Below are 57,671 nucleotides of genomic sequence, written 5' to 3' on the forward strand. Positions count from 1 at the left end.
CGGTGCATCAGTCTGGTATCGGTATTCTCACGTTTAAAAGAAGAATCAAACTGGACACTTGCCGATGCCGAACCGTACATTGAATCACTCATTGCGTTTTATCAGGATCATCACCAAACCACTTTCCGCGTAATGGAAGCGTCTGAGGTCAGAAGATTGCAACGGATACCATGCAGGCAGGTGTTGCAGGAAATCTTTGATGGGAAATTTATTGAACTAAAAAATGGTATGCTGCGGTACAAGCAGTAAGTGAAACGAATAGCCAGCGTATTGTGTGGACCACATGATACGCTGGCTATTTTTGTTTCTAGGGGACTTTGAAAACTGGTTAGAGGGACGGTTCGTATTTTCGCGTGTGCTGCTGTTCGTGCTGCTGCACTTCTTGTTCTGCGCCGAGGATGCTGTCTACATTGGCACACACGGTCTGGAGTTCTTTGTGATAATCCTTGAAATAGCGGTAAGTATCGTATTGGGCGTCCTTCTGAATCGTAAGCTGCTCTTTTTCTGCCCGGAGGTCTTTCATGGTAGGAAACTTCCCATCAGACGAGTGCTGCTTCAGAATTTGAAGTGCTTCCTCATATTGGGCAAGTTCGTCCGAGTGAGCTTGACGGAAAATCTTCTTATTCGGGGCTTTTAGAAATTCTCCGTAAATGGATTTTGTGGAGAGATACTGACCAAGGTAATGAATCTGCTCGTTTGTTTTTCGGAGCTTGCTTTCAGTGAGCTTTGCATCGCCGCGCGCTTTTGCCATTTTGGTATAGATGGCCTCTGCAGTTTCTGAAAGTTTTTCATAAGAGTCATAGCCGTGTTCCTGCACATAGGCAATCGTCCGGGCCATCTGCTGCAGGTTGGAAATCTTGACTTTCTGCGCATAAGCGCGGCTCTGCTGGGCTTTTACACAGGTCTGCAAGTCAATCACAAGGCGCAGATCGGACTTGATGAACAGGATGGCCATAGGATTGTCTACTGCCCAATGAGGATTATTCTGCTCTGCGGTCCTTGCATTTTCTGCAAAAATTCGGAGAAGTCTGTCGCGGTCATAATTGGAACCTAGCGCACGGGCAGAGATATACTTCTGTCGGTCAGCAGGCAGATAGCTGAATCGTCCGCGGTGGTCTTTTACTGAAATTCCGTATTCCGCTTTCAGCAGTCTTTGAAATTCTTCAAAAGACGTAGCACGTTCCGCAATGTCCGAAATGGCATTGCGGATTTTTTCTTTGCCCGTTTCAAAAGTGGTGTGCATGGGAGTGATGCCCTCGATCATAAGCTCCATGTTGGCAATGTCCAGATTTTGCTGACCGCGCTGTTTGGCGTAATACTCCTGCGGCGAAATTCTGTCAGGGGCAGGGGAGAGCAGATCGACCTGATGCAGTCCCTCACGTTGGCAAATATCCATCAGGGATTTCTGAAGGTGCTTCAAATAGTCTTTGGTAAGGTGATGCTTGTAGCCAGCCTTGCAGTCGATAGGCCGCTCGGTGAATGGCTGCGGGTCAACATCAAATTTGCGCAGGCTGTTGATTATGATGTGGGTGTGAATGTTGCCTGTGCCGTTTTTACCATCGGTGTGGGTACAGACCAAAGCCTGATGCCCCGGAAAATTGGCCTTTGCATATTCCATGCCGATGGCCTGCGCCCACTCACCAGTCAGGTTGTGGTCAGTGTTGTCTTTCGGGTCGTGGCTAATAATGTAGTGGTGGCTTTTGATTTCATCGTAAGTGCTGTTCTTGTTATACTCATGATTCAACAGTTCGCATTCAAGGTCAAATGTTTCAGGATCACAGTTCAATCCCTCAAGATAAAATTCATCCCGGAGCATCATATTCCCGTTTTCATCAAGGACGGGAACCAGATGAAATTCATCATGCTGGTATTTCAGATAGTCGATGGCACTCCCATAATTGGCATTTTTACTTGCGATGTGTTTTAGAATTGCCACGATACGCACCTCCAAGCTGAACGATTTCCTGCCGCAGTTCACGGATTTCCGCAATACACTTTTTCAGTTCTTCCAACATTCCGCGTGAAGCCAGACCGCCGCCGTGGAAATAGCGGGCAATCTGATTGAGGTTGTTTCCGATGCCTGCGGCCTGAGCAGTCAACTTCTGAATTTCGCCAATATCGGCAACGATGTTGTAGTTGACAGTCACTTTTTCAGATAGAGCCTGCTTGCGCACAAAAGTAGAGATGGGATAACCAGCATCTTTTGCATATCCGGCCACCAGTTCATATTCAATGCTGCTGAAACGAACCATTACATTGCTGGTGCGTCTGATACTTTCTTCCTTTTTGGGTCGTGCCATAGTGTGATCCTCCTGCGTTTTTATAGTTGCGAAGCAACTCCCGATAAGCCGTAGGCGTTCGGCTGCGAACACATTCGTGTGGAGCCAGATAGCCAAAATCCAAGATTTTGTGCGTACCGTGGGAATGGGGAACGGAATCCCCATCAAGATTGCCAGGAACGAAAAATCACGAAAGTGAGTTTTGAGTTACTATGGGCGAATCTTGCGCTAAGAGAGAAAAGCCCCAGACTTCTGCCGTAATCCGAAGGCTTACCCTAAAAAGATGCTTCTATAAATAGGAATCCGCAGCCTTTATTTGGAATACACTTTTCAGTTTTTTTAAAATTTCTTTCAAAAACTGTATTCCAAAATGCCCTTCTGGATTCCTATTAGTAAAGGAGGATTGATCCGATGAAGCAGAAAGAGCGAATGGACGAAAAAGTGAAGCAGGAGCGAACGGAGCCTGACCATCACAGAAAAATCATCATTAAGGGTATCACCGTGTATGAATCGTTCCGGCCAGAGGGCAGTGAACTGTGGGACTGCCTCTTGCAGAGCATGGGAAAACACTGAAAAAAAGATTTTTTGAAAATGTACGCTACAGCTTGATTTTTGTGCCACAGCTTGGTAGAATACAGACGGGTTAAGTAAATATGTGCAATCAAAAGCCATTAACTTTCTGGATTTTACCATGCGAATTGCGTGGAGACGGGAGGTTTAATGGCTTTGTTTTATTATAAGGAAAAAAAGAATAAGGGCATACGAGCAGCGGCCTATCTGAGATTGTCTATCGAGGACGGAGATAAGGCTGAAAGCAACAGCATCGGAAACCAGAGAGAACTGATTCAGAATTTCGTTGCAGAACGACCAGAACTGCATTTGGTAGGAGAATATGCAGATGATGGTTACACGGGAACCAATTTTGTTGAGGTAAGATAACGATACCTTTTTTGCAGAGGGTGTTATCTTACCTCTTTTTGATGTATGTTAGATAGCATAACTCTTTACGTCGGCTCCTATCTGTCTGAAATAGGAGATACTTTCAGTAGGCTTGTCGCCTGTATCAACTCTGCCGACAAAGCTATAAAAGATTTCGATTTTGCGGGTGTTCGTTTCCTTATCCAGTTCGTGAATAAGAATACGGTCAATAAATTCATGGACGTTTTCGTAGGTCAGTTCTTCAATCGCTGTATATCTGCGTACCAGTGCGACAAACCTTTTTACGTCCGCGCTGCGCTCGGTGGCGTTGTCGATTTCCTGTGACAGCTCCGCAATCCTCCGGGTCAGCGTCTTTTTTTCTTCATCATAGCCGGAAGTCAGAAAAGCAAATTGTTCATCTGAAAGTTTCCCTAAAGCGTTGTCCTCGTAGAGCTTGCGGAATAAGATGTTCAGCTCGTTAATACGGTTCTGCGCCTTGTCAAGTTCTTTCCGCTGCTGTGTCAGCGTCTTTTGTACTGCCTTTGCGCTGCACTCGTTGGCGGTTTCGATAAACTCCTGTTCATGCTCTTTCACATAAGACGTTACTCGCTGCAAGTCTGCAAGGACAAGTTCTTTCAATACGCTTTTGCGGATATAATGCGTAGTGCAGAGCATATCATTTCTTGCCCGGTTGCGGTAGTTGCCGCAAGTGTAGGCGTGTTTCCGTTCAAGCGTCCCGGCTCCGCGTACTGCATACATTTTGTAGCCGCAGTCCCCACAAAAGAGCAGCCCGGAAAACAGGTCAATTTCATCAACCTTTGTCGGGCGTTGCCGGGTGGCAATCCGCTTCTGTGCAAGTTCAAAGGTTTCTTCATCAATCAAAGGTTCGTGAGTGTTGGGGAAGAAATACCTTTTTTCCTCCGGGTTCTTTTTCGTCTTTTTCGACTTATAAGATACCTTGTAGGTTTTCCCGGTTATGGTATGCCCTAAATACTCTTTCCTTGTCAGAATGTCGTACAGTGTCTTATCCGGCCAGTTGTACCATGCGTTGAGCTGTGGGCGGGGGTGGCGTTTGCTCCCTGTCCTGCGGTAGCGCAGTTCCCCGACGGTCAATATCTCATTGTCCCGCAGCCAGTTCTGGATTTCACACATACGGTCGCCCCGTACATACATTGCAAAAATCTGTTTTACGACGTGTGCCGTTTCCGGGTCGGGTATCAGATGATTGCGGTTATCCGGGTCGATAAGGTAGCCGTAAGGAGCTTCGCCGTTGACGCGCTCGCCTTTCTGTGCCTTTGCCTGTTTGACAGCCCGGATTTTCTTTGAGGTGTCGCGGGCGTAAAACTCGTTGAACCAGTTCCGCAGAGGGGTAAACTCGTTATCTTCCCTCGCTGTGTCTACACCGTCGTTAATGGCAATGTAGCGCACTTCGTATTCGGGGAAAACAATCTCTATCAGTTCGCCGGTTTTCAGATAATTACGTCCCAGACGGGAAAGGTCTTTTGTTATGACGGTCGCCACGTTCCCGGCTTCAACCTCATGCAGCATGGCTTGAAGCCCCTCACGCTCAAAGCTCACGCCGGAAAATCCGTCGTCTACAAAAAAGCGTGTGTTGAAAAAGTGGTGTTCGTCAGCATACTTTTGTAAAATCAGTTTTTGGTTCTGTATGCTTTCGCTTTCCCCGGCTTGCATATCTTCCTGGCTCAATCTGCAATATAAAGCGGTAATCTTGTCTGTCTGTAACATTTTGTCCTCCTTTCCGACGACAGACAAGCATGGTATTTGTACTGTCTATATTATACCACATACCGCTGCCTGTGTCATGTATAAAATGTGAAGAAACGCCCTATTTCCGGGCGTTTGCGGGGTTCAGCTCCATGTCCTTGCGAATGAGCTTCTTTATCTTTTTATCCAGTGTGTCCGTTGCGCGTTCACTTGCGGACGAACATACAAGGTAAGTAACTTTTCCGATTTTATGCTCCGTTGTGGTAACGGGCGTCTGGTTTTGCGTCAAAGAAAATCCCCCTTTCTTTCGCAAACATATAATACAGTCTATGAATAGCAGCAAGTCCACTATTCAAGAAAACAAAGGCTTTAATCGGACGGTTATTAGCATAACCTCATGGGAATTTCACCCCGGCATGGTTCTCATGCAGCCCTACCCATTGCCTGCGACGCTCTTAACGCTCGGACTGTGGCTGTAAGGAAGTATCATTGTATATTTTGCGTGTCGTCGCCCGCAAGCCGCTACACTTGCTTTCCGGCGCGGTGTTGGTCGCTCGGCTGTCCGGGCGGGGATAACCTCACCCGGATAGCGTCATGGCGCACCCACCGTATGGCTCGGCGCAAAAGGAACGTATCCGATTTGCCCTATGCTGCGCCGCCGTTATCTTGCGCCGCTTTCTTTGTCAAGGTTCAGAATGGCTTTGCTGCCGCGTCAGCAGCGGAACGGAAAAGGGGGAGAGAGAAAGCGTCCCGCCGCTGCGGTTTATTCCTCTGCCTTAAAGGTGAGGACAGCCATCATCAGTTTTGCTTGCAGCCGTTCCCGAATGTCGTGGTCTACGCCAAAATAGACGTTCCCGCGCTCGTCGTACAGCTTCCGCATGGAGAGGCGGGCTATGTAGCCGCTGAAATGCTGCAAGACAATCTTCATAGCGTCCGGGTCGCCCTTTGTCGCTGCCAAAATGACAGGATAGGGAACAAGGGCTTTTTCCGGGTAGCCGGGTTCGTTACCATTCGTCCCATTCATCAGCATTTTCCTCCAGATATTTTTTTAGCAGCTCAAAAGAGCTTGTCCGCCTGTACTGTATCGTGCTTCTCGACGTATCGAACAGCTCCGCAATCTCGGTGTCGTTCATTCCCTCGAAATAGTACAGGAGTACGGCTTTGCGCTTTTCTTCCGGCAAAGTACGGATTGCTTCAAGAAGCAGCTTCGGCGTGATTTTCTTCCCGGCTCTTTCAAAGGCGATTTCCCCTTTGAAATATTCATCAAAGGTATGAAGCTGCCGCGCTTCTTCTAAGGTCAAGTCGGAAAAGGTAATCTCCCTTGCCTTATGCCTGTGCAGCTCTTTGTGAGCGTCACACGCTTCATTGTGCAGTACCGTATTACAAAACTTCTGGAAAGCGCACTGTTTTATAAACTCCCTGCGATTAGGTTCCACATTCTCACCCCCTTTCTCGTTGGAAAGTTGGTGGTGCTTCCCCCTTTTCGCGGGGCAATACTGCCTTTTGAAAAAAACGCCGAAGATTTTCGGATTTTTTTCAAAAAATTTTTTGAGCAGCAAAATACGCCTGTCCGAAAAGCCCGGACAGACGTATAGGTATTGTAAGCGGTATTCAGATGATTAGACAGTTCATATTGATAGACGTAGTTTTCCCCGGCGGTGGTCGGGCTTTTTTTGATGTGTCAATGACCGTCGGATTTTGTCGATATGGTATGTGCTTCATGGCGGCTACCTCCTTTTAGCCGCCGCTTTTAACAGTGATACCGCGTCATTTCATTAGAAGATAAAAAGAAACGGCGGCTTTGGTTTTTCAAAGCTGCTGCGGAAATCAAAGAACGACAAGCAACAGTTCTGATTTTGCTCCAATATGGTTATTGGGGGCACAAATTAAATCAAAAAAGAGCCGATAACAGCAGTATTTCAAACTGCATATTATCGGCTCTGCGTCTGGCTCTTTTAATTAAATTATTTTTGTTGTTTTTTGGCTTTATTATATGTATTAGCTAACTGTCCACAAGCTGCTTTAATCTCTCTACCATGAGAAACTCTCATGGTAACTTCAAGTCCTGTTTGCTCTAATTGATGTTTGAACGCAACCATTTCTTGTTTTTGTGGTGCTCTAATTTTTGAATTACTCGTCGGGTTGTATTGCAGCACGTTAATCATAACATTTTTGCCCTTAAACCATTTTGCAAGTTGCCTTATATCTGAGGAACGGTCATTTATACCTGGTAAAAGCAAATACGCAAATACCACTTTTCGATTATGCCTTTGTGAATAGGACAATGCTTGCTTAACAACATCTTCAATAGCGTACATGTGCATATGAGGAATGATGCAGTTTCTCGCAGCCTGTGTTGCTGCATGTAAAGATATTGTCAACTGAATTTTTAGATGTTCTTCGCGCAATTTTTTTAATTGATTAACTGGACCAACTGTTGATACGGTAATGCCGTCGGTTGGAAAGTTAAGTCCATTTCTATCTCGAAGAATATGGATTGCTGCAATCAAGTTGTCGTAATTGAATAAAGGTTCTCCCATTCCCATAAAAACGATACGATTTACTTTTTGACGTATCAATATGACCTGTTGCACAATTTCAGATGGTGTTAGATTACGAACGAAACCATTGCGTCCGGACTCACAAAAAATACAGCCAACAGAACAACCAACTTGCGTACTTACGCAAACAGTCCCACCATCTCGCCGTTTAATAAAAACCGTTTCGATATACCTGTTGTCTTTCAATTCATAAACATACTTTTCAGTATCGCTACTTTTATAGACTTTTTTTGTTGATATTGATAGATTTTTTTTGTGAAATGGCTGTTTATACAATTCCGCATATAAGGCTCTTGCTTTATCCTCTCCAATTACTTCCGACATTTCTTTGTAAGTAAATCCGTATGGGTCATTCAATATTTCCGTAAGTGTACTTTTAGGTAAGTGTTTCATTTAATATCCTTCCTTTTGTTTTTCAGAGTTTTTGATTATGATTTCTAATTTTTCAACATCAATGATATGTGTTAATTTACATTTAGGGCAGAAAAGAGGAAAATTTCTTAATACCGTATTATAAAATACTTGAACCCTCGTCTTTCCGTTACAAATTGGACATTTTATCCAATATTTTTCAAGCATAATATTTCTCCTTTTGTGCAAAAAAATACAGGTCAATTCTCAACATGAGCATTGACCTGCATTTATACATATAACACTACAACAAAATTAAGGCATAGTTTTTATACTATGTCTATACATCGTTAGTTTTGTTGTATAGCATACGCAAAATAAGCATGACAAAAAAGCCCATATTGAAAATGGGAAAAATCTTTTTTGATTTCAATGCTTATCGAATACGCATGCTATGTAACATAAACATTTCCCCCTTTTAATAATACTATACAAAAAAAGCGGCTAATTGTCAACATATACATATGAATTATTTTGGCTAACTGATTGAATTGTGTAGACATATCCAAGAAGAAAGGGGAACAGTAAAATGTAACAGGGTGAATAACTATGGCAAAAAGACCAGTACCGAAATACGATTTCAAGGCTTTTGGGGCAGCGATAAAGGCGGCGCGGACAGGGCGCAAGGAGAGCCGCAAGAAAGTGAGCGACGAAATGTTTATCTCGCCGCGCTACCTTGCGAACATTGAGAACAAGGGGCAGCACCCAAGTTTACAGATTTTCTTTGAGCTTATGCTCCGCTACAATATATCCGTAGACCAGTTTCTTTTGGAAACGCCGCCAGAGAAGAACACGCAGCGGCGGCAGCTTGACGCGCTTCTTGACGGTATGAGCGATACAGGCATACGGATTGTGAGCGCAACGGCAAAGGAGATAGCGGAAGTCGAAACAGAGGGCAGATAAGAAGTGTCCGTCAGAATTGAATAAGGTTTAGAGAGCGTTGTAATCTTTTTTTGAGGATTGCAGCGTTTTTCTTTTGCGGAAGTTTGGCAAAACCGGGCATAGCTCCGTAGTAAGGCATAAGGGATAAAAACATTCGTAGCAAGCATAGGAAGCGGGTACCCACTTCCGTATTTTCCCCTCCCGCGCTGCGGCGCGTCGGTTGAAAATTGCTTGTTGGGAAGTGTCCCAAACCCTCGGAACGGAAAGGAAAGGAGCGAATACATGAACGGACGCAAAAGAACGGTGCAAATCAAATTCAGAGTGACGGAAGCGGAACGGGATTTAATACTGGAAAAAATGAAGCTCGTACCCACCCGGAACATGGCGGCATATCTGCGGAAGATTGCCATTGACGGGTATATCATTCAGATAGACCATGCCGATATAAAGGCAATGACCGCAGAGATACAGAAAATCGGTGTCAACGTCAACCAGATAGCACGCCGCGTAAACGCGACGGGGAACGCATACCAAGAGGACATAGAGGAAATAAAGGGGGTGCTTGCGGAGATATGGCGGTTACAAAGATTAAGCCTATTAAAAGCACTCTAAGCAAAGCCCTTGACTATATCGAAAACCCGGACAAGACGGACGGAAAAATGCTTGTGTCCTCTTTCGGCTGCTCCTATGAAACGGCAGATATTGAATTTGAATATACCTTGTCCCAAGCACTCCAAAAGGGGAACAATTTAGCCTTTCATCTGATACAGTCCTTTGAGCCGGGGGAAGTCGATTATCAGAAAGCCCATGAAATCGGAAAGCAGCTTGCCGACGCGGTAACAAAGGGGCAGCATGAATATGTACTCACGACGCACATTGACAAAGGACACGTCCACAATCACATTATTTTCTGCGCCGTAAATTTCGTAGACCACCGCAAATATAATTCCAACAAAAGGAGCTATTACGGCATACGGAACATGAGCGACAAGCTGTGTCGGGAAAATGGCTTGTCCGTCGTCGTTCCCGGCAAGGGCAGCAAGGGAAAGAGCTATGCGGAGTACCAGGCAGAAAAGACGGGTACAAGTTGGAAAGGCAAGCTAAAGATTGCCGTTGACGCGCTTATCCCCCAAGTTTCCAGTTTTGAGGAATTGTTGCAGCGGTTACAGGCGGCGGGCTATGAGATAAAGCCGGGGAAATATGTGTCATGCCGCGCCCCCGGACAGGAACGCTTCACCCGTCTTAAAACCCTCGGCGCGGATTATACAGAGGAAGCCATAAGGGAACGGATAGCGGGCAGACGGGCAAAGGCGGCGAAAGCCCCCAGAGAGCAGCGCGGCGTTTCGCTGCTTATCGACATTGAGAACAGTATCAAGGCGGCGCAGAGTAAGGGCTATGAACAGTGGGCGAAAATCCACAATCTGAAACAGGCAGCAAAGACCATGAATTTCTTGACGGAACATAAGATTGAACAGTACGCGGATTTAGTCAGCCGGATTGAAGAAATGGCAGCGGAAAGCGGACAGGCGGCAGACGCATTGAAGGACGCGGAAAAGCGGCTTGCGGACATGGCGGTGCTTATCAAGAATGTTTCCACCTACCAAAAGACAAAGCCCGTCTATGACGCATACCGCAAGGCAAGGAACAGGGAGAAGTACCGCGCCGGACAGGAACAGGCGATTATCCTACATGAAGCCGCCGCAAGGTCGCTGAAAGCGGCGGGCATTGCAAAGCTCCCGAACCTTGCCGCGCTGCAATCGGAATATGAAGCCCTCCAAGCGCAGAAAGAAGCCCTTTATGCCGACTATGGGAAGCTGAAAAAGAAAGTCCGGGAATACGATATTATCAAGCAGAACATTGACAGCATTTTACAGGCAGACAGGCAGCCGGAACGGGAAAAGGGAACAGAGCGCGGATAAGGATAGCAAAATCCCCGCCGCTGTGCTATGATAGGGCTATCAAAAAGCAGAGGAGCGTTGAGCATGGAAAACCAGAAAATGCCGGAATATGAAACCATACGCGCCGCCGTTGCCGGGGAAAAATGGGCGGTGGAGAAAGTCGTGGAGTGCTACAAGGACGAAATCGACAGGCTATCGACGGTAGCGGTCAGACAGCCGGACGGAAGCACGAAACAGGAAATCAACGAAGATATGCGCCAGTCCATCACAAAGAAGCTGATAGAAGCCCTCCCGCAGTTCCCGCTTGAAGAAATGGAAAAGGGAAATGTCAGATAGGCAAAAAAAGAACAGGGCGCGGAAGCCAGTATATGACTTCCGCGCCCTGTCTTTTTATGGGTGCTGTTTTCGTGAATGTTACGCAGTAGAACGCCATTTTTGGGGGTAAAGGTATAAAGTATCGCCTATCCGATTTTCACGCCCGGAAAGCCCTGTAAATCAAGGGATTTTCCGCGCCTACTGCGTAACAGGGGCGCGTCTTTTCCTCATGCGCTCGGCGGCTTGTCTGCGGGTGATACGTTTCCGGCAGACGGGGCAGTATTTGACACTGTTAGAGGTTGACGCAAAGAACGCGCCGCACTCGGTACATTTCTTCTTATCCCCTGTCTGGTAAAGCTCCGCATAAAGCAGCCTGTCGGCGGGAAGCACCGCAACCCGGAACCACTTGCAGAGAAGCGAATAGGAAATGAGCTGCGGACATACGCACTCGTCCCCGTCGTCCAGTAAGATACAGTTCCCGTTATCATAATTGCAGCACGTCCGGCGCACAAGGGCGTTGACTTTCCGGCTCTGGGGCGGCGTCAGCCGCTTAACCCCGTTCATACTTCATCAGCGGCGTAAATGGGAAGCTCTGCAAATTCCGCTTCGGTCAAAGCGTCCACTTTGGAAAGGGTGCGCTTTGCAAGCTCCCGCATATCCGCGTCCATGTAGGGCAGCGCGGCGTTGACATTCTCAATCAAAGCCCGCTTGCCGCCCTCGTTGTAAATGCTCAAAAGGTTTGTTTCTTCAACAGTCAGTCTAATCATGCTCATACCTCCATATCGTGATTTTTTGTTTTTGCCGCCGCCTTTTTCGGGGCGGTCTTTGCCTTGTCTGCTTTAAGCTGCGCCCGGATAGAGGGGCGGGGCTTCCTTATCTCCCTGTCCCGGTTCTCCCCCTTGTCAATCAGCGCATACGTCCCATGTCTGCCCTCGATTTTGGAAAAGGAAAGGGTCTTGTAGGGCAGCATGGAGAAAAGGCGGTCAGTGTCCTTTGTGGCTGCAAGCCGCATGAACGCCGGGGAAAGCTCTGCCATGAAATGGGTCTTGTTCGGGCTGTTCGGCTCGTAATGCCGCTTCATTTCCCGCACAATGCGCCGCGCTTCCGTTTCAATCAGCCCGTCCCGCAAAGCGGCAATATGCGCCTTGAAATCCCCCGGCGAAAGCTGCTCCCGGCTGCGCCGTTCTTCCTGTAAGAGCGATTGCAGCGCGTCCGGGTCGTTGGGTACGGCTTCAAAGCGTTCAAATTTCCCAAGCTGCGGGTCTGGGGTTCCGTCAAAATATCTCCCGGCTTCCTGTACCCTTTCCCCATGCTCATAAATCAGCTTCACCGTATCGGCGGGCAGCTCCTTTTCCTTGACGCGCTCATAATGTTTAGAGTAGTCCAGTTCGTACAGATTGCCCTTGATTTTCCCGCGCTCCTTTCCCGTCAGCTCGATTGCATAGGCAAGAACGCGGTCGCTTGTCTGCTCCATGTAGAAACGCCATGTGTTGTGGGGCGCGGTGTCTTTGAGGAAAACGTCGCGCTCCCGGAAACAGTGCGTCCCGGACGGGCGGCAGAACCACAAAAGTGTTTTGTCCTCCCTGTGGGGGCTTGCCGCCGCCTTTGCGATAATCTCTTTGTCAATGTCTAAGTCGCTCTGGTAAAAGCCTGTGTTCTGCTTCATAATCGCTTCAAGGGAAGCAAACAAATCCATGTTTTCAAATTTGCTCTGTTCCGGCATGGGTCAGCTCCTTTCCAAGTCCTGTGACTTCTGCTTTGCGTTTTTCTTCTGTGCCTTTTCCTTGTCGGCTCTAAGCTGCGCCCGGATAGAGGGTTTCTTTTCCGGCTTCGCTCCCTTGCCGCGCTCCTTGTCGGCTTTGACAGCGTTAGCCAGGTCAACAAGGGAAATCTGCTCGCCCGCCTTTACCTTTGCTTCCAGTTCGTCAACGGTGGGGGTGTTGTTGATGATACCGTCAATCATGTTCCCGTTCTGCTCTGTGGTCTGCTCGGCGGTTTTCAAGGGATTGTCCCGCTGCGCCTGTTCTGCGGCAACGGCAAACGCCCGCGTCCCATTCCCCATAATCAGATACTTTCCGTCGTCCGACTGGTGGTGAAAGCCATATCCGGCGGCTTCTATCTGCTCCCGGCTCATGGCGGTCACATGGAAAGTCCCCCTCGGTGTCTTGACAGTTTCGCCCGTTTCCAAGTCGTCCGGGGTAAGCTGCTTTTGCTCCTGTAAAAACTCCGGCACTTCCCGAAAACCTACACTGTCAACGAAATGCGCCGCGTCCTGTCCGTCCTGATGAAGCACTACCACGTCGGAAACGGAAAGGCTGTGTCCCTTAAAATCTTTGGGGTGGTCGATATTGAAACAGGTGTAAATATCTTCAAGGGAAGTTTCCGGCGCAAGGGGCGCGGAATAGACAAGCTCATAGTTCGCCCTGTCAACCACATTTCCCGCCGCCTGCAGGCGGTCGTATGGCTCAAAGCGGAAATCCCTTGTTTCGTCCCCGCCCTTTATCTGGTAAATGGAAAAGGTGTCTTTGTCCTGTCCGGCGGTCTGCGCCGTTTCCTGTGCCTTTGCGTAAAGCTGCTTCACGTCGCCCTCGGTCAGCTCGCCGCTTTTGAGCTGCCCCATAAGCTCGCGGCATTTCTCCGGCGTTCCCGTATAAAGCACGTCGCCCATTTTCGCCCGCCCGTTCTCCTGTGTCACATAGGCTTGCAAGAGGTAGCTGTTTTCCCGGCTGTCGCTGTAAGGGTTCCGGCGCACTCTGTAAATCGTTTCCGGGGTAAAGGCTTCTTTCGGGGCTGCGCCCGCTTTTTCCTGTGCGCCGGATTTTCCCGGTGCGGCTGCTTCCGGATCCGGCTTCTCCGGCGCGGCTTCCTGTCCCTCTCTGGTGGGCTGCTCCTGTCCGGCGGTCTGCTCCTTGTCCTGTGCCTTTTGCAGCTCCGCTAAGTTCTCGTCTATGGAATTGATAATCTCGGCGGCTGCGCTGCGTATCGTTTCAAGGGAGCTTTTCAGCTCGGACAGCTCCCGCCCGCTGCTCCACCCGGCGACATAGCCGAAAGAGTAGTCCGACGTGTCAAGCCCGTAATGTTGGCAGACAGTATAGGCGACGCTTTCCGCTTCGACTTCGCGGGTGCGGCGGTCAACGTGGGGCTGCTGCTCGTCCTTTGGCGCGTTGAGGTCAATGTCGTGCAGCTTCGCATGGGCGATTTCGTGAATAGCGGTCTTTAAGGTCTGTAATTCGCTCATGCCCTCGTTGATAGCAATGCGCTTGTCCTCCAAGTGGTAGTAGCCATGAGAGCCGCCCTCGATATTCTCAAAGGCGATAGGAACGGGGGAAGTCTTTTCAAGGGCTGCGAAAAAATCCTTGTAGCGGTCAACGTCGCCTGTCAGCTCGTCAACCGCAATGTCCGGCAGCTCCTTTCCCTCGGTCTGGGAAACGTCAAAGACGGATACCACCTTGTAGGCGGGTATGGTGACTTCCTTTTCCTCGGTGACGGGCTTCCCGTCCTTGCCGATAACGGGCTTCTGCGTGTGCGGGTCGATTTTCTGCATTTCCTGTTTGATTTTATAGGGTGACGGAGCAATGATTTTAATTCCCTTTTGCCCTTTCATCACGTTTCGTTCAAAGTTGTTCTTCCAAGCGGAAAAGCCCGCCACAAGGGAAGCGTCCGGCTTCTGCATGGCGATAAGGACGGTGTTTCGGAAGCTGTAATTATGGAATTTTGACATGACTTTCAGATATTCCCGGTAACGCTCGCTGTCAAAGAGTTCCGCAATACCCTGTTCCAGACGGTCGGTAATCTCTTTGAGCTTTTCGGCGGGCTTCTCGCTCGTCAGCACGATAGGGATAACCGGGCGCGGCTCCTGTGGCTGCTCTGCGGTCTGCGCCGTTCTCTGCCCCGGCGCGGCTGCGTCCATTTCTACCTTTGACGGGTCGGGTCTTTCCGGCTGCGGGGGCTGCGGCGTTACCCGGTATTCCTCCGGCACGTCGCGCCCGTCGTACCATTCTGTAAAGGTGTTGCGGTTGTTGTAGATATAGCCCTTTTCGGTAAACATACCGTCGTCGTTAATGGAAGCGTCCCGCCCGTATTCCTCATACATGAAATACTTTTTCGCTTCTTCGGGAAGTTCCGGTTCTTCCAGTTCATCAACCAGATAACGCCCGTATTCTTCTTCATTGTGGACGGACGGATAAATCCAGTAGCAGTCAAGGTTCTGTGCAAGGTTGATAATGTCCTGTAAGCTGTCGGCATGGTCGCCGTATTCAATGGCTGCAATGAATTTCTCCCGGTCGTCGTCAAACTGCATTTCCAAGAGCTTCCCTAAATAGTTCAGCTCGTCGGGGTGGGAATACTCGCTTAAATGCTCCGTCAAGCCGGGGATAGTGGATTGAAATTCTGTGAAATGCCATTCCTCATAGTGCTTGAAGTCAATCCCGATACGGTCAAAGACTTCTTTCAGATGTTCGGCAGTCGTGGGGAATGTCACCCATTCGCCCGCGGGTCTGCCCTCGGTGTACTTCCCAAGATTGGAAAGATAGCCGCTTAAAATCGGTTCTGCCATTTGTTCGCTCCTTTCTTTTTCAATCATGCGGTGCATAAGCTCAAAATCCTCAATGCTCATGCTCCCGTCAAATACATAGGGGTTAAAATCCTCCCCGTCCCGGTAGGGCTTTTCGGAAAAGGGAAGCCCCGCTTCATGGGCGGCTGCCCTCGCTTCCTCGATAACCTCCGGGGGAAGCCTGTCGTCATGCGCTCCGATAAAACCGTCAATGTCGTTCATGCTGTTTTCGTAGTGGTAACGCACTCCGGCGGTCAGCTCGTCAAGGCTCATGTCCTCGCCTAAATGCCCGCAATAGTAGCCGTTTAAGATAACGGCGGCGGGGTCAATGCTTTTTATTTCCTCTAACCGGCTCCTGTCCTCCGGGTAGAGCGTATCGTCCATATCAAGATGAAAATATTCCGCGTTCCATGAACGCCCCTGTTTCCAGAACGCCACCCATGCGATACCGTCCCTAAGCTCGTCTTGATAGTCCTTTACGGTGTCCCGTAAACTTGCCATAGTGAAAAACCTCCTTTCTCTGCGGCAGCGTCATAAGCTGCATTTTTTGGCTGCATGGTCTACTACGGGTACGCCCGCATTTCTGCCAAATATTTTTGAAAATTTTTAGAGGGTGAAGCCCTCCGCAAAAGAGGGTTTGGGAAACTTCCCAACAAGCAAAATCCCCGTCCGGCGCGTCAGCGTCGCAACGGGGATTTACGGAAGTGGGTACCCGCTTCCTATGCTTGCTATTCAAGTTTTTAGTTCTTCTGCACTTCGATACGGTAGTTGACGTATTTCCCGCCAGTGTCAGCCAGAACGATAGTTCCGTCGTAGGTCTTGCCTGTTTTCGGGGAGTAGAGCTTCTTCACATTCGCCTTGCCGGATTTAAGGAGCGCGGCGGCAATCTTCGCGGAAAAAGCGGTCTTGCGTTCCTCGAAAAAGCGGTCATTCTTCCACATGACAAAGGCACATTCTTTGTTGCTGCAATAATAGTTTTTCTTCCCCTCATGGACGGGGGAACCGCAACGGGGGCATTTGCCGACAGAGGGCTTTTCCTCCCGGAACAAATCCTTTTTCCCGTCCAGTGCTGCGGCGTGTGTCTGCACAAGCTCCCGCGCCATAGCTTCAATGCCGGACAGAAATTCGCCGGGGTCTGCGGCTCCCTTTGCTATCTGCGTCAGATTGTTTTCCCATTCTGCGGTAAGCTGTGGGGAAGTGAGTATATCCGGCAGAATACAGATAAGGCTGTTCCCGTTTTTGGTAGGGATAAGCTGCTTCCCCTTGCGCTCCGCAAAGCCGCCCTTTACCAGTTTTTCAATGACGGCGGCGCGGGTGGCGGGAGTGCCAAGCCCCCGGCGTTCCGCGTCCGGGTCGGTGTCCCCGTTCCCGGCGCGTTCCATAGCCGACAAAAGGCTTGCTTCGCTGTGGGGCTTCGGCGGCGTTGTGGTATGCTCCGTTACTTTTGCGGCGGGGTTAGGAAAGCCCTGTCCCTCGGAAAGCTTCGGCAGCGTCACGTCTGCATTTTCCCCGTCCTCCGCTTCGGGCTTATCTTTCAGCGTCGCCCGGTATCTGCGTTGAAGCTCTTTCCAACCCTCCGCAAGTACGGTCTTTCCCCTTGCGGTGAAGTCTGTCCCGGCGCATGAGAAAACCGCCGTAACCGCTTCATAAATATGCGGCTCGGCGGTGGCAAAAAGCAGACGCGCCCCCGCAAGGGTAAGGATATTCTTCTCGCTTTCCGGCAGCGCGTCCGGGTCAGCCTTTGCAAGCTCCATAGTGGGAATGATTGCGTGGTGGTCTGATACTTTTTTACTGTCTAATACCTTTACAACCTCCGGCGTGAAGTCCGCGCCCGCCATAAAGGGGAGTTTTTCGCAAAGCAGCGCGATAATGCCCGCTGCGGTGCCGCCCATGTCGTCAGTAAGAAAGCTGCTGTCCGTCCTCGGATAAGTAAGGAGCCGCTTTTCATAAAGGGATTGTGCAAGGTCAAGGGTCTGCTTCGCGGTGTAGCCGAAAATGCGGTTCGCTTCCCGCTGCAAAGAGGTAAGGTCAAAGAGCTTCGGCGGGGCTGCGGTTTTCTTCTCTCTGGTGAGGGAAACGCATACCGCCGTTTCCGCTTCGCAAGCCCCTTTCAGCGCGTCGGCTTCTGCCTTGTCGGAAATCCTCCCGCTTGCCGCTTCCGCGCCGGATAAATCAAGGCGCACATGATAATATTTTTCTTTCTGGAAATGGGAGATAGCCGCGTCCCGGTCGGTGAGCATTTTTAAGGTCGGGGTCTGGACGCGCCCCACGTTCAAGGTCTTTCCATACAGGCAGGAGAAAAGCCGGGTGGCGTTAATGCCGATAAGCCAGTCAGCCTTTGCGCGGCAGAGGGCAGACGCAAAGAGCGCGTCGTATTCCTGCCCGTCTTTGAGGGAAGCAAAGCCCGCCTTGATTGCCCCGTCCTCCATTGAGGAAATCCACAAGCGGCGCATGGGCTTCTTGCAGCCCGCCGCTTCGTAGACAAAGCGGAAAATCAATTCTCCCTCGCGCCCCGCGTCACACGCATTTACCACTTCGGAAACGTCGGCGCGGTGCATAAGCTCTTTTAGGGTTTTGAATTGCTTCCCCTTGTCCGGGTCAACGGCGTACTGCCATTCCTCCGGCAGAATGGGTAAGCTCTCAAAACTCCATTTTTTATATTGCTCCCCGTAGGCGGCAGCTTCCGCAAGCTGTACCAAATGCCCGACGCACCATGAAATGAGGCAGCCGCCGCCCTCGATATATCCGTCTTTCTTTTCCTTAACGCCAAGCGCGGCGGCGATAGTCTGCGCCACGCTCGGCTTTTCTGCAATAATCAGTTTCATTTTCTGTTCTCCTTTCGGTTGTTTTAGGTTTGAAATTGGTTTATACTTTAAGCATTACTATAAGAAACAGGTGACAATATGAAATCAATACATACTTTCGATGTTTTTGCTCCTACTGATGAACAGGAAGAAGCAATGAATAAAAAACGTGGCGGGCATTACAGGCGCGGTAAAAACAAAGAAATGGATTACTTTATTGAGTGTGCTACTTCGCTATTTCCCAACAACCATTATTCAAGGTTCACACCTATATATGATACGACAAAAGAGTTTTATCAACTGATTACTTCTTCCGATACAACAGAAAGAGCTATACTAAATTGGATAGCTTCTAATCGTGCATGGAATTATTTGTTTGGCTTATTACGGCATTATTACAGAACAGGACACCATGACGATAATTATATCTTTCCAGAGTTCAAAATCGGGTCGGCTTATGTGGCTGATTATCTGCTCATAGGTAATAGTTCAGACGGTTATCAATTTGTCTTTGTGGAATTAGAAGCTCCCAACGGGCGGATAACAAAAGAAAAAGGTACTCGTTTCGGGGAAGTAATCAATAAAGGGATTGAACAGGTTAGGGATTGGCAAATGTATATTGCTGCAAATTGGAATGTAATTGTAGCAGAATTGGAAAAGCACTCATTCTCCAATACAAAGTTACCCAGACAATTATACAAATATTGCCCTTATCAAATCTACTATGCTGTGATAGCCGGACTCCGTAAAGATTTTGAGAATATTCGTGATAGAAAGCTCCAACTGCAAAATGAAAATAACATAACACTTTTGCATTACGAAAATCTCATAGATGTTGCAAACGAAAATTAAAAGTCCATTTTCAGCGTTCCGGCTCACTTGCCTTTTTCTCCTGTACCTGTTTCAGACAGTAGCCCACACAAGGGAGCTGCCCTTTGTACGGACAGGAAGCGCAAGCCGGGGAATGGGGAACGGGCGGCGCATTGTCACGCCGCCCGCCCGGTCTTTGTATCATCATCTTTTCAAAGGGATTGTCGGTAAACAGGGTCATGCTTCCTCGTCCTCCTGTTCTTCATCAGAAAGCCCGTCCCCCTCGTCCGGCTCGTCCTCGTCGTAGTCGTCAAAATCGAAATCTTCAAGGTCGGTGCCGCCCTTGACGTTTTGCTTCGGCTTCATAAACTTAAAATAATAGAACGCGCCCCCGCCGCCAAGAAGTGCCACGACAAGGAAAAGCACAAGCCCGCCCGCATTGCCTTTCTCTTTGGGCAGCTCCGGCGGTTCCTCGGTTTCCGGCTCTGCTTCCTTGCCGCTGCAAGCGGTCATGTTGTCCTTGCAGACGGGGCAGCTCACATTTACCTTTCCGGCTTCGCATTTTTCGGTGCAACTGCAAACGGCGGGCGGGGCTGCTTCGGTGCTTCCGTCCTCCATAAGTGCTAAGAGGTCGGCTTCGTCCACTTGATTAAGGAAATGTACGGTGTTCTCGCCCTCGTCGTCCCGGTCAATGAGGATATAAAAGTAATTGCCGTTTTTGGTCGTTACGGTGATAAGCTGCTTGTTGCCGCCGAAATCGTCTACAAGGGTCGCGTTCCCGTCCGGGGTAAGGGGTTCTTCCTTTTGGGGTTCCTCGTAGACAACGCCGCTGTCGTTGGTGTCGTCCTCTCCCTCCGGGGTCTGTGCAAAAGCGGTGACGGAAAAGCCGCCCGAAAGCATAAGGGCGGCGCAAAGTGCGGTCAGTGTTCTAAGGATTTTCTTATTCATTCTCGGTGTCCTCCATTTCTTCGGTGTCGTGGTCTGCGGGTTCTGCGGGGTAGCCCGGCGCGGCTTCCATGCCCGGAATACCGCCCCCGGAAAGCATAGCGGAAAGCTCATGCGGGGAAAGGCGCATGGAGCGCACAAGCTGTACGATTTGCAGGTTTTCCGCTTCGGTTTTCTGCGCTTCAAGCCCCCTTAATTTATTCTGGTACTCGGTGATTTTCTCGCGGGTCTTTGCAATCTCCTTGTCGATACGTTCAATTTTGTTCATAGCCATCAATAAATTTCTCCTTTCAGATTTTCATTTTTTTGTTGTCAGTTCCAATTCATTAAGCCGTAGCCCTTGATACAGGAGTAATTGACGGGGTAGCTCTTTATCTTGCAGGCGTCGCCGGAATTGCCCTCGACGGTATAGACGCGCTCCCCGTCCGTCCCGATAACAAGCCCTACATGGTCTGCGCTCCCGTCCCCGTCCCAGTCGAAAAAGATAGCGTCGCCGGGGGCGATATTCTCATAGCCCCTCGCGCCCCATTGCCCGCGTGACTGGAACCAGGGTACGCCCTGTGACTGGCACCCGGCAAAGCGCGGCTCGCTTTTCCCGGCTTGATTGTAGCACCATGAAACAAAACAGGCGCACCATTCCACGCGGCTGTTAAATCCGTACCAGCTCCAAAAGGGTCGCCCGCCTACGTTGCCGACTTGCCGCTTCGCAAGGTCTACAACGGCGGTGTTGCCGGGGCGTGTGCCGTTTACAAGCTGTACGCCGCTTAAATCCTCGGACGCGCCCATATCGGGGGAGCCGCCGCCGAAAATCAGCGGCTTGTTTCCGCTTGTTTCCAGATAGACGCGGTACATTTCAAGCTGCTGTGGCGTTAGAAGTTCCTCCGCAATCTCGGAAATGGGCTTGTTCGTCAGCTTCACGTTGAGGATATGGTACTCGTAGGGTACTTCCTCGCTGGTCGTTTCCCCTGTTTCCGGGTCTGTGCTTGTTTCTGTGCGGTAGCGGATTTCCGTTTCTTCCGTCAGCGTCAAAGTGTACTGCATGGCAAAGACGCGGTTTAGTTCTGCCTGTGCGCTCTGCGGGGTGTAGGTCTGTAAAAGGGCGGTGAGGTAGGACGCTAACTCATGGGGGTTATGCCCGATACTGTCAAGGTCATAGCGGTATTCGTCATAGCCGGGGTGGGTGCTTTCGATATTGTCAATCTGCTGCTGAAGCTCGTTTTCCTTTGCGGCGTAATTATTTTCCGTCGCCACAAGGTCGCTGTCCTCCGACGTGTAGGAAGTCCCAAGTATGCCGTTCATCAAGCCGGAGAACATGGAGCCGCAAGAGGAAAGCCCCGCCGATACCATGATGAATAAGAGCAGCGCGGCAACGGCGATACATACGCCCGCCGGGTGCCGCCCTACAAAAGCGATTGCCTTTTTTGTTTCCTCGGCGGTCTTTTTTGCCGCCTTGCGGGTGTTCTCTGCGGCTTTCTGCGCCGTTTTTGCGCCGCCTTTCCTTGCCGACTTTGCATACTGCCGCTTGATTTGCTGCTTCTGCATGAAGCGGGAAAGGGGATTGCCCGCAATCTGCGGATTGTCATGTAGGGATTTATGGTACTGGAAATCCACATTCGCCTTGAACGCCGCTTTCTCTGCCTTTGCCGCCGCCCGGTAGGGTTTGAGCTTGTGGCTGCGGTAGCCCTCCTTGACTTTCCGCGTCCCGTACTTTGCGCCGCGCTCTGCCAGTTCTTCGGATTTGTGCGCCCCCTCAACGCCGGAATTGTCCTTTTCAACGGAATGTATCTTGTTGTGGACGAAAATACCCGCTTCCTGTGCGGGGCGGGATAGCGGGTTATTGTGGGGCTTATTCCTTCCTATGGGCTTTTCCTGTTCCTCAAAATGTAGGCGGGTCTTGCCTTTCCCGGTGGCTTCATCAAAGGTGCGCTCCCGTACAAGTTTCTTTTCTTTGGGGATAGCCGCCTTTGCCGCGTCCAGACGGTCGGCTGCTTTGTCCGATTTTCGGATATACCTTTCAAGCTCCGGCGTTGCCCGTTCCTCGTCGGTAAACTGCAAGCGGGAAGATTTTTCTTTTGCTGTGGCTTCTGCCTGTGCTTTCCTCGCCGCCTTTTTGCTCGCCTTTCTGGTACGCGCCCCGTCGATACGCTCCAAGACGCGCTCGGCTGCGGCGGTGTCCTGTTCCCGTTCTGCCCCCGGCGCATGGGGAAGCGGCGGCGCGGCGGCTGTGGGCGCGGGAGCTGCGCCGCCCGGTATGGTCTGCGCTGCCTGTTCCGGCGGCTGCGGTGCTTCGGTCTTTGCAAAGTCCGCGTCCCTTATCCGCTTGCTGATACGTTTCTTTTTCCCGGTGGCGGCGTTTACCTCGACAGCCCCCTCGCGGGTCATTTTCTGCGTGACTTTCTCACGCGCTCGATACTGTTTTATTTTTCTGTCCCTCCAATCCGCGCCCTTGCAAGGGCGCAATACTCGGCGTTTATCTCAATGCCTATATAATGCCTGTCAAGCTGCCTTGCGGCTGCTCCCGTCGTGCCGCTGCCGAAAAAGGGGTCAAGCACAACGCCGCCTTTCGGACAGCCCGCCTTGATACAGGTTTCGGCAAGTTTTGGCGGGAACGCGGCGAAATGCCCGCCCTTGTAGGGTACGGTATTGATAAGCCACACGTCCCGCCTGTTCCGCATGGTCGGCATGAGGGCTTCGTCGTAGTAGCTGCCGCTTCTCGCCCGGTTAAGCCCCTGTACTTTCCCCTGTCCGGGTACTTCGTCCGCATATTTCTGTCCCGCGCTGCGCCCGGTGCGGTACCGCGCCGCCGTTGTGGGGGCTAACGGCTCGGCTATGGCGGCTGCGTCATAGAAATATTTCTTTGACTTCGTAAGCAGAAAGATATGTTCATAGCAGCGGGTAGGGCGGTCTTTCACGCTCTCCGGCATGGGGTTTTCTTTCTGCCAGATAATGTCGCTCCGTAAATACCACCCGTCAGCGCGTAGGGCAAAAGCTAAAAGCCAAGGGATACCGATTAAGTCCTTTTGTTTGCAGCCGGAAACGCGGTTGTTTTTTGCAATCTGCTGTCCGTTTCTGCCTTTCGGGTTCTTCGGGTCTGCATGGTAGCCCTTGTTCCCTGTGCCGCAGTAGGTGTCCGCGATATTCAGCCAGAGCGTACCGTCAGAACGCAGTACCCGGCGCAGCTCGCGGAAAACCTCGGTCAGCCTGTCAATGTACTGCTCCGGCGTGTCCTCCCGCCCAATCTGCATATCAAGCCCATAATCCCTAAGCGCATAGTAGGGCGGGCTTGTGACGCAACAGTGTACGCTTTCCTCTGGAAGCTCCCGCAAGGCATAGAGCGCGTCCCGGTTGATGATGGTGTCAGTTTTCAGCCCGTTCATGCTTCGCCCACTTCCTCCGGCTTCGTCGTCATTACCCGGTAAAGCTCGGTGTCTTTCGGGAAGCGGTCTACAAAGGGCAGCACCACGTTCCCGTAGAAGATAAGCCCCTCGCCCGCTTCGGTGTGGGTGACATATTTCATCTGCTGCGGGGAGATGTTGAGCTGCTTCGCAAGGATAGCCCGGTCGCCCGCCGCCTGATTGAGCATGAGGACAAAATCAGAGTTTTCAAAGATATTCTCCACTTCGCGGGAAGCAAGCAAATCCTTGACATTCTGCGTAATGGCTGTGGGTATGCCGCCCCATTTTCTGAAACGCTTCCAGATTTCAACGGAATAGGCGGCGGTCTGTTCCTCTTTCAAGAGAAGATGAAATTCGTCCATAAAATACCGGGTGGATTTCCTTTCTGCCCGGTTGACGGTGACGCGGTTCCATACCTGGTCCTGCACAATGAGCATACCTAACTTTTTGAGCTGCTTCCCAAGCTGCTTGATGTCAAAGCAGACAAGGCGGTTGTTCAGCTCCACGTTGGTACGGTGGTTGAATACGTTAAGGCTCCCGGAAACATACAGCTCCAACGCCGCCGCAATACGCGCCGCTTCCGGCTCCGGCTGCTTCAAAAGCTCGTTGTAGAGGTCGCCCAAGATAGGCATTTTCTCCGGGTCGGGGTCTGCAAGGAAAGGGCGGTACACGTTCCTAACGGCGCGGTCAATGACGGTCTTATCGACGGGCTGCAAGCCCTCCTTGCCGCCTATGACAAGCTCGCAGAGGGAGAGGATAAAGTCGGATTTCAGCGCAAGGGGGCTGTCGTCCTCGCTGTAATTGAGGTTAATATCCATAGGGTTCACATACTGGGGCTTCCCGTCAATGCCCTTGCCCGTAGGGGATAAGCGTATCACTTGCCCGTCAAGCCGCTGCACAAGGGAAAAATACTCTGCTTCCGGGTCGCAGATAATTATGTCGTCGTCGGTAATGAGGAAAGCGTTTGTCATTTCCCGTTTGGCGGCAAAGGATTTCCCGCTTCCCGGCGTACCCAAGATTAAGCCGTTGGGGTTCTTTAGCTGCTTGCGGTCGCAGAGTATCATGTTGTTACTAAGGGCGTTTAAGCCGTAGTACAAAGCCGCGCCCGTCTGGAAAAGCTCCTGTGTGATAAAGGGGATAAAGATAGCGGTGCTTGACGTGGTAAGCCCTCTTTGAATGGGGATAAGGTTCTCCCCAAGCGGTACAGAGGACATAAGCCCCGCTTCCTGTTGGTAGTCAAGGCGGGTTAAGGCGCAGTTGTTCTTCTGTGCAATGCCCGCCGCCGCGAATACGTCATTTTCCAGTTTCCGCTTCGTGTCCGCCATGTTCACCACAAGGAACGTCAAGAGGAACATTCTTTCATTCCGGCTCTGCAAGTCCTGTAAGAGATTCTTCGCTTCGCTGCCGAAAGTGGCAAGGTCGGACGGTATAATATCCATGTCATAGCCGCTGCGTACCGCTTTCTTCTGTTCCTCGATTTTCATTTTGTCAAGGTCGGTAATCTTGCGCTTGATTGTCTTTATGGCTTCGGTCTGGTCGATACTGTGGATATGCAGATTGACGATAACGCCCGTTTCCAAGTCCAGAATGTCAGATAAGATACGGTCGTTTAATTCCGGCGCAAGGATTTCAAGGAATGAAACCGCGCCGATTTTGCGCCCCATGCGGAAATAACGCCCCTCGCCAAAACGGAAAGAGGACGGGGCGATAAAGTCCTTTGTGGAAAGCCCGGACGGGGCAAGCCATGAAAAATCAAAGGCAAACTGCCCGCCCTCCGGGTGGAAAATGCCATGCAGCATTTTAAGGCGTTCATAGCCTGTCATGGGGCGGGCAGACACGCCCAAGAGCTTAAAGTTGTTGAGTACGTCCGTTTCGATACGGGCAAGGCGGGATTTCGCCGCGCCCAGACTGTCGGCTTCAATGGCAAAGGTGATATATTTTGCTTTGACAAGCCCGTTGTTGCCCTTTGCAAGCTGGTTTTTCAGCATATCCCGGTATTCTGTGCGGATAGAATTGAAAGCGTCCTCCTGTGCCGGGATATTGACCGCCTTTTCCGCTTCGCCGCGCTGCGTCCCTTGATTGATGAAAGAAAGCTGCACCGAAACGGAAGCGTCAAAGTAGTTGAGGAAGTCGCACCAGTTCTCAAAAATGGCGGTCTTGTCGTCTGCCTGTGCAAGCTGATAGTTAATATCTTCAAAGGCGACGGTCTTTGAGTATTTCCGTCCCGTAACCTTGCAGATACCGTCCGGGTACATCTGGATATAGGGGATTGTCTGCTGCGCGGTGTGGGCTTTCCCGTCGCCCTTTGCCTGTCTGATGATTTCCGCAATCTGCTTTTTCTCGGCGCGGGTGAGCTTGCGGGGCGGGTTAGGCTTTGTGCTTCCCGCCGCGCTGTTTCTTCGTGTTTCCTTTTGCAATCGCTGATACCTCCTTTTCAAGTTTTCTCTGCCGTTCTAAGACGGAATAAAAGTTGTCTGTCCTGTATGGTCGTTCTTTGGGGGCTATGAATTTTGTCCGTATGATGTTCTTCACCACCACTTCAAGGGGCTGTCCATGCTTCTCATACATGGCAAAGAGGAAACAGGGCAGCATGACGGCAATCATAGCCATAGACGCAAGGCTTGTGCCTGTGCTGTCTTTGAGCAGAAAGAAAAGCGGCAAGCCGAACAGGAGAGCCGCCGCAAAACATACAATCTGCCGTTTGGTAAGGTTGAAAGCTACTTTTGTCTTGACTTTGGATAAGTCTTTGGGTACGGGTACATACGCCAAGTGAAAACCTCCTTTCTCTGGGTTTGGTGTTGCTGTAATTTTCCATAAGGGTAATCAAGGCAAAGGTCAATCTATGCCCTTTGCCCGCCCGTATTATATGGGGGTTATCCGCGTCAAGGTCGGGTCGTATTTTCGCCGCTTCGCTCTGAAAATCTCCACCCTGCCCTTGACACGCCGCTAATGCGCGGAGAATATCGACTTCGCCAGTGCGCCGGATTTGAACAGGGAGAAACAGAGGATAACGGTATAGGCTGCAAGGGAGAATATCGCGCTGTGCAGATTGTCCGCTATTATCATGTTGTTTACCAGAACCGCGTAAATGCCGACGCATATCATAATGAGGAAGCCTTGAAAACCGATAGCGAACAGGGATTTTAGGTAGTTGTTTCCTATCTGCCCCCATTCCCGGTTCGTCATAGTTGCAAACGGGATAGGCGATACCGAACAGTAAAGGTAAATTTCTATCATGCGCCCGTAGAGGATAACGGTTATCAGTACGGACATGATTTTCATGCACAAGCTCACAAGGCTTGTTTCCATGACAAGTAAGAGCAGTTCGGGGATTTCCATAGCGTCAAGCCCGCTCTGCATGGAAGCAAGGGCGGCGGCAACATCAATCTCTGTGCTGCCGCCGATTACCCCCGCCGCGCCGGAAACAACGTGCTGCGCCATATCGAACACCGCCATAGTAATGTCAAAGGTGTGCGTCACAAGGTAGACTGCCACAAACGCCTTGAACACCCACTTGAAGAACATGGAAGTGTCAACGTCGTGCATATTGTTCTTTTCCGTTACCATGCTGATAAGCTCATAGCATAGGACGTAGGTAATGACAAGCCCCGCAATGGGTACGATTACATTTTCACTAAGGGTCTGTATCATGGAGAATATATTTGCGTTCCACCCTTGCGGGGTCTGCCCTACCTCTGCGGCGATAGTGCCGACTTTTTCGTTTACGTCCCCGAACATAGTTGACAGATTACCGTTTATGGCTCCTATGAGGATTTCCTTTATCCATTCGTTAATCGCGTCAAGTATGCTCTGCATAAGCCTTTACCCGCGCTTCTTAACCGAACAAGCCGGAAAGCAGCGGTACAAGGGTCATGCCGATAAGGGCAACGCCGCCGCCCGCCATAAGCTGCTTCATGCCCTGGCTCTTTGCGCCCGGATTGTCATTGCCGTAGCCCTCCATCAGATTGATTACGCCCCAGATACCAAGCCCGGCTCCAAGTGCTACAACAAGGGTCTGCAAAACGTCTACTGCGCTATTGAAAAATGCCATAAATATATCCTTTCTGCCGCGTCTGCGGCTGTCCGGCAAGCGGACAAAAGGCGGTCAGCGTATGGTCGCCGCCGCACAAAAAAACCGCCCTCTGGTAAAGGCGGCTGTCCCCGCGCTGCGTAAGTTCTGCGGCGCGGCGGTATTCAGTTGTAAGGGGTGCGGCTCCTGCCGCTGTGTACTGCGCCGGAAAGTGGGGGCGCGTATCATGTAGCCGGTATGGATAGATGTGATTGCTTCAATCGCTCCTTTCTGTGTTCCGCTGTGCTGCCGGACGTTTTTTTCAGACTTGCGGGAAGTGAATAGCTTGCGTAGCAAGGTGTTCGCTTCCCGCAAGTTCACAAAGGGGTAGCTGCCGCAAGGCAGCGTAGGGGAAGTGTAGCTTCCCCTGTCCCCCGGCGGTCTGCCATGCTGTCACTGTTGCGGGATAAGCCCCCGGCGCGTGACATACTCCGTTGCAAAACGGCGGTGTTCCGCTTCCTTTTCCCGCCAATACTCCCATAATGCAGCGTCGGCGGCTTCCGCAACATTCATTAAAAACCGTTCAAGCTGCTTTTGTTTTTCCTCTGCGCTACGTTTCCTCATGGTCTGCGTCCTCCTGTAAGTCTGCCGCGTCAAGCTCGTAATAGTCAAAAACCTCGTCGGGCTTGACAATGGCGGGGCGGCGTTTAAGGTGCTTTTCCATGTCAAAGGCGTTCTTCGGGTCTGCGTCGGACAGGTACTTGTATTTCGGGTGCTTCGTTATGTCGAATTTGTCCGAAAAGAACGGGCGCACCCCGCGTAGCTGCAAGATACATTTCCCTCCGTCCATGACTGCAATTTCATCTTCCGTCATAAGCTGCTTTCCCAATTTCTGATAGTTCAGCCCATGCGAAAGCTCCCGCCCCCTTGTTTCGGACGTGTTAAAGCTGTCTATCGTTTCTTTTCCTAAAATTTCCGATATTTCTTTAAGGGTGGTTTTCTCCTTGCCGCCCAAGAAAAGCGTGGTGTCGCAGTTGCCGACTATGGTATCGGCGTTGTCTTTGTAAATGGCTTTTAGCTGTGACTGGCTCTGCAAGATGATTGACGCGGATATTTCCCGGCTCCGTATCGTTGCAATGAGCTTTTCAAACTTTGGTATCTGCCCGATATTCGCAAATTCATCAAGTAAGCACCTAACATGGACGGGAAGCCGCCCGCCGTATTCATCATCTGCCTTGTCACAAAGCAAGTTGAATAGCTGTGTGTAAAGGATTGAAACGACAAAGTTAAAAGTGTCGTCGGTGTCGCTGATGATGACGAAAAGGGCGGTCTTTCTGTCGCCTATGGTGTCAAGCTCCATTTCGTCGGTTTCCATAAGCTCCCGCAGCTCCTTAATGTCGAATGGGGCTAACCTCGCGCCGCATGAGATAAGTATGCTTTTTGCGGTCTTGCCCGCCGCAAGTTTGTATTTTTTGTACTGCTTGACTGCAAAATGTTCCGGGTCTTTTTCTTCCAGACGTTCAAACATGAGGTCAACCGGGTTCTGGAAATCCTCGTCGTCCTCGCGGGCTTCCGACGCATTTATCATCTCAAGCAGCGTCGTGAAGTTCTTCTCGTCCTCCGGGGCTTCATACCAGATGTAGCCGATTAGCGCGGTGTAGTAGAGCTTTTCCGCTTTCACCCAGAAATCCTCGCCGGATTTTTCCCCGTCGCCTTTGGTGTTGGCGATAATGGTATTGACTAACTTCAAAATGTCCTTTTCGCTCCGCAGATAGGCAAAGGGATTGTATTTCATGGATTTTTTGAAGTTAATCGTATTTAGCACTTTGATACGGTATTTGTACCGCTGTAACATTTTCCCGGTTTCCAAAATCAGTGTTCCTTTCGGGTCAGTGACGATATACGACGTTGGAAAATCCTTTGACGTACATTGCATGAGCGACGGTTTCACAAAGAACCGGGTCTTGCCGCTGCCGGAACCGCCGATTACAAGGATATTTTTGTTTCTTGCGTATTTCGGCTGCTTCGGGCGGCTGTTCATGGTGAGCCGTTCCGTCTGCGTTAAGGGGATATTGTTCTCAAATACCGGGTCGGTGTACGGCTTTATGTCGTCAGCCCCGCCCCAACGCGCCGAACCGTATTCTGTCCCGCGGCGGTATTTCTTCGCGTTCTTGCCTTTGGTGTAGATAATCAGCCGGACAATGACCGCCCCCGCAATGCCTAAAGCTAAGTCTGCCGGGTGGAAGCTCGGCGCGATACTGGAAAAGGCGGCGGTAAAACCGTCCCCAAGATGTAGCAGCTTTGCGCTTGCGTCCGCGCCGGGGGAGAGCCGGACAGCCGCGCCCACTTTATCAAAGAGCCAGACAAAGAGCAGATACGGGAGATTTAGGATAAGCAGCTTCTTGATTTCCGGCTTCATAGCGATACCTCCCTGTCCTTGTTCTTGACCTTTGCCCGTTCCGCGTTTCTGCCCTGTGCAGCTTCTTTGAGGGTAGAGAGCAGCTTTCGGATTGAGGGCTTTTTCTCCTGTGTCAGCTTTTTTGCGGAAAATTCCTTAAAGGCTGCGGTCAGTACGTCCGCGTCCCGCCCCTTGAAGAAAACCAGATAGCGGGGCGGGCTTTCCGTCGCGTCCTTTTTCAGCGCAAAGTCGATACCGTACTTTTTCGCCGTACTCTCAAAGGCTTTGATATTGCCCTCGGTAATCTCAATGTTGGAAACGCCCGCGTTCTGCTTCATAAGCTGCTTTAAGCTCTGCTTGCCCTGTGGCGGTTTTGCAAGCTGCTTTTTGCCCTTTGACAGTATGGCTTTCATTGCCTTTTGGAGCGTCTGCGCGGTCAGCTTCCCGGTCTTGATGTAAAGGGCTATGGTCTTTTCGTTTACTTCGTCCTGCAATTTGTCGCGTCCTCCTTTCGCGTTTCTTTATGGGGCGGCGGTCAGATACGCACCCGCAGCCCGTTCAAGTCCTCGGCTCTGATACCCACAAGATACCAGTTGTCGCCGTACTCAATCCGGGTCGGCTTCCACTTGCCCCGCACGAATACGTCAAAGCACTCGCCGCAATGCAAGCCCCCGTAGTAGCTGTTTAAGTCAAAGCGGATGTCGTAACGGTCGGTGCGCTCGTCAAATACCAATGCTCCTGTCATTTTCTGTGCCATAATAAAATCCTCCTTTTGTGGTTGTGGGTGGTTACAGGCTTTCGCCCTCATTGCATGAATAATAGTCCGGGTCGCCGTACTGCGGCTTTTTCGGTGACAGTGCGCCGCTTGCCATGTCATGGGCGACAAGGGAAGTGTAGTAGTTGCCGATTGTGGACGGGGCGTTGAAAAGGGCGGCTTTCAGATATTGCTTGATGTTGCGGATTTTGGTTGTGTTCTCCCGCATACAGTCAAGCACAAAGCGGATATGCTCGCCGTCTAGTTTCATAAACTTTGACTTCACAAGCTCTGCCGGGTAGTCGTCCCCCGCAATCCGTACCCGCTTTCTGGCGGTGCATACGGTTTCAAGCATGAGGTCTACAATCTCGTCCAGCCTGTCACTGTCAAACTTCATGTCCTGTTTGAGAATGTGGTAGTCGATATTGTCCTTGATGATTTCCCGGTATATATCAACTGCGCTCTGTGCTGCCGCTTCCGTTCCTTTCCGTTCCGGCGGCGCAGCCGCTTCTCTGCAAGGAGAGGGGTTAGGGGAAAGGATAGGAATGGAATGGGTACTTGATAAATCTGTATTTGATTTTTCTTTTTTTGGTAAGTCAGTTCTTTGTATATCTTTATTTAATTGCGTTGGATTTTCCAACGTAGGTTTTTCCAATGTTGGTTTTTCCTGCATTGGATTATCCAATGTTGGATTTTCCAATGTAGGTAAATCCGGCGTAGGCGGCTGCGGCTGCTCGAATATCACATAGTCCGCGCCCCGCAAGCGTCCTTTCTCGTCGCGCTCCCTTGAACGGACGATATACCCGGCGCGTTCAAGTTCCTTAATGGCTTCGCGGATAGCGTCTATCTTCTCCCGGTTGATAAGGGATAAGCCTTTCAAGGTGTAGTCCCAATCTTCGGGGAGTGACAGCATTTGCGACAACAGCCCCTTTGCCTTTAGGGAAAGCTCCTTGTTGCGTAGGTGGTGGTTGCTCATTACGGTATAGCCCTTGTTTCGTTCCACTCTGAAAACTGCCATAGTTCATAGCTCCTTTGCTTTGGATTTGTTACGCAGTAGAAGCGCGGTTTCGGGGGATAAGGTATAAATCCCTTTCCGCGCCAGATACGCGCCCGGAAAACCGCTTGTAGCAAGGCTTTTTCTGCCCCTACTGCGTAACAAAGGGCATGAAAAAAGCGGCGTTCCTGTTCTCCCATGTAGAGAGTAAGAAACGCCGCTTCTGCGTCGTATTCAGTTTTTAGTACAATACCCTGCTTGTCCGTCGCTCGAAAAACCTTGATTTTCCAGTGTTTTCAAAAGTATCGTTATCTAACGTCAGCTTTTGAGCGACCGGGCTTTACGCAGATGATGGAGGACATCCAATCCGACAAAATCAACTGCATCATAGTCAAGGACTTGTCTCGACTGGGCCGTAACTACATTGAGATGGGAAAGTATCTGGAACGGATTTTCCCGATGATAGGGATTCGGTTCATCGCCATCAATGATAACTACGATAATGCAAATACTGAGAGCAGTGATTCAGATAGCATCGTGGTTCCCTTCAAGAATCTGCTGAATGATTCCTACTGCAGGGATATTTCCATTAAGGTTCGGAGCCAGTTGGACATTAAGCGGCGCAAGGGGGAGTTCATCGGCGGGTACGCAGTGTACGGCTACAGTAAAGATGAACAGAACAAAAATCGATTGGTGGTAGATGAGTACGCAGCAGATATTGTTCGCTCTATCTATCGCAGAAAATTGGAAGGCATGAGTGCAAACTCTATTGCAGACCAACTGAACAGCGAAGGGGTCCTGGCTCCCAGTGAATACAAACGGCTGTGCGGATTAAATTATCACAGTGGTTTCAAGACTGGAACTCATGCAAAGTGGCAGGCGATTCAGGTACTTCGGATTCTGAAAAATGAAGTTTACACCGGAACGATGGTGCAGGGTAAACGGCAAAAAATCAATTACAAGATCAAGAAAATCCGGGACGTAGATGAATCTTGCTGGATCAAAGTTCCCAATACACACGAGGCCATCATTTCACAAAGAATGTTTGACATCGTGCAGGAAGTTTTAAAGCTGGACACCTGTGCATCGAAAGGACAGAAGATAGTCCATCTCTTTTCAGGCATTGTTCGGTGCGGTGACTGCGGACAGAATATGGTGCGGTGCACCGTATCAAAAAAAGGTAAAAAGTATATATATCTGAACTGCGTCACAAATCATAAGGGCCTGGGCTGTTCTTCACACCACATTAGGGAAAGTAAATTGGAAGAAGTGGTGCTGGCTGCATTGCAGGAAAAGATTCAGCAGATCAGCGGACTAGAAGAACGTCTGGATGAAATCAACGAGATTCCCAAAAACCAACGAAGGTTAAAATCTGTAGAAGAGCACATGAAAGTGCTGGAACAGGAAGAACAGAAATACCAGACCCTGTGCCGTCAGCTTTACGAAGATATGAGCAACGGCATTGTCAGTAAGGATGAGTACAAAGAGTTCAGCTGTTCCTTTAACGAAAAAATCGAAAATATCCGTAAGGCAAAAATGGAAATGGACTGTCAACTGGATAGTTTGAACAATCTGGATGTGGAACATTTGCCGTGGATCGAAGATTTTAAATCCTATCAAAACTTAACGAGTCTGAATCGCCGTGTTCTGGTAGAACTGGTGGAAAGCATTACAGTCTATGATAAGGAGCACATTCACATCCAATATCGCTTCGACCAGGAAATCCGCAATGTACTGGAATATTGTAACAGTGTTCTGACAACAGAAACGGAGGGGAGTACAGTATGAAATGCGTAAGTTATACCCGGACGATACCTTGGAAAAACCATAAAGGTGAACTGACGATTGCCGACCAGAATCAGCGCATTGCAGAATACCTGGCTGAACATAAAGAGCTAAATTTACAGAAAAGGTATTCTGATCGCAAGAATGCTGAAAACGCAGGTGCAGCATTTGACAAAATGATTGATGATGGAGTGGAGCAAAAATTTGACTGCATCATTGTAGCATCTATGTACTACTGTGGGCCTGACTTCCCGGCGGCGCGTCAGGCAATCAAGGAAACTCTTTATGAGACAGGTGTTAACCTGATCGTACTGGAAGAAGGACTGGACACCAGAACTGCCAGTCGAAAAGAGGTTGAGGACTATTTTGAGGAAAAACGCTGCGAGATGCACGCGGAAATCATGTTTGCATGGAGGAAAAAGCAGGGCGCAGGATTCCGACTGACCAATTCTGTTCCGTTTGGTTATATCCGCAGGAATGGTGAAAGCAACATGGTAAAGGATGAAGAGGTTGCGCCGTATCTGAGCGAAGCTTTTTCCAGATATGCATCGGGACAGAAGATGGGCGATATTGCAAAATGGTTGAACGAACAGAATGTCGAACCACCGATGAGGCACAAAAAAAGAATCCAGGGAAAACAATATGAAGGAGAACCTGATTTGTGGACATCGGATAATCTGAGGGGATTGTTCAGAAATCCAACATACACGGGTGCAACGGCAAACGGAAGCCATCAGATTATTGCAGAGAACTGCCATGAGCCGTACATGACAAAAGAACAGTTTTATGCGCTTCCGTGCAATATGCGGCAGGGTGGGAACAAAAAATCGACTCGGGAAAAATACAAAAAACCGAATCCACTGGCAAAGCGTACCATTTGTACCTGTGGACGTCCACTTTATTGGCATAAGGATAAGAAAACGGGAGAAGAACTATTCTATTGCAGCTACTGCCGTGCTCACAAGGAGAATGGAAAGGAATTGAAAGCTCCGGCTGCATCTGTATATAAAAAGGTGATAGATGCTATGGAGAGAGAACGTCGAGAAGAAGAAAAGATGTACTCCGCAATTCAGCAGGGAGCTGGCAGAAAAGCAATTGAAGCAGTAAGAGCTGATAGTTCGATGCAGATGAAGACCATTCTGGCTGAACTTAATATGGAACAGTTTCGCCGTGTACCGTTATATGAATGCTATATGGCCGATGAAATCACGGAAGAACAGTATCATGCTGAAGTTCTGGACTATGAAGAAGCCCATCGAAAGCTGAATGAACAGCTTACGGCAATCATGGAAAATACGACGGCATGGGAACGGGCATTGAGTTTGCGAAATCCGTGGATTCAGCAGATGGAACAATATAAGACCCCAGAGGCACTGGATCGTAATTTTGTAAAAAAGTACATTGAACAGGTCGTGGTTACATTTTTGGGCGATAGGCAGGCAGAAATCAGTTTAACGATGAAAACACAGGAATGGAAGCAGATGCTTGAACGGATAGAATTGGAGGGTACAGACGATGGCACGAAAGAGTAGAAAGAATTTGCCCCAACCGGAACAAGCAGTGATTTCAGTGCAGTTCCCGGAATTGGATGAAGGAAAAATACCAACCGCAATCTATGGACGGCTTTCGGTGGAAGATAACGAAGATAACGAAAGCATGGAAACGCAGATTGCACTGGTGCAGGATTTTATTAACCGCAGCAGTGAACTGAATTATGTGGATACTTATTTTGACAATGGCTTTACAGGAACAAATTTTAAGCGCCCGGCCTTTACCCGTTTGATGAACGATGTGCGGCAGAAGAAAATCAAGTGTATCGTTGTAAAAGATCTCTCGCGCTTTGGTCGCAACTATCTGGAAGCGGGGTACTATATTGAAACTGTATTTCCGTTTCTTGGTGTTCGATTGATTGCTGTCAACGATCATTTTGATAGTACGCGCAAAGAGGATATGGAAAGCATGGCTCTTCCGATTCGGAATATGGTCAACACCATGTATGCGAAAGACATTTCCAAAAAGGTGTGGAGTTCCCTGCAGCGTAAAAAAAAAGCCGGCTATGCAGTCGGAAGTGATGCTCCGTTTGGATATATTCGGAATCCCGTGACAAAACGAAATGAGATTGACCCGGAAACGGCTTTTTATGTACAGTTGATTTTCCAGTGGGCACTGATGGGCGTAGCGATTTATGAAATCGCCAGACGGATGACCTTGCTGCAGGTTCCTACCCCACGAGAGTGGCATCGGAAAATTGTTGAGGAAAAGGATGTCGTTCCTTATAAAAAATGGGGCGAAACTTCGATACGGCATATGCTGGCCAACCAAACCTATGTGGGAGATACCATCAACAATAAAAGCACACAGAAGTTTTTTTGCGGGGCAGGACAAACGTGACTTATCGAAAGAACAGTGGTATTTGGCAAAAAATACACATCCAGCTATCATTGCAAGGGATGATTTTGAAAAGGTGCAGGAGATTCTGACGAAGAATCAGAAAGTGTTCAAAACAGTAAGAGCAGAATCGGAACAGATTCGCACGGAGTATCAGAATGATCTTGCTGGAATGGTGTTCTGTGCAGACTGCGGCAGATCGATGGATTTTGACAGACTTCCGCATGGAGCAGAAGAAAGTAAAAAGGTTTGCTACTATATTTGCAGAGCAAGGCAGGCGGATGATAAGTGCATCGGACATCAGATTACGGAAAAACTTCTGAAAGCTCTGGTAATGGATCAGCTGCATCTTTTCATCGTTCGGCTCAGTGATAAGCGCAAAATTCTGGAAGAACTGCGAAAAATCGAAGATATGCAGAATCCTGTCTACCGTGCAAAGAGTGAGGTAATGAGCCTGACGGATAAGGTTGGGCAGATGGCGAAGAAAAGAGAACAGCTTTATGCGGATTATGTGGCAGGCGCGGTGGATTCCGAAGAATATCAACAGATCCGGGAAGAGTATTCCAGACAGTATGATAGCCTGCGGACAGCACTGCAGAGAGTAGAAGCAAAAAAGATGGAAGTAGAACAACAAATCAGAGAATATCTGAATATGACTTCCAACCTGGAAGCGCATCTGGATGACTTTGGATTTGATGCTCAGCTGGTAAAATCCCTCGTGCAGAGAATCGAAGTGAGTGCAGATAAGCGGATTCGCATTGTATTTGGATTTCAAGATGTGTTAGCAGACTTTGGAAAGGAGAGTGCGGGAAAATGATTGCAACGTATCAGCGCATTTCAAGGGCGGACGGTGATTTGGGTAAGGATGGAAAAGACAAGAGCAACAGCATCGAAAACCAGAAAGAACTGATCCAGCGGTATATTTCCCACAAAGAAAGTCTGCAAAATCTGCCGGTGATGGATTTTGTGGATGATGGTTACACAGGCAGCAATTTCGACAGACCGGGCTTTCAGAAGATGATGGATGGTGTGCGCAGTGGCGAGATTGATACCATTATCGTAAAGGACCTTTCTCGTTTTGGACGCGATTACATTGGTGTGGGCGAATACATGGAGCAGATTTTTCCACTACTGGGTGTCCGACTCATCTCCATCAATGACAACTATGACAGCAGCAATTATAATGGTACAACCCTGGGGATGGATTTGGTTGTCAGCAACATGGTAAACACCATGTACTGCCGGGATGCAGGAAAGAAGCTTCGGACAGCCAATCGAGTAAAATGGCGCAAGGGCATTTCTACAGCGTCTGCTGCACCGTTTGGTTATCAGTTTGACCCGAATAGAAAAGGATCATATATCATTGACCTTCCAGCGGCAAAAATTGTCCGTCGCATCTTTGACCTTGCGATTCTGGGATTGGGGACGCGAGAAATAGCGATGGCATTGAATGATGAAAATGCTCCTGTGCCGAGTGTTTATAACCGGGAGCATAAGGCGTATGGAAAAGAAACAACTTACACGATTGCACCTGTGATTCTTTGGGATAGTTCTCGCGTCTGGAAAATCCTCACGGCGTATGTGTACACCGGAGCGATGGTTCTGGGAAAAAGTCAAAGGTTAATTTCCGGCAAGAAAATCATTCGCATTGTTCCCAAAGGGCAACAATACATTACGGAAGGAACCCATGAAGCTATCGTCAGCCGGGAAGAATTTGAAAAGGCGCAGCTTGTCATAAGAAACAACGGGCATAGAGTAGTGATGGGGAGCGTGGATTTCCCACTCAAGGGAAAAATTCGATGCGGTAATTGCAGACGAGTCCTGGGGTATGACTACAAACAGGCTTCTCCCATATTCTGGTGCAGAGAGGGAATGGAACTTATCGGTCAGACCCAATGTTCATCGGAAATATATCAGGCCAGTGATATTGAAAATGCAGTGTTTCAGGCATTAAAAAAAGAACTTTCTCTATTGGACTCTCTCTATGGTGATATTAAAAAGGAAGAACAGAGTTTAAAAGAATCCAGTAGAAAGGCGAGCCGTCGAAAAACTTTGATGGAGCAGGAACTGAAAAATCTGAAAGGTGAGAAGATGCGGATGTATGAGGAATACGCGGCAGGAACGCTCTCTCTGGACAATTATAAGAACAAAAAACAGGAATGCGATAGGAAGATTGCAGAAGTGCAGGACAAAATCGAACAATTCAAAGCGGAAGAATCTGTCAAGAGCGTTGTTCCAGGGACGGTACGCGCAGCAGCAGAACAGGCAGAAAATTTCCTGCACGGCACGAGACTTACGGCAAGTATGGTATCGGCCTTCATCGAAAATGTTTATGTGCATGAGGGTGGGCGAATCGTTGTACAGTTCAAATATGAGCAGAGTATACAGGATGCCGTAAGAGCATTACACACAGATTAAATTTCAAAAAAGGCGAAGTTGCCCATGCTATTACATTGGTGAGTGTGATATAATATGGGCAACAGACCAACCGGAAGGAGAACGAAATGAGTATAACCCGAAAGCTGGCAAAACTGATATTGACCTTGCTGACCCTGCCGCTACTCGTAGTAGTATGGCTGCTGAAATGGTTCGTGATGTTCCTTTATTGTTGTTCAGCATGGATATTCTATCTGCTGGGCAGTGTGCTGTTCGCAACGGCAGTGCTTTCATTCCTGATGAAGCAGTCGCAGGGGATGGAAGCACTTCAAATGCTGATCGGAGGATTTGTGATTTTTATGATTCCGCAGGTGGTTGGCAGCGTGGCTGTGTTTTTGGAACTGGTGGCAGCAACGATTCGGCAAGTATGGTACATATAAGGAGGTGAAACCTAGAATATGAAATTAGCAGCGATTCATCATGTGGCAATCATCGTTTCAGATTATGAGAAATCGAAAGACTTCTATGTGAATAAGCTGGGATTTGCGATTGTACGAGAAAACTTCCGTAAAGAACGGAATGACTGGAAACTGGATTTGCGTGTTGGTGAGGGTGCTGATGCGATTGAACTGGAGATCTTCGCAGAGCCGAACCCGCCTAAGCGCGTGAATCGACCGGAAGCCTGCGGACTGCGGCATCTAGCATTCCGGGTGGAGGATGTGGAAGCCACTGTAGCAGAACTGGAACAGATGGGGATAGGATGCGAACCGATTCGATTGGACAGCTACACCCAAAAGAAGATGACATTTTTCTTTGATCCAGATGGTTTGCCGTTGGAACTGCATGAATAAAAAACAACGCCCTCATAGTTGAGAGGATTCGTAAATCTTCTCTGCTATGAGGGTGTTTCATTCCATAGGAATGGGAAGGTTATAGATTGAGCGTTTCTACCCATGCAAATAGATCTGCTTTGGTGGAGTTGGAGTTAAACACTTTTTCATACCTCGTATTTTACAATTTCCATAATTAGAAAATATTGAGTCTGATAAAACAAAGGTTTCCGAAACGGGAAAACAATTTGATATTCTGCGTATAATATGTTATACTGAGAAAAAAGGAGGAATGCAGATATGGTTGAACGAAAAGAATATCTTGACCAGCTTTGGGCATGGAAAGATGAGCGGCAGATCAAGGTCGTGACCGGAATCCGTCGCTGTGGAAAATCTGTACTTCTGGAACAGTATCAGCAGAGACTCTTGGCGAATGGAGTCGCACCAGAACAGATTATTTCTATCAACTTTGAAAATCTGGATTACGAACCCTTAAAAGATTATATGAGGCTGTACAACTATCTCAAAGAACGTTTGTGTGTTGATAAGATGACATACATCTTTTTGGACGAGGTTCAGGAAGTTCCTTCATTCGAGAAAGTGGTTGACAGCCTTTATATCAGAGATCATGTGGATGTTTATATCACAGGCTCCAATGCATATATGTTGTCAAGTGAGCTTGCAACGCTTTTGTCAGGAAGGTACACAGAGATTAAGATGCTGCCGCTTTCTTTCCGCGAGTATATGGCGGTGACAGGTATGGCAAAAGAGGAAGCTTTTGCAGAGTTTATGAAAACTGGCGGAATTCCGTATGTGGCAGTAATGAACCGTACGGATGAAAAAATAGATCAGTATTTGGAAGGAATCTACAACACCGTCATTGTAAAAGATATTGAGCAGCGGCAGACAAGAAGAGAAAAAGAGAGTGGAAAACGAAAAATCACAGACATTGCGTTACTGAAGACAATTGCCAGATATCTGGCAAGCGTTATCGGCAGCCCGGTGTCTATGAAAAGTATAACCGATTATCTGATCTCAGCTGGCAGAAAAGTATCCCAAAACACAGTCAGCGATTATGTTGAAGCCCTGACAGAGTCTTTTATTTTTTATCCTGTGGAGCGATTTGACATTGTAGGAAAGCAACTCTTAAAGGTCAACAATAAGTTTTACATGGTAGATATGGGAATCAGAAACCACATTCTTCCAAGAAAACGATACGATCTTGGATTTACCATTGAGAACATTGTGTATCTCGAACTTTCACGAAGGGGCGGCAAAGTCAATGTCGGAAAATATGGTTCTACTGAAGTCGACTTTGTGACACAGAAGGAAGGCGTGCTTACCTATTATCAGGTGACCGCTGATATGACGGCGGAAGAAACCTTTGAGAGAGAGATGAGACCGCTGCGGAGTATTCATGATAATTATGAAAAGATTGTCCTGACACTGGATCGTTTTTCACTCGGAAATTACGATGGCATAAAAGTTGTGAATGTCATCGACTGGCTTTTGGGATGAGGAATCTGCATCTGGGTTTGTACACACCCAACCAAGGAGTTCCAAAACACTCTGGTTCGTTATTCCATTCGACCAGAGCAGTCACAGAGAAAAAGAAAAATCTTGAATAAGAATTTGGCGTTGTAATGAACGAAGAACTGGAAAGAGAGGTGTTTGTTGTGTGCAACCTTAGTCAGGGCGTAAAGGCCGAAGGCAGAGAAGAAGGCATTAACATTGGTGAGATGCGGATGTTGGTGCAGCTTGTCCGAGATGGTGATTTAAAAATAGAGCGCGCTGCTGAAAAGGCAAAAATGACAGTGGAGCAGTTTAAGAAAATGATGGAAAACACTCCGCTGGGGCGAAGCCTCTGATAAGACTCCTGTGTATGCTGCAGATGTGATCGTGACCTATCAGGTGCTTCCTGAGAAGAGTGCATAAGTTTCGTGACAAGCTCACCAGACACCTCAATAGGAGGATTTGGTGGAAGCGGAGCCGGTCGAAAAGATTCATAAGCCATTTCGCCTGACAGATTACTCACGAGTGTACCAGCTCGGTTTGTCATGATTGCTTCCTTTCCTCCGAAAAACAGAAATTGAAATTTCTGAGGCTATTTTAGCATAGAAATTTCAGAAAATCAGCTTATCGTGAAAATACGAAGCGAAAGAAATTTCAGAAAAACAACTTTTTGTGAAATTGCTCAAGCAAAATCACCATAGAAATTTCAAGTTAAGAATTTTATAGTTTAATTTTGCCCTACTTATGTCAAAGAAAGTAGGGCTTTTCTTATGCCCAAAAGGAGGTGGTTACGCAAATGGCATCAAGAATGCGACTCTTGCCAAGATCGATGAAGCTGGAGAAAAGCTCCAGAACATCGGATCTTCTGTGGAGAATGTCGGCAAGAAGTTCCTGCCGGTGACTGCCGCTGCTTCTTCCAATGCGAACACCAATGTCTCCATGATGGGCAAGACGTTCAAGTACTGTGCGCCTATCGCCGGTGCGCTGGGGTTCTCGGCAGAGGATTCGTAAGATCGTATCTGCCGTGCAGCAGTTCGTGAATAAACTGAACAGCATGGATTGAATTTCAAAAAGGCGAAGTTACCCATGATATTACATTGGTGAGTGTGATATAATATGGTCAACTGAGAAAAACTACGATAACTAAAGACTTTTTTTACGGCTTGAGTTGTTCTTTAAAAGTTTTATTTGTTGAAAAACTGCAAGAAGGCCGTGTGACAATTGAAGAAGCAGCGGAAGATGCTGGAATGACAGTAGAGGAATTCAAGAAAGTGATGGAAAACACCTCTCTGCAGGCGGTCTAAGAAAAAACATATAGGTTAAACTGTTAAGCCCTACAAGGCTCAGATCGGTTCGATACCGACTGAAAGCCTTGTAGGGCTTATTTTTTTGCTTTTTTTTCAAATTTATTTGTGAAAAATGTTGTCCAAGACTTGACATCGGCCGGCATTGATTGGCAACGCGAGAAATGGCAATCAGGACTTGGCTCTAAGTTTATTCACCAAGGCGAAAAAAATGCTGCGAAATATGCGGACGAGGTCATTGTTCTGAGCAAAGGAGTGCAGGACTATTTTAAGGAAACTTATGGAAGAGAAACGCACTTTATCCCTAATGGCGTGAATAGGCCGCAGATTCGGGAAGCAAGTCTGATTACAGATAAGTTCGGGCTGAAAAAAGACTCATACATATTGTTCCTCGGTCGTCTGGTGCCGGAGAAGGGCATTCGATATTTGGTTGAGGCCTTCAAGAATGTCAAGACAGATAAAAAATTGGTCATTGCAGGCGGCTCCAGTGATACGGATTCCTTTATCTCTGGAAGCAAAGAAGGCCAAGGCAGATGCTAAGGCCGCTGAAGAAGCGAAGAAGACCGAAGCAGAGGCTGTGCTGAAGAAGTTACTGGCAAGCGGTATGAGTGCGGACGAGATCCTCGAAAAACTGAAATAACCAAGAAAACCGAGAAAAAAATAAATGCCGTGTGGACAAACTGAACTCTAGGAGTTCACACAGTATTTTTTGAAGGACGCCGTATAGTTTGTAACGAAAATAAAAGAAGAACAAAATTTAAAAAAATGGAGCGTGAGAAAATGAACTTATCTAAAATACATCATATTGCAATTATCGTATCTGACTACGAAGCCGCAAAGAATTTTTATGTGAACAAGCTGGGCTTCTCTGTCATCAGAGAGAACTACCGTCCAGAGCGTAAGGACTGGAAGCTAGATCTTCGTGTCAATAAGCACACAGAGCTCGAGATTTTCGCTGAGGAAAACCCGCCGAAGCGTGTGAACCGTCCCGAAGCCTGTGGCCTGCGTCATCTTGCATTCTGTGTGGAGAGCGTGGAGCAGACGGTGAAAGAGCTGGCGGAGATAGGGATTGAATGTGAGCCAATCCGTGTGGATGATTACACCGGCAAGAAGATGACATTCTTCCACGACCCGGATGGACTGCCGCTGGAACTGCACGAATAATTATGGGAGAAAAAAGAGCATATAAAGCCAGAAAGCCTGGCGGCGGCCGGAAAAAGTTAAAGCCGGAATACGATGCCGGGAAGAATCTGAAAGATCAGATGGATGCGGCTGTGGCGCTCTATCAGGAGGACTGCTCCCTCCAATCCATCGCCGATGTGCTAAACCTAAACCCAATCAAAGTGAGAAAGCTGCTCATCACAGCCGGTGTGTATGAATCTGAAGTGGCGGAAAAAGTAAAAAACACTTTTGAAGAATATCGAGAAACACAGGACTACAAAACCGCCATCCTCTCAACCGCAAACACTTTTCAACTTTCCAAAGCCTCCGTTACCTCGTACCTGCCTTATAAAAAAGGCGTGTACTTCCCAAGTACAGCAGAAAAAGAGAAGGTCAGTGTTGGGGCAGAGCGGCAGCGGAGATACAGAGAAATGAAGCGGTGGAGGGCCAATCCAACAGAAGAAAACTTTTGGGATGTGGTTCTGGCCTATGCCGGGGTGAAATTTAAAACCTACTCCGGGTTGCCATTCTCTTACGAAATAAAAAAAGGCAGGAACGGCGAGTACACGAAAGAGCTGTGGATTGACCGCCGGGAGAATAGTAAAAGCCTGGCGTGGAGTTCTGTGCTACTGGCTCTGGGCAATATTAAAAAGGTAGGAGAAGTAGTTGAACGACCGAAAGCACTGGGCGATATCCGGGGTGTGACCTATATATACGGAATGTTCTATCGGTTCGGACTGATCGACGTGCCGGATGAAGCAAAAGAAAAGATGAAGAAAGCATTCAGCAAATCGTCCTGACACGGATGCCGCAGAGGGGGGAAAAGCATCACCCAATGTTTGAGGTCATTGCGTGACCCGGAAATCACAAAAAAATCCGCCTGCGGAATGAACCACAGGCGGCTGAAATCACATTATAGCTTATTCAAAAAGTCTTCCAGAACATGGTTCCACTTTTCGGGGTACTCATAGAACATCAGGTGACCGCCCATGACGTAGGTGTCGTAACCGGGAAGCTGTGTTTCGACAAAGGGCTTTGCAATGTCCTGCCAGTGTTCTGCAATGAACATCAGGCTGGGCATCGTTGCACCGACATCTTTTGCGATTTCAAGATAGTTGGAGAACACAGCGTCGCAGAACAACTGACGGCAGATCCAGTATGGTGTGCGGCCGGAAATATCCAGCAGATACTCCAGCTCATCAGGCTCCATCTTATGCTGAATCATGACGCCAGTCGCGTACTCGCTAAAGAACTCACGGCATCCCTCAGAAGAAGTCAACACCTGTGTGGCAACCTGAGACAGCTCTTCAATCGTGCCCTCAGTCCACCACTTCGGATCAGGGGAGAGCGGGAGAGGAGACATATCGATAGTCACAACGCCGCGCAGCTTGTCTTTGCCGAACTGCTGCACGTAGCTCCATGTGTCAAGGTTGCCCGTGCTCCAGCCAATCAGGATAATATCTTTGAGACCCAATGCATCAATCAGACCAGCTACATCGCGACCGTGGGTCAGGTAGTCGTTGCCATCCACGGTTTTGGCAGAATAGCCTTGGCCGCGAGGATCGATAGCAATGACACGATATTCAGAGGAGAAATACTCCAGTTGGTTCTTGAAAATCTCACCAGAGAAGGTCAGGCCGGGAATGAAGACCAACGGCTTACCTTCGCCTTTTTCCAAGATATGTAACTCCACACCAGGGGCCACAGTGACATACTTGCTTTCAATACGATCTTTTGCCATGAGAAAACCTCCCAACAAAATCTATAAATCGAATTGGCTTGTCTGAATTATATATCTGGAAAAAGAGAAAAGCAATGGCTTGATAGAAACTGCACTGCTGTAATCTACAAAAATTTTCAGTGCATTGAGGTTTTCAACGATAAGCGCGTGAAAATTCGTTTTACATTTGAAGATGTGCTGGCAGGCTATGCAGAATGAGTTGTAGTCGAAATCACTGCTGTAAGCAGAGTTTTTCTTGTAAGAACACGAGATTCATGGTATCATAAGAGTAAGGAAAAGTCTGTGCATGGCTACGCGAAAGGAGCAGCAGAGATGAAAGAAATGAATATTCCCGTTGGAGTTTCGGATTTTGAAGAAATTCGTAAAAATGGGTATTACTATATTGATAAATCGGGGCTGATTGGCGAACTGCTCAGTAGAACCGGAACGAAAGTGACGCTTATTACTCGCCCCAGACGATTCGGTAAGACATTGGGCATGAGTATGCTGGAAAACTTCTTCGACATCCGAAAGAACAGCCGAAAACTGTTTGAAGGGCTAGAAATTGCAGAGCATCAGGCATTATGTGATGCGTGGATGAACCAGTATCCGACAATCTCTATTTCATTCCGGCAGATAGATGGTCTGAATTTTATGGATGCATATCAGCAGCTTGTCTATGAAATTGCTCTTCTGTATCAGAATCACACGTATTTGTTGGATAGTCAGGTGATAAGCAAACAAGAAAAATTTCTTTTTCAGCAGATAAGTGATCGAAAAGCGGAAAAGACGGATGTGCTGCGCTCGATTCAATTTTTAACATTGCTGCTAAATAAGCATTACAACAAAAAAGTAATTCTTCTTATAGATGAGTATGATGTTCCTGTAGCGAAAGCAAACAATAACGGTTACTATACTGAAATGCTCGATGTTATGAAAGGCTTAATGCAGGCCCTAAAAGACAATCAAGCACTTCAATTCGCAGTTGTTACGGGTTGCTTAAAGATTGCGAAAGAGAGCATCTTTACAGGAACCAACAATTTTGTATCGGATACTATTACAAATTCTCGTCTGAACGAGTATTTCGGATTTGTACAGAGCGAGGTTGACCAGCTGCTAAAGGATGCCGACCTGACAGAGCAGGCTGAGAATATCAAAAAATGGTATGATGGATACCATTTCGGAGCCTTTGATGTTTACTGCCCGTGGGATGTAATGAACTATATGCTGGAATTACAGCGCAACCCGAAGGCTAAGCCTATCAGCTACTGGAAGAACACCAGCGACAATGCAATCATCCGTTCCTTTATTAACTATGCGGGGAGTACAATCACAAATAAACTTGAAACCCTGATGGCTGGCGGCTACATTGTTCAGCGTGTGGATGAAAACCTGACCTATGACTACCTGCATTCCTCAGAAGATAATCTCTGGAGTACGCTGTATCTGACAGGGTACTTGACCAAAGCTCGTGAAGGCGATTATAAAGGCGAATTGTCGGATGGCATGGTTGCCCTTATGATTCCTAATGCAGAAATCAAAGAGATTTTTGAAACAACAGTCATCAAATGGTTCGATGACAGTACGAAGAAGTGGAATCGAAATGCTTTGTTTGATGCAGTCTGGAACGGTGACAGCGAAGGCATTACCAAGGAAATGAATGCTCTGCTCCGGCGAACCATTAGCTACCATGACTATCGGGAGGACTTCTACCACGCATTCCTTGCGGGCATCTTCACAGGTGCAGGATACATGGTGGATTCCAATAAGGAACATGGCGAAGGACGAAGCGATGTGGTCGTCTACGATTCCATCAATGCCCGCGTTGCAATCTTTGAGGCGAAGTATACGAAGGTTTTGGAAAATCTGGAGAGTGAGTGCGATACAGCGTTGCAGCAAATTGATGATCGGATGTATGCAAAAGAGTATGAGGATGACTACGATCAAATCCTTTGCTACGGCATTTCGTTCTTTAAAAAACGCTGCATGGTAAAGAAAAAGTGATTCACAGCAAAGCTTAACTTGAATTTTGTATTATAACTTAAAATAAGTTAAAACGCAGAAAAAGAGTTATAAAGCGAAGCCCGCATAAGCCACAGACGGCACCCAGGAGGATTCGAGGGTGCCGTCTGCAGCTTATGCGGGCTTTTTTATTTTGCGATTTTAATACGGATAGGTGCTAAATTCCAAGGCTGACAAGAGCGGCCTTTAACTCTTTTGCCATGCGAATAATGACAGTCTGTTCAGTTTCATCGCAGTCTAATAAGAGACGATGTAAATTGGAATCAGAGGAAGAAAGAGAATAATCGAGGCTGTCAACCAGTAGCGCATCGACAGAAATATGTAGAGCATTGGCGAGATCAACCAAGATTGGCAAACTGGGAGTCTTGACTCCGTTTTCAAGATAGGCAATACGCATGAGTTCCAAACGAATGCAGAGCGCATCTTAATAGGAAATTCTGAATTTACTCCTGCGCTGGATTCTCCGATTTCGGTGGGCGTTAAGTTAAATGGCTTTGTTTTGTGCCAGATGTATCGTGAGGGAGTCTTGACTTTGGATGCGGTGCGGCAACTTCGCCGCAATGATAGAAAATTGACTTATACACGGCAGCAAGCGGATAAGTCGATTATCTGCCGTAAAGAAGTTATAACGAAAGATCAGTTTATTGATTTGATTCGGGATGCGACAGTTCAAATCCTGTTCTAACAGTGATATGGTAGAACAGGGTCAGCCCTAGTCTTTCTTGCGAAAGACAAGGCGGTTTTTTTTGTTTTATCCTCGACTGCTATGAGTCTTTTTATACTTACTTGTATTCCTTTATGGAGGAATTGAAAGAACTGGCGAAGGGTGACGATCGGATTCTCTTTACTGGGTTTGTGCAGGGAGCAATGCTGGATGAACTGTACAGCAATGCTTACATTTACACGCTGCCGTCTGATCTGGAAGGAATCAAAAGCAGATGGGGCAGCGTGAAGTGTCTGCTTAAAAGGAGGCTGTGACTTATGGCAAGAGTAAGCAAGAAGGTAAGTGCGGCGCAGCGGGAAGCGGAGAACGCACCGCACCGTATCTGGAAAACCGCAATTTACGCACGACTGTCCGATTTTGATGATGTACTTCGGGATACGGAATCGCTGGAAGTGCAGATTTCTTACATCAAAGAGTATGTCAACCACCGGGATGATCTGATGCTGCTGGATATGTTTGCGGACAAGCGGTGCACAGGGATGAACTTTGACCGCCCGGAATTTGAACGGCTGTTGAAAGCACTGCAGGAGCGGAAAGTCAACTGCATTGTGGTAAAGGACTTTTCCCGACTGGGTCGTAATTTCGTGGAAACAGGTCAGTATCTGGAGCAAGTGTTTCCACTGTTTGGCGTAAGATTTATAGCCATCAATGATAATTATGACAGCCTGAACAGACAGAGCCGGGACGGGATGCTGGTGCCGATCAAGAGCATGATCAATGAAATGTACTCGAAAGACCTGTCCAAGAAGATTCAGTCGTGCTTTCGTTCCAAGGAAGCACGGGGAGAAATCTATACGCCTGTTCCGTTCGGTTACAAGAGAAATCAGCAGAATCATTTGATTCTGGACAAGGAAGTCAGCGATGTGGTAGTTCGGATTTTTCTCTGGAAGAAATCCGGCATGAAAGAGCGCGAGATTGCAAAGAAGCTGTCTGCGCAGGGAATCCAGACACCTTTTACACGCCGCTGTCAGCTGGGATACCTGAAAAACACCTTGCGGGTAAAGGACCCAGCATGGCAGACCGTTTTCGTGACAAAGGTGCTGGAAAATCCAATCTACACAGGAACAATGGTCTATAACCGCATCGCCTACGATGAAGCGAATCGGAAAATTGGGCAGAATCCACGGGAAAGCTGGCGGATGGTGCCGGATAGCCATCCGGCGATTATCAGCTGGGAACTGTTTGATGAAGTTTCCGCATTACGGGAAGCTGAGCAAGCAGTCAAGGAAGAACGAAAAAAGTGGTGCAGACAGCGCAGAGAGAACAATCCGAACATCTTCAAAGGCAGAATCTTTTGCAAAAAGTGCGGAGAAAAATTGGTTTGTCATTGGCAAAGTGATGGGAAAAAATGCTTCAGATCAAGCGTGGTGGCTATGAAGATTATATTTCTGCTGAATCTCTGGTGGAGCGCATTCATGGCCTGCCCGTGAAGAGTATCGAGTTTATCACAGAGGAGGATCAGCGAAAAGACGCCTGAAGCAGAATCCTTCATCGGACACTGAAAGCGCAGAGGCGGAATCTTAGGCGGCACCTGGTTAGCCGACCAGCTCCATCAGACGTTCTTTTGGGTCTACAATATAATATCTGTTTGTTTAGAGCGATACCGTAGCAATATGGAAGAAAAAATCAGACTTGCGGTTTTCGGACAGAAACGTCTTTCTCGTGAAGGCGGGATCTTCTCGGCTATGAGGGTGTTTCATAAGCCCTTTATCTCTGATTTTCCGCAAACATCCGGCCAAGCTGCGGCAGGATATCATGCGGCAGCATCCCGTACTCCCCGCAAAGCGCAGCAGCACGGTCAGCTGCGGCACCATGCAGATACACCGCACAGGAAGCAGCTTCAAACGCAGGCAGACGGCAGGCCAGCAGGGCCGCCGTCATACCGGCCAGTACATCCCCGCTGCCGCCCCGGGCAAGGCCCGGGTTGCCGGTGGGATTCACGCATGCACGGCCATCCGGCGCAGCCACAACGGTGCGGGAACCCTTGAGCACCACCACGACGTTCCATTTTTTCGCATACTGCCGGGCAATTTTCTCACGGTCGGCGCTGATTTCTGCCACGGAAAGGCCGGTGAGCCGGGCCATTTCACCGGGATGCGGCGTAAGGATCAACTCGCCTGTCAGATGGGGCAGCGCCTTCCCCTCAGCCAAAAGCTGCGCGGCGGCATTCAGGCCGTCAGCGTCCAGCACTGCACTGCCCGCAAAGCCCGGCAGAAGCCTTTGTACCAGTACGCGTGTCTCCGCTGCGCGGGCTGCACTCTGGGCCGTACCGCCAAGGCCCGGGCCCAGCAGCAGCACTGTGGCCTTCTGTCGCTGAATAAACGGGATACTTTCCGGTGAGATGCCGCCGTCGGCCCCTGCGGCGCACGGGCACAGACAGCACTCCGGCAGGCGGGCTGCGGCAGCAGCGAGCACCGGCTCCACACTGGCAAGGGTCACGATGCCCGCACCGGTGCGCAGAGCTCCCTCGGCGGCAAGCAGGGCCGCACCACGGTAAGACGCACTGCCCGCAACGGCCAGAACAGTGCCAAAGGTGCCCTTGTGGCTTTCACGCGGGCGCGGCGGGATGACCTGCCAGACAAAATCTTCGGTTATTTCCACAGCCATAAAGGCACCTCCAGAAAACGATTTAAAATCTGTTGCTTCTCAAAGCTCACGCCTGCCCCTGCACAAGGGCGCGAATCTGCTTTTCCACGTTCTGCACTTCCTCGTGGAACATGCGGGCCGAGACGCGCAGCGCACCGTGCCCCAGAATGATGATCTGTTCCATACCGTCGGAAGTGGCCACGCGCACGCGGCGTCCTTTGCCGATCTCGTGGGTGACATGTTCAATGAACATGTCCGCCGTTTCTGCTTCCTTCGTGTAGACCACATGGATGTTGTGGTACTGCTCGATGGAGCCCGGACTGCCCGGCACCCGGTAGGCGTCGAACACAAGGATGAGGTTGCATTTCTGGTAGCCCTGATAGTTGCACAGAATGTCCATCAGCTTATGCCGGGCGGCTTCCAGACTGTCCTTTGCAAGGGCGTTCAGCTCGTCCCATGCGAAGATGATGTTATAGCCGTCCACCAGCAGATATTCCGGCAGGATCTCCCACTGCTGAGCGTCAAAATCCGGACGTTCCCGCTTTTGCGTTGGGTGGAATGCGGCCAGCGGGTCCCGCTTGATGGGCCCATAAGTGCGCTCAAAAATTTTGAGCAGTTCGGCATCCTCTTCCAGAGTGGCGCGGTAGGCCATGGCCCGGCGCTGCGGCACAGTCTGCACCTCCGGTTCCGGGCGCGCGGCTTTTCCCCAGCCGCTGTCCACATGCATGTGACTGCGCACCTGATCCCATGGTACCACAAAGCCTGCTCCATGGGCGCAGAACACCGAATCTGCGGGATTTTCAAGGTCATGTTCCGGCTTATAGCCTGCGGCTTCGATGACCTGCGCCGCGTTGTGGCAGGGCCGGCAGCCATCCGGCGTCAGGGTCAGCCGTCCACGACCGCGGGTATAGCTGACCACTTCCATGGGGTAGCTGCGCATGGTAGCTACCGGCGCAAAACCGGTGAGCACAGCAGTTTCTTCTCCGCTTTCCGGCGGGTCAAAGCTGCCTTCCATGCGCTGGATATCGGTCATGGCACGGCCAAGGCTTTCCACCGGCACTTCCAGCCGGAAGGCGTACCACGGCTCCAGCAGCTGGCTTTTGGCCATCATCAGGCCCTGCCGCACAGCGCGATAGGTCGCCTGCCGGAAATCTCCGCCCTCTGTGTGCTTCAGGTGGGCACGGCCTGCAATGAGGGTGATCTTCACGTCCGTCAACGGCGCTCCGATCAGCACGCCAAGGTGCTGTTTTTCTTCCAGATGGGTCAGCACAAGGCGCTGCCAGTTTTTGTCCAGAACTTCTTCCCGGCAGTCGGCGGCAAACTGCATTCCGCTGCCGCGCGGCAGCGGTTCCAGCTTGACATGCACTTCTGCGTAGTGGCGCAGCGGCTCGTAATGGCCTACACCCTCCATGGGCTCCGTGATGGTCTCTTTATAAAGGATGCCGCCGGGGCCGAACTCCACGTTCAGGCCAAACCGCTCTGCCAGCAGGCTGCGCAGCACTTCCAGCTGGATCTCGCCCATGAGCTGGACATGGATCTCGCCCAGCGTTTCGTTCCATACCACATGGAGCTGAGGTTCCTCTTCCTCCAGCCGATGCAGCTTGCCCAGCGCCGCGTGCACATCTGCACCCTCCGGTAGCATCACCTGATAGCTGAGCACCGGTTCCAGCACCGGCAGGTCGCTGTCGCGCTCTGCGCCAAGGCCTTCGCCCTGACGGGCTTTGGTCAGGCCGGTGACAGCACACACCTGCCCGGGGTGGATGGTCTCTGCCAGTGTATACTTTGTACCGGAGTACAGCCGCAGCTGGTTGGCCTTTTCAGCCCAAGGCTCGCCGTCCGCTTCGCCCGAGAGCTGTGCTTTCACCTTCAGCTCCCCGCCGGTAACGCGCAGCCAGGTCAGGCGGGCACCCTGCTCATCCTGCGAGACCTTGAACACCTTGGCTCCAAAGACGTCCAGTGCAGGAGCCGGGCGGGTAAAGCGGTCCAGTCCGGTGAGAAGTTCCTCCACACCATCCAGCTTGAGCGCCGAGCCGAACCAGCACGGGAAAACATGCCGCCGGGCAATGGCCGGGATGATCTCGGCATCTGTCAGCTGTCCGGCCTCCAGCATCCGATTCATCAGGTTCTCATCGCAAAGAGCCAACGCATCATCCCGGTCTGCCTGCGGCATGCCAAAATCCACAAACCCTTCGCCGAGGCGATGATTCAGCTGGGCCAGCAGCTCTTCCTTGCTCTTGCCGGGCAGGTCGGTCTTGTTTACAAACACAAAGGTGGGCACGTGGTAGCGCCGCAGCAGCCGCCAGAGCGTTTCGGTGTGGCTCTGCACGCCATCGGTACCGCTGACCACCAGCACGGCATAATCCAAAACCTGCAGAGTGCGCTCGGTCTCGGTGGAAAAATCCACATGGCCGGGAGTGTCCAGCAGGGTGATATCCGTGCTGCCTGCCGTCAGCAGTGCCTGCTTGGAAAAAATAGTGATCCCACGGGCTTTTTCCAGCGCGTCTGTGTCCAGAAAGGCGTCCTTGTGATCCACGCGCCCCAGCTTGCGGATCGCGCCGGAACGGTAGAGCATGGCTTCCGAAAGGGTGGTCTTGCCAGAGTCCACATGGGCCAGAATGCCCAGAACGATATGCTTGTGAATAGTTTCCATCCGCTTCTCCTACAATTCAAAATTCATGTTTATTGTAGCACGGATGGGGGAAAAAGAAAAGTTTTGATTGAAAATGGCCTCCGCTGCGCTCTGGCTATATTCAGCGGAAAGTTTATTTTCATTTTGAGTTTGTTGCGGCCTGCGGGCCGCTCCAAACGTCTTTTCACGAATGGGGCTAAAACCGGAAGATTCAGTTTCTATCATCGACTTTTTTCATGAAAAAACAGCTCTGGAAAATCCGCGGATTTTCCAGAGCTGTAAATATAAGAGTTATAATTCCGCTATTGATGCAACAACGATGACCGCCGCCAGTGGCGGGAACAGGGAAGAGTTGTTGGGGCAGTGGCCAGCAAGACATGAGCGCCGTTTAAGGCGCGAAATGGATGCTGGGAGCCACAACTCGTTCCAAAGCGAACGCGTCGGCCATTTTAACGGTCAATTACTCCACAATGATGCTCTTGCCAGTCATTTCAGCCGGGACGGGCAGGCCGATATAGGGCAGCATGGTGGGTGCGATGTCGGCAAGGCAGCCGCCCTCACGCAGCTTCACATCGCCGCAGCCAACAGCCACAAAGGGCACCACGTTGGTGGTGTGTGCGGTGAAGGGGGTGCCGTCCGGGTTCATCATCTTCTCGGCGTTGCCATGGTCGGCGGTGATGAAGGCGCAGCCGCCGGCCTTCAGCACAGCGGACACCACCTGATCCACAGCGGTATCCACAGCCTCAACGGCCTTGACCGCAGCATCGAATACGCCGGTGTGGCCTACCATATCGCAGTTTGCAAAGTTCAGGATGACCACATCGTACTTGCCGCTCTCGATGCGCTTGACGCACTCGGCAGCAACCTCGGGGGCGCTCATCTCGGGCTTCAGGTCATAGGTTGCTACCTTCGGGCTGGGGATCACGCAGCGGTCCTCACCCTCGTAGGGAGCCTCGACGCCGCCGTTGAAGAAGAAGGTGACATGGGCGTACTTCTCGGTCTCGGCAATGCGCAGCTGGGTCTTGCCGTTCTCGGACAGGTACTGGCCCAGAACATTCTTCAACTCCACAGGGGGATAGGCCACCTCGCAGTTGGGCATGGTGGCGTCGTACTCGGCCATGCAGACATAGTTCACCTGCTTGCGGCCACCGCGGCGCTCAAAGCCGGTGAAAGCGTCGTCGCAGAAGATACGGGTCATCTGGCGGGCACGGTCGGGGCGGAAGTTCATGAAGATCACGGTGTCGCCGTCCTGCACGCGGCCGCCCTCACAGGTGACGCAGGGCAGAACGAACTCATCGGTCTTGTCAGCTGCATAGGAAGCCTCGATGGCCTCGGCAGCGTTGGCGGCATGATTGCCCTCGCCGTAGACAAAGGCAGCATATGCCTTCTCTTCACGATCCCAGTTGTTATCGCGGTCCATGGCGTAGTAGCGGCCGGAGACGCTGGCGATCTTGCCGATGCCCAGCTCGTCCAGCTTGGCCTGCAGGTCGGCCAGGAAGCCCTTGCCGGAGTGCGGGTCGGTATCACGGCCATCGGTGATGCAGTGCAGGTAAACGTCCTTTGCACCCAGATGCTTTGCCATTTCCAGCACGCCGAACCAGTGGTCTGCGTGGCTGTGCACACCGCCGGTGCCCACCAGACCCATCAGATGGATGGCCTTGCCGGCATCGATGGCAGCCTTCATGTTCTTGACCAGAACCGGGTTCTGGAGCATCTCGCCGTCCTTGATGGACTTGGTAATGAGGGTGAGCTGCTGATACACGATGCGGCCTGCGCCCATGTTGGTATGGCCAACTTCGGAGTTGCCCATCTGGCCATCGGGCAGGCCGACGGCCATACCGGAAGCGTTGATGGTGGTCATGGGATATTTTGCCATCAGAGCATCGAGATGGGGCTTCTTGGCGGCGACCACGGCGTTGCCGAAGGTCTCCTCCGGCACCCAGCCGAAGCCATCCATGATGCACAGAAGAACAGGTTTCTTTGCCATAAAAATGAATCTCCTTTGATTTGAGAACACTATTTTCAATAAAAACAAGGGGCAGCGCCTGCAATGTGCCCGATAGAGCGCATTCTCCGCAGCTACCCCTCATCCGGCACTTCGTGCCGCCTTTCCGCAGTGGAAAAGGCTTATTTTGCGGTTTTATCAGCCCTTGGTGGCTGCGTTGACGATCACTGCAAAGTCGGGAGCCTTCAGGGATGCGCCGCCGATCAGGCCGCCGTCCACATCCTTTTTGCTCAGCAGTTCCTCGCAGTTCTTGGCGTTCATGCTGCCGCCGTACTGGACAGTAGTAGCCTCGGCAACTGCCTCGCCGTACACCTCACCGATGACCTTGCGGATCTGGCCGCAGACTTCCTCAGCCTGATCGGCGGTAGCGGTCTTGCCGGTGCCGATGGCCCAGATGGGCTCGTAGGCGATAACGACATTTGCCATCTGCTCAGCGGTCACGTCGCGCAGAGCGATCTTGGTCTGCATCCGGACCAGCTCCTCGGTGACGCCCTCCTCACGCTGCTGCAGGCTCTCGCCCACGCAGATGATGACCTTCAGGCCGGCGTTCAGAGCAGCCAGAGCGCGCTTGTTCACGGTCTGGTCGGTCTCTGCAAAGTACTGGCGGCGCTCAGAGTGGCCCACGATGACGTACTCCACGCCCAGATCCACCAGCATGTCAGCGCTGATCTCGCCGGTGAAAGCGCCGGACTTCTCGAAGTGAACATTCTCAGCACCCACATGGATGTTGGTGCCCTTGGTCTTCTCCACAGCGGTGACCAGGTCCGTATACGGGGTGCAGATGACCACCTCGCAGCCTGCGTCCTGAACAGCGGGGACCAGCTCATCCACCAGAACAGCAGCCTCAGAGGCGGTCTTGTTCATCTTCCAGTTGCCTGCAATGATAGCCTTGCGCTTTGCCTTATCCATGATACTCTATCTCCTTTATTTACCTTCTATATGTGCAGTCTGTGCACAAACAAAAAGGTGCGGCGGCGCTGAAGCCGCCGCACCCATTTACGATGCCGGAAAAATTATGCGTTCTGAATGACAGCGATGCCGGGCAGCTCCTTGCCCTCCAGATACTCCAGAGAAGCGCCGCCGCCGGTGGAGATGTGGGTCATCTTGTCGCCCAGACCCATCTGCTGTACAGCTGCTGCGCTGTCGCCGCCGCCGATCACGGTGGTAGCGTCGCTCTCAGCCATAGCCTTAGCAACTGCCAGAGTGCCAGCTGCCAGAGTGGGGTTCTCGAACACGCCCATGGGGCCGTTCCACACAACGGTCTTGGATGCCTTGACAGCATCGGCAAACAGCTTCATGCTCTCGGGGCCGATGTCGCAGCCTTCCATGTCAGCCGGGATCGCGGTGACAGGAACAACGGTGGTCTCAACCGGAGCGTCGATGGGATCGGGGAAGTCCTTGATGCAGACAGCATCAACGGGCAGCAGCAGCTTCACGCCCTTCTCCTGAGCCTTGGCCATCATTTCCTTGCAGTAATCCAGCTTGGAATCGTCGCACAGGCTCTTGCCGACCTCGTAGCCCTGAGCCTTGACGAAGGTGTAGGCCATGCCGCCGCCGATGATCAGGGTATCGACCTTCTCCAGCAGGTTGGAGATAACATTCAGCTTGTCTGCGACCTTTGCGCCGCCCAGAATAGCGGTGAAGGGACGAACGGGATCGTTCACAGCGTTGCCCAGATACTTGATCTCCTTCTCCATCAGGTAACCAACAGCGGTATCCTTGATGAAGTCGGTGACGCCTGCGGTGGAGCAGTGTGCACGGTGGCAGCTGCCGAATGCATCGTCAACATATGCATCAGCCAGAGAAGCCAGCTCTTCGCTGAACTCGGGCATGTTCTTGGTCTCTTCCTTGCGGAAACGGGTGTTCTGCAGCAGAACGACGTCGCCGTTGTTCATGGCAGCAACAGCAGCCTTTGCGTTCTCGCCGACAACATTGTCGTCATCTGCAAACACAACGGTCTTGCCCAGCTTTGCGCTCAGAGCCACAGCAACGGGTGCCAGGCTGAACTTGGCCTCGGGGCCGTTCTTGGGCTTGCCCAGATGGCTGCACAGGATGACCTTTGCGCCATCATTGACCAGCTTCTGGATGGTGGGCAGAGCTGCGTTGATGCGGTTCTCGTTGGTGATGACACCGTCCTTCATCGGGACGTTGAAATCGCAGCGGACAAGCACCTTCTTGCCGCAGTAGTTCTGATCGTCGATCGTCTTCTTACCTAAACCCATGGTAATAAACTCCTCTCAAGTTTTAATGTCTGAACTAGAGTTTCGCTCGCATTCGGGGGCCATGCCCCGTTACGATACTATTATAAACAAAAACCGTGCACATTGCAAGGTCGCAAGATAGATAATAGTTTAACAAACATTTGCTGCTGATGCACGGAAATGTGTGTATTTTGACCGAAAGGGGGGAATAAGCTGAATCAATGCTGTGATTAGGGCCGGCAGTTGATCCCAAAGCTTACCTCCCGTCTGCTTCTGTCTCCGCAGTGATGTAAATGGGGCGGTGCTTCACTTCCAGATAGGCCTTGGCCAGATATTCACCCACGATACCCGTACACAGCAGCTGCACACCGCTGCACAGCAGAATGATGCATACCATACTGGGCCAGCCGGAAGTAGGGTCGCCGAAAATCAGTGCACGCACTATCACGAAGATGATGCCGATGAATGCCAGAACGCAGAAAAGTACACCAAGGCCTGCCGCCATGACCAGTGGCGCGGTAGAAAAACCCACGATGCCTTCGATGGAATATTTGAACAGGCTCCAGAAATTCCATTTTGTCTGGCCTGCCACACGTTCCACATTTTTATAATCGAACCATTTTGTGCGGAATCCTACCCAGCTGAAAATGCCTTTGCTGAAGCGGTTATACTCACTCATGCTCAGCACGGCATCCACCATTTTTCGGCTCATCAATCGAAAATCCCGGGCACCATCTACAATTTCAGTATCCGACATTTTGTTGATGATTTGATAAAA

55 protein-coding genes and 1 pseudogene (2 of these 56 cut by a window edge) are annotated in these 57,671 nt (G+C 49.9%); 23 read left to right on the top strand and 33 right to left on the bottom strand.

Annotated elements, in window-relative coordinates:
* On the top strand, positions 1-249 hold the end of the coding sequence (locus tag MTP37_RS04840; protein ID WP_249238424.1) for a hypothetical protein. The gene continues 555 nt to the left of window position 1, outside the view; the window shows 249 of its 804 coding nt (coding positions 556-804); its start codon lies beyond the left edge, outside the window; it ends in the stop codon at positions 247-249.
* A 79-nt stretch (positions 250-328) separates the two neighbouring features.
* On the opposite strand, the gene MTP37_RS04845 is transcribed toward MTP37_RS04840, so the two are convergent.
* Positions 329-1,936: a relaxase/mobilization nuclease domain-containing protein gene (locus MTP37_RS04845; RefSeq protein WP_249238425.1), complete on the bottom strand. Its 1,608-nt coding sequence runs from the start codon at positions 1,934-1,936 to the stop codon at positions 329-331.
* Positions 1,908-2,300 (bottom strand): plasmid mobilization protein, encoded by a 393-nt coding sequence (locus tag MTP37_RS04850; RefSeq protein ID WP_249238426.1) that lies wholly within the window; start codon positions 2,298-2,300, stop codon positions 1,908-1,910. Before MTP37_RS04850 ends, MTP37_RS04845 begins: the two co-directional genes overlap by 29 nt.
* 390 nt (positions 2,301-2,690) lie before the next feature.
* Between MTP37_RS04850 and MTP37_RS04855 the strand changes: the two genes are divergently transcribed.
* Together MTP37_RS04855 and MTP37_RS04860 are read left to right on the top strand one after the other, a co-directional pair.
* Positions 2,691-2,852: a hypothetical protein gene (locus MTP37_RS04855; protein ID WP_249238427.1), complete on the top strand. Its 162-nt coding sequence runs from the start codon at positions 2,691-2,693 to the stop codon at positions 2,850-2,852.
* Between the two features lie 147 nt (positions 2,853-2,999).
* On the top strand, positions 3,000-3,218 hold the full coding sequence (locus tag MTP37_RS04860) for a recombinase family protein (RefSeq protein WP_249238428.1): 219 nt from the start codon (positions 3,000-3,002) through the stop codon (positions 3,216-3,218).
* Positions 3,219-3,266: 48 nt separating this feature from the next.
* Here the strand turns inward: MTP37_RS04860 and MTP37_RS04865 are convergent, their stop codons facing one another.
* The 6 genes from MTP37_RS04865 to MTP37_RS04885 form a co-directional block, all read right to left on the bottom strand.
* Positions 3,267-4,943 (bottom strand): recombinase family protein, encoded by a 1,677-nt coding sequence (locus MTP37_RS04865; RefSeq protein ID WP_002569190.1) that lies wholly within the window; start codon positions 4,941-4,943, stop codon positions 3,267-3,269.
* A 100-nt stretch (positions 4,944-5,043) separates the two neighbouring features.
* Positions 5,044-5,271, bottom strand: a complete 228-nt coding sequence (locus tag MTP37_RS13110) for a transposon-encoded TnpW family protein (protein ID WP_004607973.1) — start codon at positions 5,269-5,271, stop codon at positions 5,044-5,046.
* A 414-nt stretch (positions 5,272-5,685) separates the two neighbouring features.
* Positions 5,686-5,946 carry a helix-turn-helix domain-containing protein gene (locus tag MTP37_RS04870; protein ID WP_002590583.1) on the bottom strand — a complete coding sequence of 87 codons (261 nt, stop codon included), beginning with the start codon at positions 5,944-5,946 and terminating at the stop codon, positions 5,686-5,688.
* Positions 5,927-6,358, bottom strand: coding sequence for an RNA polymerase sigma factor (locus MTP37_RS04875; RefSeq protein WP_009255547.1), 432 nt, complete (start codon positions 6,356-6,358; stop codon positions 5,927-5,929). Before MTP37_RS04875 ends, MTP37_RS04870 begins: the two co-directional genes overlap by 20 nt.
* A 528-nt stretch (positions 6,359-6,886) precedes the next feature.
* A complete protein-coding gene (gene rlmN / locus MTP37_RS04880) occupies positions 6,887-7,876 on the bottom strand; it encodes a 23S rRNA (adenine(2503)-C(2))-methyltransferase RlmN (RefSeq protein ID WP_004607971.1) in 990 nt (329 codons plus the stop codon).
* Positions 7,877-8,062, bottom strand: coding sequence for a cysteine-rich KTR domain-containing protein (locus MTP37_RS04885; RefSeq protein ID WP_004607970.1), 186 nt, complete (start codon positions 8,060-8,062; stop codon positions 7,877-7,879). It abuts the gene before it with no gap.
* Between the two features lie 381 nt (positions 8,063-8,443).
* Here MTP37_RS04885 and MTP37_RS04890 point away from each other — a divergent pair, with 381 nt between their 5' ends.
* The 4 genes from MTP37_RS04890 (at position 8,444) to MTP37_RS04905 (ending at position 11,010) form a co-directional block, all read left to right on the top strand.
* Complete coding sequence (locus tag MTP37_RS04890) at positions 8,444-8,797, top strand: helix-turn-helix transcriptional regulator (protein ID WP_004607969.1); 354 nt, start codon at positions 8,444-8,446, stop codon at positions 8,795-8,797.
* A 261-nt stretch (positions 8,798-9,058) separates the two neighbouring features.
* On the top strand, positions 9,059-9,388 hold the full coding sequence (locus tag MTP37_RS04895) for a plasmid mobilization protein (RefSeq protein WP_002585086.1): 330 nt from the start codon (positions 9,059-9,061) through the stop codon (positions 9,386-9,388).
* A complete protein-coding gene (locus tag MTP37_RS04900; RefSeq protein WP_002585087.1) occupies positions 9,349-10,695 on the top strand; it encodes a relaxase/mobilization nuclease domain-containing protein in 1,347 nt (448 codons plus the stop codon). The genes MTP37_RS04895 and MTP37_RS04900 overlap by 40 nt, the downstream gene beginning before the upstream one ends.
* A gap of 63 nt (positions 10,696-10,758) precedes the next feature.
* Entirely contained in the window at positions 10,759-11,010 is a 252-nt protein-coding gene (locus MTP37_RS04905; RefSeq protein WP_002585088.1) for a helix-turn-helix domain-containing protein, read from the top strand.
* A 177-nt stretch (positions 11,011-11,187) separates the two neighbouring features.
* Here the strand turns inward: MTP37_RS04905 and MTP37_RS04910 are convergent, their stop codons facing one another.
* From MTP37_RS04910 to MTP37_RS04930, 5 genes are all read right to left on the bottom strand, one after another.
* On the bottom strand, positions 11,188-11,553 hold the full coding sequence (locus MTP37_RS04910; protein WP_002585089.1) for a cysteine-rich VLP domain-containing protein: 366 nt from the start codon (positions 11,551-11,553) through the stop codon (positions 11,188-11,190).
* Positions 11,550-11,756: a transposon-transfer assisting family protein gene (locus MTP37_RS04915; protein WP_002569181.1), complete on the bottom strand. Its 207-nt coding sequence runs from the start codon at positions 11,754-11,756 to the stop codon at positions 11,550-11,552. Before MTP37_RS04915 ends, MTP37_RS04910 begins: the two co-directional genes overlap by 4 nt.
* Before the next feature lie 2 nt (positions 11,757-11,758).
* Positions 11,759-12,712, bottom strand: coding sequence for a hypothetical protein (locus tag MTP37_RS04920; RefSeq protein WP_002585090.1), 954 nt, complete (start codon positions 12,710-12,712; stop codon positions 11,759-11,761).
* Between the two features lie 3 nt (positions 12,713-12,715).
* Positions 12,716-16,042 carry an antirestriction protein ArdA gene (locus MTP37_RS04925; protein ID WP_006859298.1) on the bottom strand — a complete coding sequence of 1,109 codons (3,327 nt, stop codon included), beginning with the start codon at positions 16,040-16,042 and terminating at the stop codon, positions 12,716-12,718.
* A gap of 239 nt (positions 16,043-16,281) precedes the next feature.
* Complete coding sequence (locus MTP37_RS04930) at positions 16,282-18,366, bottom strand: DNA topoisomerase 3 (RefSeq protein WP_007037046.1); 2,085 nt, start codon at positions 18,364-18,366, stop codon at positions 16,282-16,284.
* A 78-nt stretch (positions 18,367-18,444) separates the two neighbouring features.
* On the opposite strand from MTP37_RS04930, the gene MTP37_RS04935 reads away from it, so the two are divergent.
* A complete protein-coding gene (locus tag MTP37_RS04935) occupies positions 18,445-19,197 on the top strand; it encodes a Shedu anti-phage system protein SduA domain-containing protein (protein ID WP_004607960.1) in 753 nt (250 codons plus the stop codon).
* 195 nt (positions 19,198-19,392) lie between these two features.
* Here MTP37_RS04935 and MTP37_RS04945 read toward each other — a convergent pair whose 3' ends face one another.
* The 12 genes from MTP37_RS04945 to MTP37_RS05000 all read right to left on the bottom strand — a co-directional run bounded on the left by MTP37_RS04945 (position 19,393) and on the right by MTP37_RS05000 (position 31,674).
* Positions 19,393-20,103 (bottom strand): DUF4366 domain-containing protein, encoded by a 711-nt coding sequence (locus MTP37_RS04945; protein ID WP_004607958.1) that lies wholly within the window; start codon positions 20,101-20,103, stop codon positions 19,393-19,395.
* Complete coding sequence (locus tag MTP37_RS04950) at positions 20,096-20,374, bottom strand: DUF4315 family protein (RefSeq protein ID WP_004607957.1); 279 nt, start codon at positions 20,372-20,374, stop codon at positions 20,096-20,098. Before MTP37_RS04950 ends, MTP37_RS04945 begins: the two co-directional genes overlap by 8 nt.
* A gap of 38 nt (positions 20,375-20,412) precedes the next feature.
* The gene (locus tag MTP37_RS04955) at positions 20,413-22,482 is read right to left on the bottom strand and encodes a C40 family peptidase (protein ID WP_007037045.1); all 2,070 of its coding nucleotides are present in this window, start codon (positions 22,480-22,482) and stop codon (positions 20,413-20,415) included.
* A 35-nt stretch (positions 22,483-22,517) separates the two neighbouring features.
* Positions 22,518-23,477, bottom strand: a complete 960-nt coding sequence (locus MTP37_RS04960) for a DNA-methyltransferase (RefSeq protein WP_006876012.1) — start codon at positions 23,475-23,477, stop codon at positions 22,518-22,520.
* On the bottom strand, positions 23,474-25,825 hold the full coding sequence (locus MTP37_RS04965; protein WP_431733266.1) for a VirB4-like conjugal transfer ATPase, CD1110 family: 2,352 nt from the start codon (positions 25,823-25,825) through the stop codon (positions 23,474-23,476). Before MTP37_RS04965 ends, MTP37_RS04960 begins: the two co-directional genes overlap by 4 nt.
* Positions 25,826-25,862: 37 nt before the next feature.
* Positions 25,863-26,264, bottom strand: a complete 402-nt coding sequence (locus MTP37_RS04970) for a PrgI family protein (RefSeq protein WP_007037042.1) — start codon at positions 26,262-26,264, stop codon at positions 25,863-25,865.
* A gap of 177 nt (positions 26,265-26,441) precedes the next feature.
* Positions 26,442-27,311 (bottom strand): VirB6/TrbL-like conjugal transfer protein, CD1112 family, encoded by an 870-nt coding sequence (locus MTP37_RS04975; protein WP_002584320.1) that lies wholly within the window; start codon positions 27,309-27,311, stop codon positions 26,442-26,444.
* Between the two features lie 19 nt (positions 27,312-27,330).
* Positions 27,331-27,546, bottom strand: coding sequence for a Maff2 family mobile element protein (locus MTP37_RS04980; RefSeq protein ID WP_002569168.1), 216 nt, complete (start codon positions 27,544-27,546; stop codon positions 27,331-27,333).
* Positions 27,547-28,114: 568 nt separating this feature from the next.
* Positions 28,115-29,923, bottom strand: coding sequence for a VirD4-like conjugal transfer protein, CD1115 family (locus MTP37_RS04985; RefSeq protein ID WP_007037036.1), 1,809 nt, complete (start codon positions 29,921-29,923; stop codon positions 28,115-28,117).
* Positions 29,920-30,396 (bottom strand): PcfB family protein, encoded by a 477-nt coding sequence (locus MTP37_RS04990; RefSeq protein ID WP_007037035.1) that lies wholly within the window; start codon positions 30,394-30,396, stop codon positions 29,920-29,922. Before MTP37_RS04990 ends, MTP37_RS04985 begins: the two co-directional genes overlap by 4 nt.
* A 41-nt stretch (positions 30,397-30,437) precedes the next feature.
* On the bottom strand, positions 30,438-30,659 hold the full coding sequence (locus MTP37_RS04995) for a DUF5348 domain-containing protein (protein ID WP_002569164.1): 222 nt from the start codon (positions 30,657-30,659) through the stop codon (positions 30,438-30,440).
* Positions 30,660-30,690: 31 nt separating this feature from the next.
* Entirely contained in the window at positions 30,691-31,674 is a 984-nt protein-coding gene (locus tag MTP37_RS05000; protein ID WP_007037034.1) for a DUF6017 domain-containing protein, read from the bottom strand.
* A 255-nt stretch (positions 31,675-31,929) separates the two neighbouring features.
* Between MTP37_RS05000 and MTP37_RS05005 the strand changes: the two genes are divergently transcribed.
* From MTP37_RS05005 to MTP37_RS05065, 13 genes and pseudogenes are all read left to right on the top strand, one after another.
* A complete protein-coding gene (locus tag MTP37_RS05005; protein ID WP_256469121.1) occupies positions 31,930-33,438 on the top strand; it encodes a recombinase family protein in 1,509 nt (502 codons plus the stop codon).
* A complete protein-coding gene (locus tag MTP37_RS05010; protein ID WP_249238430.1) occupies positions 33,435-34,967 on the top strand; it encodes a recombinase family protein in 1,533 nt (510 codons plus the stop codon). Before MTP37_RS05005 ends, MTP37_RS05010 begins: the two co-directional genes overlap by 4 nt.
* Positions 34,951-35,826, top strand: coding sequence for a recombinase family protein (locus MTP37_RS05015; protein WP_256469122.1), 876 nt, complete (start codon positions 34,951-34,953; stop codon positions 35,824-35,826). Before MTP37_RS05010 ends, MTP37_RS05015 begins: the two co-directional genes overlap by 17 nt.
* A gap of 22 nt (positions 35,827-35,848) precedes the next feature.
* Positions 35,849-36,640, top strand: coding sequence for a recombinase zinc beta ribbon domain-containing protein (locus tag MTP37_RS05020; RefSeq protein WP_256469123.1), 792 nt, complete (start codon positions 35,849-35,851; stop codon positions 36,638-36,640).
* Complete coding sequence (locus MTP37_RS05025) at positions 36,637-38,241, top strand: recombinase family protein (protein ID WP_249238431.1); 1,605 nt, start codon at positions 36,637-36,639, stop codon at positions 38,239-38,241. Before MTP37_RS05020 ends, MTP37_RS05025 begins: the two co-directional genes overlap by 4 nt.
* Before the next feature lie 86 nt (positions 38,242-38,327).
* Positions 38,328-38,639, top strand: coding sequence for a hypothetical protein (locus MTP37_RS05030; RefSeq protein ID WP_249238432.1), 312 nt, complete (start codon positions 38,328-38,330; stop codon positions 38,637-38,639).
* Between the two features lie 18 nt (positions 38,640-38,657).
* Positions 38,658-39,050 (top strand): SMU1112c/YaeR family gloxylase I-like metalloprotein, encoded by a 393-nt coding sequence (gloA2, locus tag MTP37_RS05035; RefSeq protein ID WP_113998586.1) that lies wholly within the window; start codon positions 38,658-38,660, stop codon positions 39,048-39,050.
* Between the two features lie 279 nt (positions 39,051-39,329).
* Positions 39,330-40,547, top strand: coding sequence for an ATP-binding protein (locus tag MTP37_RS05040; protein ID WP_249238433.1), 1,218 nt, complete (start codon positions 39,330-39,332; stop codon positions 40,545-40,547).
* A gap of 125 nt (positions 40,548-40,672) precedes the next feature.
* Complete coding sequence (locus tag MTP37_RS05045; protein ID WP_249238434.1) at positions 40,673-40,897, top strand: hypothetical protein; 225 nt, start codon at positions 40,673-40,675, stop codon at positions 40,895-40,897.
* Positions 40,898-41,438: 541 nt separating this feature from the next.
* Positions 41,439-41,549: pseudogene (locus MTP37_RS13195) on the top strand (phage tail tape measure protein); the annotation flags it as partial.
* A 404-nt stretch (positions 41,550-41,953) separates the two neighbouring features.
* Positions 41,954-42,385, top strand: a complete 432-nt coding sequence (locus MTP37_RS05055) for a glycosyltransferase (RefSeq protein WP_396343965.1) — start codon at positions 41,954-41,956, stop codon at positions 42,383-42,385.
* A 240-nt stretch (positions 42,386-42,625) separates the two neighbouring features.
* Positions 42,626-43,009, top strand: coding sequence for an SMU1112c/YaeR family gloxylase I-like metalloprotein (gene gloA2 / locus MTP37_RS05060; RefSeq protein ID WP_120080105.1), 384 nt, complete (start codon positions 42,626-42,628; stop codon positions 43,007-43,009).
* Between the two features lie 2 nt (positions 43,010-43,011).
* Positions 43,012-43,806, top strand: a complete 795-nt coding sequence (locus MTP37_RS05065) for a hypothetical protein (RefSeq protein ID WP_249238435.1) — start codon at positions 43,012-43,014, stop codon at positions 43,804-43,806.
* Between the two features lie 113 nt (positions 43,807-43,919).
* Here the strand turns inward: MTP37_RS05065 and MTP37_RS05070 are convergent, their stop codons facing one another.
* Positions 43,920-44,747, bottom strand: coding sequence for an alpha/beta fold hydrolase (locus MTP37_RS05070; RefSeq protein ID WP_249238436.1), 828 nt, complete (start codon positions 44,745-44,747; stop codon positions 43,920-43,922).
* A gap of 312 nt (positions 44,748-45,059) precedes the next feature.
* Here MTP37_RS05070 and MTP37_RS05075 point away from each other — a divergent pair, with 312 nt between their 5' ends.
* Both MTP37_RS05075 and MTP37_RS05085 read left to right on the top strand, forming a co-directional pair.
* Positions 45,060-46,730, top strand: a complete 1,671-nt coding sequence (locus tag MTP37_RS05075) for an AAA family ATPase (RefSeq protein WP_249238437.1) — start codon at positions 45,060-45,062, stop codon at positions 46,728-46,730.
* 999 nt (positions 46,731-47,729) lie between these two features.
* A complete protein-coding gene (locus MTP37_RS05085) occupies positions 47,730-48,902 on the top strand; it encodes a recombinase family protein (RefSeq protein ID WP_249238438.1) in 1,173 nt (390 codons plus the stop codon).
* Between the two features lie 277 nt (positions 48,903-49,179).
* Here MTP37_RS05085 and MTP37_RS05090 read toward each other — a convergent pair whose 3' ends face one another.
* From MTP37_RS05090 to MTP37_RS05120, 7 genes are all read right to left on the bottom strand, one after another.
* Positions 49,180-50,079: an NAD(P)H-hydrate dehydratase gene (locus MTP37_RS05090; RefSeq protein ID WP_249238439.1), complete on the bottom strand. Its 900-nt coding sequence runs from the start codon at positions 50,077-50,079 to the stop codon at positions 49,180-49,182.
* A 46-nt stretch (positions 50,080-50,125) separates the two neighbouring features.
* On the bottom strand, positions 50,126-52,708 hold the full coding sequence (locus tag MTP37_RS05095) for a translation factor GTPase family protein (RefSeq protein ID WP_249238440.1): 2,583 nt from the start codon (positions 52,706-52,708) through the stop codon (positions 50,126-50,128).
* A 9-nt stretch (positions 52,709-52,717) separates the two neighbouring features.
* Entirely contained in the window at positions 52,718-52,912 is a 195-nt protein-coding gene (locus MTP37_RS05100; protein ID WP_249238441.1) for a hypothetical protein, read from the bottom strand.
* Between the two features lie 235 nt (positions 52,913-53,147).
* Positions 53,148-54,674: a 2,3-bisphosphoglycerate-independent phosphoglycerate mutase gene (gene gpmI / locus MTP37_RS05105; RefSeq protein ID WP_249238442.1), complete on the bottom strand. Its 1,527-nt coding sequence runs from the start codon at positions 54,672-54,674 to the stop codon at positions 53,148-53,150.
* Between the two features lie 156 nt (positions 54,675-54,830).
* Positions 54,831-55,601 (bottom strand): triose-phosphate isomerase, encoded by a 771-nt coding sequence (gene tpiA / locus MTP37_RS05110; RefSeq protein ID WP_005945612.1) that lies wholly within the window; start codon positions 55,599-55,601, stop codon positions 54,831-54,833.
* Positions 55,602-55,705: 104 nt separating this feature from the next.
* Positions 55,706-56,914 (bottom strand): phosphoglycerate kinase, encoded by a 1,209-nt coding sequence (locus MTP37_RS05115; RefSeq protein WP_120020325.1) that lies wholly within the window; start codon positions 56,912-56,914, stop codon positions 55,706-55,708.
* Between the two features lie 235 nt (positions 56,915-57,149).
* Positions 57,150-57,671 carry the 3' portion of a glycosyltransferase family 2 protein gene (locus MTP37_RS05120; protein WP_249238443.1) on the bottom strand. The gene runs 423 nt beyond the window's last position, so only the last 522 of its 945 coding nucleotides appear in the window; its start codon lies off the right edge, out of view; it ends in the stop codon at positions 57,150-57,152.

The organism is Faecalibacterium sp. HTF-F, assembly GCF_023347535.1.
GTDB classification, from domain to species: domain Bacteria; phylum Bacillota; class Clostridia; order Oscillospirales; family Ruminococcaceae; genus Faecalibacterium; species Faecalibacterium wellingii.

Bases quoted from the DNA above. Each gene is read 5' to 3' on its own strand.
- MTP37_RS05040 (WP_249238433.1), top strand. From the start codon at position 39,330: ATGGTTGAACGAAAAGAATATCTTGACCAGCTTTGGGCATGGAAAGAT.
- MTP37_RS05100 (WP_249238441.1), bottom strand. From the start codon at position 52,912: ATGATAGAAACTGAATCTTCCGGTTTTAGCCCCATTCGTGAAAAGACG.
- MTP37_RS05025 (WP_249238431.1), top strand. From the start codon at position 36,637: ATGATTGCAACGTATCAGCGCATTTCAAGGGCGGACGGTGATTTGGGT.
- MTP37_RS04995 (WP_002569164.1), bottom strand. From the start codon at position 30,659: ATGGCACAGAAAATGACAGGAGCATTGGTATTTGACGAGCGCACCGAC.
- MTP37_RS05030 (WP_249238432.1), top strand. From the start codon at position 38,328: ATGAGTATAACCCGAAAGCTGGCAAAACTGATATTGACCTTGCTGACC.
- MTP37_RS05000 (WP_007037034.1), bottom strand. From the start codon at position 31,674: ATGGCAGTTTTCAGAGTGGAACGAAACAAGGGCTATACCGTAATGAGC.
- MTP37_RS04980 (WP_002569168.1), bottom strand. From the start codon at position 27,546: ATGGCATTTTTCAATAGCGCAGTAGACGTTTTGCAGACCCTTGTTGTA.
- MTP37_RS04855 (WP_249238427.1), top strand. From the start codon at position 2,691: ATGAAGCAGAAAGAGCGAATGGACGAAAAAGTGAAGCAGGAGCGAACG.
- MTP37_RS04985 (WP_007037036.1), bottom strand. From the start codon at position 29,923: ATGAAGCCGGAAATCAAGAAGCTGCTTATCCTAAATCTCCCGTATCTG.
- MTP37_RS04850 (WP_249238426.1), bottom strand. From the start codon at position 2,300: ATGGCACGACCCAAAAAGGAAGAAAGTATCAGACGCACCAGCAATGTA.
- MTP37_RS05095 (WP_249238440.1), bottom strand. From the start codon at position 52,708: ATGGAAACTATTCACAAGCATATCGTTCTGGGCATTCTGGCCCATGTG.
- MTP37_RS04975 (WP_002584320.1), bottom strand. From the start codon at position 27,311: ATGCAGAGCATACTTGACGCGATTAACGAATGGATAAAGGAAATCCTC.
- MTP37_RS04950 (WP_004607957.1), bottom strand. From the start codon at position 20,374: ATGGCTATGAACAAAATTGAACGTATCGACAAGGAGATTGCAAAGACC.
- MTP37_RS04915 (WP_002569181.1), bottom strand. From the start codon at position 11,756: ATGATTAGACTGACTGTTGAAGAAACAAACCTTTTGAGCATTTACAAC.
- MTP37_RS04900 (WP_002585087.1), top strand. From the start codon at position 9,349: ATGGCGGTTACAAAGATTAAGCCTATTAAAAGCACTCTAAGCAAAGCC.
- MTP37_RS04910 (WP_002585089.1), bottom strand. From the start codon at position 11,553: ATGAACGGGGTTAAGCGGCTGACGCCGCCCCAGAGCCGGAAAGTCAAC.
- MTP37_RS04885 (WP_004607970.1), bottom strand. From the start codon at position 8,062: ATGCTTGAAAAATATTGGATAAAATGTCCAATTTGTAACGGAAAGACG.
- gpmI (WP_249238442.1), bottom strand. From the start codon at position 54,674: ATGGCAAAGAAACCTGTTCTTCTGTGCATCATGGATGGCTTCGGCTGG.
- MTP37_RS04905 (WP_002585088.1), top strand. From the start codon at position 10,759: ATGGAAAACCAGAAAATGCCGGAATATGAAACCATACGCGCCGCCGTT.
- rlmN (WP_004607971.1), bottom strand. From the start codon at position 7,876: ATGAAACACTTACCTAAAAGTACACTTACGGAAATATTGAATGACCCA.
- MTP37_RS04955 (WP_007037045.1), bottom strand. From the start codon at position 22,482: ATGACCCGCGAGGGGGCTGTCGAGGTAAACGCCGCCACCGGGAAAAAG.
- MTP37_RS05075 (WP_249238437.1), top strand. From the start codon at position 45,060: ATGAAAGAAATGAATATTCCCGTTGGAGTTTCGGATTTTGAAGAAATT.
- MTP37_RS05010 (WP_249238430.1), top strand. From the start codon at position 33,435: ATGAAATGCGTAAGTTATACCCGGACGATACCTTGGAAAAACCATAAA.
- MTP37_RS04930 (WP_007037046.1), bottom strand. From the start codon at position 18,366: ATGAAACTGATTATTGCAGAAAAGCCGAGCGTGGCGCAGACTATCGCC.
- MTP37_RS04945 (WP_004607958.1), bottom strand. From the start codon at position 20,103: ATGAATAAGAAAATCCTTAGAACACTGACCGCACTTTGCGCCGCCCTT.
- MTP37_RS05065 (WP_249238435.1), top strand. From the start codon at position 43,012: ATGGGAGAAAAAAGAGCATATAAAGCCAGAAAGCCTGGCGGCGGCCGG.
- MTP37_RS04870 (WP_002590583.1), bottom strand. From the start codon at position 5,946: ATGAATGGGACGAATGGTAACGAACCCGGCTACCCGGAAAAAGCCCTT.
- MTP37_RS05115 (WP_120020325.1), bottom strand. From the start codon at position 56,914: ATGGGTTTAGGTAAGAAGACGATCGACGATCAGAACTACTGCGGCAAG.
- MTP37_RS04960 (WP_006876012.1), bottom strand. From the start codon at position 23,477: ATGAACGGGCTGAAAACTGACACCATCATCAACCGGGACGCGCTCTAT.
- MTP37_RS05085 (WP_249238438.1), top strand. From the start codon at position 47,730: ATGGCAAGAGTAAGCAAGAAGGTAAGTGCGGCGCAGCGGGAAGCGGAG.
- MTP37_RS04935 (WP_004607960.1), top strand. From the start codon at position 18,445: ATGAAATCAATACATACTTTCGATGTTTTTGCTCCTACTGATGAACAG.
- MTP37_RS05090 (WP_249238439.1), bottom strand. From the start codon at position 50,079: ATGGCTGTGGAAATAACCGAAGATTTTGTCTGGCAGGTCATCCCGCCG.
- MTP37_RS05070 (WP_249238436.1), bottom strand. From the start codon at position 44,747: ATGGCAAAAGATCGTATTGAAAGCAAGTATGTCACTGTGGCCCCTGGT.
- MTP37_RS05045 (WP_249238434.1), top strand. From the start codon at position 40,673: ATGAACGAAGAACTGGAAAGAGAGGTGTTTGTTGTGTGCAACCTTAGT.
- MTP37_RS04860 (WP_249238428.1), top strand. From the start codon at position 3,000: ATGGCTTTGTTTTATTATAAGGAAAAAAAGAATAAGGGCATACGAGCA.
- MTP37_RS04895 (WP_002585086.1), top strand. From the start codon at position 9,059: ATGAACGGACGCAAAAGAACGGTGCAAATCAAATTCAGAGTGACGGAA.
- MTP37_RS05015 (WP_256469122.1), top strand. From the start codon at position 34,951: ATGGCACGAAAGAGTAGAAAGAATTTGCCCCAACCGGAACAAGCAGTG.
- MTP37_RS04925 (WP_006859298.1), bottom strand. From the start codon at position 16,042: ATGGCAAGTTTACGGGACACCGTAAAGGACTATCAAGACGAGCTTAGG.
- MTP37_RS04890 (WP_004607969.1), top strand. From the start codon at position 8,444: ATGGCAAAAAGACCAGTACCGAAATACGATTTCAAGGCTTTTGGGGCA.
- tpiA (WP_005945612.1), bottom strand. From the start codon at position 55,601: ATGGATAAGGCAAAGCGCAAGGCTATCATTGCAGGCAACTGGAAGATG.
- MTP37_RS04920 (WP_002585090.1), bottom strand. From the start codon at position 12,712: ATGCCGGAACAGAGCAAATTTGAAAACATGGATTTGTTTGCTTCCCTT.
- gloA2 (WP_113998586.1), top strand. From the start codon at position 38,658: ATGAAATTAGCAGCGATTCATCATGTGGCAATCATCGTTTCAGATTAT.
- MTP37_RS04865 (WP_002569190.1), bottom strand. From the start codon at position 4,943: ATGTTACAGACAGACAAGATTACCGCTTTATATTGCAGATTGAGCCAG.
- gloA2 (WP_120080105.1), top strand. From the start codon at position 42,626: ATGAACTTATCTAAAATACATCATATTGCAATTATCGTATCTGACTAC.